58 protein-coding genes and 4 pseudogenes (1 of these 62 only partly in view) are annotated in these 57,671 nt (G+C 46.1%); 15 read left to right on the forward strand and 47 right to left on the reverse strand.

What is annotated here, in order from left to right; all coding sequences use genetic code 11:
• Positions 1-142 precede the first annotated feature (142 nt).
• The 13 genes and pseudogenes from QEN31_RS24895 to QEN31_RS24955 form a co-directional block, all read right to left on the reverse strand.
• Positions 143-370 carry a hypothetical protein gene (locus QEN31_RS24895; protein WP_000336109.1) on the reverse strand — a complete coding sequence of 76 codons (228 nt, stop codon included), beginning with the start codon at positions 368-370 and terminating at the stop codon, positions 143-145.
• 174 nt (positions 371-544) lie between these two features.
• Complete coding sequence (locus QEN31_RS24900) at positions 545-1,438, reverse strand: hypothetical protein (RefSeq protein ID WP_000252081.1); 894 nt, start codon at positions 1,436-1,438, stop codon at positions 545-547.
• Positions 1,428-2,540 (reverse strand): toxic anion resistance protein, encoded by a 1,113-nt coding sequence (locus tag QEN31_RS24905; protein ID WP_047359251.1) that lies wholly within the window; start codon positions 2,538-2,540, stop codon positions 1,428-1,430. Before QEN31_RS24905 ends, QEN31_RS24900 begins: the two co-directional genes overlap by 11 nt.
• Positions 2,537-3,346 carry a toxic anion resistance protein gene (locus tag QEN31_RS24910; protein ID WP_000368643.1) on the reverse strand — a complete coding sequence of 270 codons (810 nt, stop codon included), beginning with the start codon at positions 3,344-3,346 and terminating at the stop codon, positions 2,537-2,539. Before QEN31_RS24910 ends, QEN31_RS24905 begins: the two co-directional genes overlap by 4 nt.
• Before the next feature lie 362 nt (positions 3,347-3,708).
• On the reverse strand, positions 3,709-3,840 hold the full coding sequence (locus QEN31_RS24915) for a hypothetical protein (RefSeq protein ID WP_001371936.1): 132 nt from the start codon (positions 3,838-3,840) through the stop codon (positions 3,709-3,711).
• A gap of 76 nt (positions 3,841-3,916) precedes the next feature.
• Complete coding sequence (locus QEN31_RS24920) at positions 3,917-4,528, reverse strand: DUF6012 family protein (protein WP_001371923.1); 612 nt, start codon at positions 4,526-4,528, stop codon at positions 3,917-3,919.
• Positions 4,529-4,638: 110 nt separating this feature from the next.
• On the reverse strand, positions 4,639-5,172 hold the full coding sequence (locus QEN31_RS24925; RefSeq protein WP_000241452.1) for an HNH endonuclease: 534 nt from the start codon (positions 5,170-5,172) through the stop codon (positions 4,639-4,641).
• Positions 5,173-5,226: 54 nt separating this feature from the next.
• Entirely contained in the window at positions 5,227-5,421 is a 195-nt protein-coding gene (locus tag QEN31_RS24930) for a hypothetical protein (protein WP_000159617.1), read from the reverse strand.
• On the reverse strand, positions 5,418-5,729 hold the full coding sequence (locus QEN31_RS24935) for a hypothetical protein (protein ID WP_000172888.1): 312 nt from the start codon (positions 5,727-5,729) through the stop codon (positions 5,418-5,420). The genes QEN31_RS24930 and QEN31_RS24935 overlap by 4 nt, the downstream gene beginning before the upstream one ends.
• 62 nt (positions 5,730-5,791) lie before the next feature.
• Positions 5,792-6,031, reverse strand: coding sequence for a hypothetical protein (locus QEN31_RS24940; protein WP_001180999.1), 240 nt, complete (start codon positions 6,029-6,031; stop codon positions 5,792-5,794).
• Between the two features lie 249 nt (positions 6,032-6,280).
• Positions 6,281-7,693, reverse strand: a complete 1,413-nt coding sequence (locus tag QEN31_RS24945) for a hypothetical protein (RefSeq protein ID WP_022646499.1) — start codon at positions 7,691-7,693, stop codon at positions 6,281-6,283.
• Positions 7,694-7,846: 153 nt separating this feature from the next.
• Entirely contained in the window at positions 7,847-8,176 is a 330-nt protein-coding gene (locus tag QEN31_RS24950) for a hypothetical protein (protein WP_000140246.1), read from the reverse strand.
• 116 nt (positions 8,177-8,292) lie between these two features.
• A pseudogene (locus QEN31_RS24955) lies at positions 8,293-8,394 on the reverse strand (IS5/IS1182 family transposase); the annotation flags it as partial.
• A gap of 33 nt (positions 8,395-8,427) precedes the next feature.
• On the opposite strand from QEN31_RS24955, the gene QEN31_RS24960 reads away from it, so the two are divergent.
• The 3 genes and pseudogenes from QEN31_RS24960 to QEN31_RS24970 form a co-directional block, all read left to right on the forward strand.
• On the forward strand, positions 8,428-9,396 hold the full coding sequence (locus QEN31_RS24960; RefSeq protein WP_072201439.1) for an IS5-like element IS903B family transposase: 969 nt from the start codon (positions 8,428-8,430) through the stop codon (positions 9,394-9,396).
• Positions 9,397-9,453: 57 nt separating this feature from the next.
• Positions 9,454-10,587, forward strand: a pseudogene (gene lacY / locus QEN31_RS24965) (lactose permease); the annotation flags it as partial.
• Positions 10,588-10,652: 65 nt separating this feature from the next.
• A pseudogene (locus QEN31_RS24970) lies at positions 10,653-10,793 on the forward strand (maltose acetyltransferase domain-containing protein); the annotation flags it as partial.
• Between the two features lie 14 nt (positions 10,794-10,807).
• Here QEN31_RS24970 and QEN31_RS24975 read toward each other — a convergent pair.
• Both QEN31_RS24975 and QEN31_RS25515 read right to left on the reverse strand, forming a co-directional pair.
• Positions 10,808-11,309: pseudogene (locus QEN31_RS24975) on the reverse strand (IS1 family transposase).
• Positions 11,228-11,503: an IS1-like element transposase gene (locus QEN31_RS25515; protein ID WP_000179213.1), complete on the reverse strand. Its 276-nt coding sequence runs from the start codon at positions 11,501-11,503 to the stop codon at positions 11,228-11,230. Before QEN31_RS25515 ends, QEN31_RS24975 begins: the two are co-directional and overlap by 82 nt.
• Positions 11,504-11,697: 194 nt before the next feature.
• On the opposite strand from QEN31_RS25515, the gene tnpA reads away from it, so the two are divergent.
• From tnpA to QEN31_RS24990, 3 genes are read left to right on the forward strand one after another with little or no spacing between them, the layout of a single operon-like run.
• On the forward strand, positions 11,698-12,102 hold the full coding sequence (gene tnpA / locus QEN31_RS24980) for an IS66-like element accessory protein TnpA (protein WP_000839182.1): 405 nt from the start codon (positions 11,698-11,700) through the stop codon (positions 12,100-12,102).
• On the forward strand, positions 12,099-12,446 hold the full coding sequence (gene tnpB, locus QEN31_RS24985) for an IS66 family insertion sequence element accessory protein TnpB (protein ID WP_000612626.1): 348 nt from the start codon (positions 12,099-12,101) through the stop codon (positions 12,444-12,446). The genes tnpA and tnpB overlap by 4 nt, the downstream gene beginning before the upstream one ends.
• 48 nt (positions 12,447-12,494) lie before the next feature.
• Positions 12,495-14,033 carry an IS66-like element ISKpn24 family transposase gene (locus tag QEN31_RS24990; RefSeq protein ID WP_012477410.1) on the forward strand — a complete coding sequence of 513 codons (1,539 nt, stop codon included), beginning with the start codon at positions 12,495-12,497 and terminating at the stop codon, positions 14,031-14,033.
• A 110-nt stretch (positions 14,034-14,143) separates the two neighbouring features.
• On the opposite strand, the gene QEN31_RS24995 is transcribed toward QEN31_RS24990, so the two are convergent.
• From QEN31_RS24995 to QEN31_RS25005, 3 genes are read right to left on the reverse strand one after another with little or no spacing between them, the layout of a single operon-like run.
• Positions 14,144-15,862, reverse strand: a complete 1,719-nt coding sequence (locus tag QEN31_RS24995) for a hypothetical protein (protein WP_223831797.1) — start codon at positions 15,860-15,862, stop codon at positions 14,144-14,146.
• Positions 15,850-17,643, reverse strand: a complete 1,794-nt coding sequence (locus QEN31_RS25000; protein WP_223195145.1) for a hypothetical protein — start codon at positions 17,641-17,643, stop codon at positions 15,850-15,852. The genes QEN31_RS24995 and QEN31_RS25000 overlap by 13 nt, the downstream gene beginning before the upstream one ends.
• On the reverse strand, positions 17,603-18,850 hold the full coding sequence (locus tag QEN31_RS25005; RefSeq protein ID WP_007897923.1) for a tyrosine-type recombinase/integrase: 1,248 nt from the start codon (positions 18,848-18,850) through the stop codon (positions 17,603-17,605). Before QEN31_RS25005 ends, QEN31_RS25000 begins: the two co-directional genes overlap by 41 nt.
• 750 nt (positions 18,851-19,600) lie before the next feature.
• Between QEN31_RS25005 and QEN31_RS25010 the strand changes: the two genes are divergently transcribed.
• A protein-coding gene (locus tag QEN31_RS25010) for an IS3 family transposase (RefSeq protein ID WP_087776199.1) occupies positions 19,601-20,808 on the forward strand; the annotation gives its coding sequence in 2 pieces (ribosomal slippage) (positions 19,601-19,922 and positions 19,922-20,808; 1,209 coding nt in all).
• A 669-nt stretch (positions 20,809-21,477) separates the two neighbouring features.
• On the opposite strand, the gene QEN31_RS25015 is transcribed toward QEN31_RS25010, so the two are convergent.
• The 19 genes from QEN31_RS25015 to QEN31_RS25105 all read right to left on the reverse strand — a co-directional run bounded on the left by QEN31_RS25015 (position 21,478) and on the right by QEN31_RS25105 (position 36,525).
• Entirely contained in the window at positions 21,478-22,530 is a 1,053-nt protein-coding gene (locus tag QEN31_RS25015; RefSeq protein WP_012477420.1) for a phosphoadenosine phosphosulfate reductase domain-containing protein, read from the reverse strand.
• A gap of 165 nt (positions 22,531-22,695) precedes the next feature.
• Positions 22,696-23,145, reverse strand: coding sequence for a hypothetical protein (locus QEN31_RS25020; protein WP_000182312.1), 450 nt, complete (start codon positions 23,143-23,145; stop codon positions 22,696-22,698).
• Positions 23,146-23,195: 50 nt separating this feature from the next.
• Positions 23,196-23,987: a hypothetical protein gene (locus tag QEN31_RS25025; protein ID WP_000774871.1), complete on the reverse strand. Its 792-nt coding sequence runs from the start codon at positions 23,985-23,987 to the stop codon at positions 23,196-23,198.
• Positions 23,988-24,216: 229 nt separating this feature from the next.
• Entirely contained in the window at positions 24,217-24,474 is a 258-nt protein-coding gene (locus QEN31_RS25030; RefSeq protein ID WP_001052325.1) for a hypothetical protein, read from the reverse strand.
• 65 nt (positions 24,475-24,539) lie between these two features.
• Complete coding sequence (locus tag QEN31_RS25035; protein ID WP_000556022.1) at positions 24,540-24,866, reverse strand: hypothetical protein; 327 nt, start codon at positions 24,864-24,866, stop codon at positions 24,540-24,542.
• Between the two features lie 242 nt (positions 24,867-25,108).
• Complete coding sequence (locus tag QEN31_RS25040; protein WP_000834113.1) at positions 25,109-25,429, reverse strand: hypothetical protein; 321 nt, start codon at positions 25,427-25,429, stop codon at positions 25,109-25,111.
• A gap of 294 nt (positions 25,430-25,723) precedes the next feature.
• Positions 25,724-26,974: a site-specific DNA-methyltransferase gene (locus QEN31_RS25045; RefSeq protein WP_000104393.1), complete on the reverse strand. Its 1,251-nt coding sequence runs from the start codon at positions 26,972-26,974 to the stop codon at positions 25,724-25,726.
• Between the two features lie 170 nt (positions 26,975-27,144).
• Positions 27,145-27,753: a hypothetical protein gene (locus QEN31_RS25050; RefSeq protein WP_000833775.1), complete on the reverse strand. Its 609-nt coding sequence runs from the start codon at positions 27,751-27,753 to the stop codon at positions 27,145-27,147.
• 155 nt (positions 27,754-27,908) lie between these two features.
• On the reverse strand, positions 27,909-28,166 hold the full coding sequence (locus QEN31_RS25055; protein ID WP_001290639.1) for a hypothetical protein: 258 nt from the start codon (positions 28,164-28,166) through the stop codon (positions 27,909-27,911).
• Between the two features lie 64 nt (positions 28,167-28,230).
• Complete coding sequence (locus tag QEN31_RS25060) at positions 28,231-28,659, reverse strand: hypothetical protein (protein WP_000069824.1); 429 nt, start codon at positions 28,657-28,659, stop codon at positions 28,231-28,233.
• Positions 28,660-28,750: 91 nt separating this feature from the next.
• Positions 28,751-29,128, reverse strand: a complete 378-nt coding sequence (locus tag QEN31_RS25065; RefSeq protein WP_000645320.1) for a hypothetical protein — start codon at positions 29,126-29,128, stop codon at positions 28,751-28,753.
• A 405-nt stretch (positions 29,129-29,533) separates the two neighbouring features.
• Positions 29,534-30,679: a hypothetical protein gene (locus QEN31_RS25070; protein ID WP_000339750.1), complete on the reverse strand. Its 1,146-nt coding sequence runs from the start codon at positions 30,677-30,679 to the stop codon at positions 29,534-29,536.
• Between the two features lie 44 nt (positions 30,680-30,723).
• Positions 30,724-31,020 carry a type II toxin-antitoxin system RelE/ParE family toxin gene (locus QEN31_RS25075; protein WP_000581857.1) on the reverse strand — a complete coding sequence of 99 codons (297 nt, stop codon included), beginning with the start codon at positions 31,018-31,020 and terminating at the stop codon, positions 30,724-30,726.
• Positions 31,021-31,069: 49 nt separating this feature from the next.
• Positions 31,070-31,540, reverse strand: a complete 471-nt coding sequence (locus QEN31_RS25080; protein WP_000170639.1) for a hypothetical protein — start codon at positions 31,538-31,540, stop codon at positions 31,070-31,072.
• Positions 31,541-31,973: 433 nt separating this feature from the next.
• Positions 31,974-34,364, reverse strand: coding sequence for an Ig-like domain-containing protein (locus QEN31_RS25085; protein WP_000694552.1), 2,391 nt, complete (start codon positions 34,362-34,364; stop codon positions 31,974-31,976).
• Positions 34,365-34,765: 401 nt separating this feature from the next.
• Positions 34,766-35,017 carry a hypothetical protein gene (locus QEN31_RS25090; RefSeq protein WP_000115760.1) on the reverse strand — a complete coding sequence of 84 codons (252 nt, stop codon included), beginning with the start codon at positions 35,015-35,017 and terminating at the stop codon, positions 34,766-34,768.
• A 32-nt stretch (positions 35,018-35,049) separates the two neighbouring features.
• A complete protein-coding gene (locus QEN31_RS25095; RefSeq protein ID WP_001107529.1) occupies positions 35,050-35,238 on the reverse strand; it encodes a hypothetical protein in 189 nt (62 codons plus the stop codon).
• A gap of 236 nt (positions 35,239-35,474) precedes the next feature.
• A complete protein-coding gene (locus tag QEN31_RS25100; RefSeq protein WP_001251242.1) occupies positions 35,475-35,906 on the reverse strand; it encodes a hypothetical protein in 432 nt (143 codons plus the stop codon).
• A 103-nt stretch (positions 35,907-36,009) separates the two neighbouring features.
• Positions 36,010-36,525, reverse strand: coding sequence for a hypothetical protein (locus QEN31_RS25105; RefSeq protein WP_012695482.1), 516 nt, complete (start codon positions 36,523-36,525; stop codon positions 36,010-36,012).
• Between the two features lie 331 nt (positions 36,526-36,856).
• Between QEN31_RS25105 and QEN31_RS25110 the strand changes: the two genes are divergently transcribed.
• From QEN31_RS25110 to QEN31_RS25130, 5 genes are all read left to right on the forward strand, one after another.
• The gene (locus QEN31_RS25110) at positions 36,857-37,621 is read left to right on the forward strand and encodes a hypothetical protein (protein ID WP_000277498.1); all 765 of its coding nucleotides are present in this window, start codon (positions 36,857-36,859) and stop codon (positions 37,619-37,621) included.
• Between the two features lie 80 nt (positions 37,622-37,701).
• Positions 37,702-38,463 carry a methyltransferase gene (locus QEN31_RS25115; RefSeq protein WP_001447802.1) on the forward strand — a complete coding sequence of 254 codons (762 nt, stop codon included), beginning with the start codon at positions 37,702-37,704 and terminating at the stop codon, positions 38,461-38,463.
• 93 nt (positions 38,464-38,556) lie between these two features.
• Positions 38,557-38,820, forward strand: coding sequence for a hypothetical protein (locus tag QEN31_RS25120; RefSeq protein ID WP_000149862.1), 264 nt, complete (start codon positions 38,557-38,559; stop codon positions 38,818-38,820).
• A gap of 43 nt (positions 38,821-38,863) precedes the next feature.
• Positions 38,864-39,451, forward strand: a complete 588-nt coding sequence (locus tag QEN31_RS25125; protein ID WP_000491820.1) for a hypothetical protein — start codon at positions 38,864-38,866, stop codon at positions 39,449-39,451.
• A gap of 464 nt (positions 39,452-39,915) precedes the next feature.
• The gene (locus tag QEN31_RS25130) at positions 39,916-42,336 is read left to right on the forward strand and encodes an Ig-like domain-containing protein (protein ID WP_000681217.1); all 2,421 of its coding nucleotides are present in this window, start codon (positions 39,916-39,918) and stop codon (positions 42,334-42,336) included.
• Positions 42,337-44,413: 2,077 nt separating this feature from the next.
• Here QEN31_RS25130 and repHI2 read toward each other — a convergent pair.
• Entirely contained in the window at positions 44,414-45,502 is a 1,089-nt protein-coding gene (gene repHI2 / locus QEN31_RS25135) for an IncHI-type plasmid replication initiator protein RepHI2 (protein ID WP_000159528.1), read from the reverse strand.
• A gap of 1,107 nt (positions 45,503-46,609) precedes the next feature.
• Positions 46,610-47,203 (reverse strand): Ig-like domain-containing protein, encoded by a 594-nt coding sequence (locus QEN31_RS25140; RefSeq protein WP_327258419.1) that lies wholly within the window; start codon positions 47,201-47,203, stop codon positions 46,610-46,612.
• 49 nt (positions 47,204-47,252) lie between these two features.
• On the opposite strand from QEN31_RS25140, the gene QEN31_RS25145 reads away from it, so the two are divergent.
• A protein-coding gene (locus QEN31_RS25145) for an IS1-like element IS1B family transposase (protein WP_095033700.1) occupies positions 47,253-47,950 on the forward strand; the annotation gives its coding sequence in 2 pieces (ribosomal slippage) (positions 47,253-47,502 and positions 47,502-47,950; 699 coding nt in all).
• On the opposite strand, the gene QEN31_RS25150 is transcribed toward QEN31_RS25145, so the two are convergent.
• Positions 47,885-49,843 carry an Ig-like domain repeat protein gene (locus QEN31_RS25150; protein ID WP_327258411.1) on the reverse strand — a complete coding sequence of 653 codons (1,959 nt, stop codon included), beginning with the start codon at positions 49,841-49,843 and terminating at the stop codon, positions 47,885-47,887. The two genes, QEN31_RS25145 and QEN31_RS25150, sit on opposite strands and share 66 nt — an antisense overlap.
• A 372-nt stretch (positions 49,844-50,215) precedes the next feature.
• On the opposite strand from QEN31_RS25150, the gene QEN31_RS25155 reads away from it, so the two are divergent.
• Positions 50,216-50,842, forward strand: coding sequence for a hypothetical protein (locus QEN31_RS25155; RefSeq protein ID WP_000966518.1), 627 nt, complete (start codon positions 50,216-50,218; stop codon positions 50,840-50,842).
• A gap of 57 nt (positions 50,843-50,899) precedes the next feature.
• Here the strand turns inward: QEN31_RS25155 and QEN31_RS25160 are convergent, their stop codons facing one another.
• From QEN31_RS25160 to QEN31_RS25180, 5 genes are all read right to left on the reverse strand, one after another.
• On the reverse strand, positions 50,900-51,181 hold the full coding sequence (locus QEN31_RS25160) for a hypothetical protein (RefSeq protein WP_000535423.1): 282 nt from the start codon (positions 51,179-51,181) through the stop codon (positions 50,900-50,902).
• Positions 51,168-51,623 carry a hypothetical protein gene (locus QEN31_RS25165; protein WP_000502495.1) on the reverse strand — a complete coding sequence of 152 codons (456 nt, stop codon included), beginning with the start codon at positions 51,621-51,623 and terminating at the stop codon, positions 51,168-51,170. The genes QEN31_RS25160 and QEN31_RS25165 overlap by 14 nt, the downstream gene beginning before the upstream one ends.
• Before the next feature lie 48 nt (positions 51,624-51,671).
• On the reverse strand, positions 51,672-51,848 hold the full coding sequence (locus QEN31_RS25170) for a hypothetical protein (protein WP_000070862.1): 177 nt from the start codon (positions 51,846-51,848) through the stop codon (positions 51,672-51,674).
• Positions 51,845-53,536: a DUF4942 domain-containing protein gene (locus tag QEN31_RS25175; protein WP_000096325.1), complete on the reverse strand. Its 1,692-nt coding sequence runs from the start codon at positions 53,534-53,536 to the stop codon at positions 51,845-51,847. Before QEN31_RS25175 ends, QEN31_RS25170 begins: the two co-directional genes overlap by 4 nt.
• Before the next feature lie 247 nt (positions 53,537-53,783).
• On the reverse strand, positions 53,784-54,947 hold the full coding sequence (locus QEN31_RS25180; protein ID WP_000114860.1) for a hypothetical protein: 1,164 nt from the start codon (positions 54,945-54,947) through the stop codon (positions 53,784-53,786).
• 369 nt (positions 54,948-55,316) lie between these two features.
• Between QEN31_RS25180 and QEN31_RS25185 the strand changes: the two genes are divergently transcribed.
• Positions 55,317-56,129: a DNA adenine methylase gene (locus QEN31_RS25185; protein WP_001121574.1), complete on the forward strand. Its 813-nt coding sequence runs from the start codon at positions 55,317-55,319 to the stop codon at positions 56,127-56,129.
• Between the two features lie 8 nt (positions 56,130-56,137).
• On the opposite strand, the gene QEN31_RS25190 is transcribed toward QEN31_RS25185, so the two are convergent.
• Together QEN31_RS25190 and QEN31_RS25195 are read right to left on the reverse strand one after the other, a co-directional pair.
• Positions 56,138-56,971: a hypothetical protein gene (locus QEN31_RS25190; RefSeq protein ID WP_001805246.1), complete on the reverse strand. Its 834-nt coding sequence runs from the start codon at positions 56,969-56,971 to the stop codon at positions 56,138-56,140.
• Between the two features lie 255 nt (positions 56,972-57,226).
• A protein-coding gene (locus QEN31_RS25195; protein ID WP_000838219.1) for a zinc finger-like domain-containing protein crosses the window boundary here: on the reverse strand, positions 57,227-57,671 show its 3' portion. It continues 272 nt past the right edge of the window; the window shows 445 of its 717 coding nt (coding positions 273-717); its start codon lies beyond the right edge, outside the window; the stop codon is at positions 57,227-57,229.

The raw sequence follows: 57,671 nt of genomic DNA on the forward strand, positions 1-57,671 counted from the left end.
ATGCGTAGCCCATTAAAATTAGTAGTGCCACACTCGAATGCTAATCATACTTTATGATGGCTATGGTAGGAATGGCCGTCAACTTAAACCGCCAGAAGCGAGCCATTCACCGTTAAAGTAACTTTCCCGTATGATGTTCTTTTTATGGAATGAGTTGTTCACACTCCTCTTTAAGAGCCGCCCTGGAACGAGATCGACAGACTTTGCTTAATGAAGAGCGTAATTGATGTTCATCAACCCCATCAGCGACAAACTGACCAATTTTCTTTTCAAGACGCTGCATTGCCTCATAAAGCTTGGCATCAGTATTATTTTTAAGAAACCTCAGTATATAATCAGCAATAATTTGAACAGGAGTAAAGTTACACATCATGTATCCTTAATAAGTTGTGTAAAAATAAAACCATAAAAAACATAATCAGAAGTAGATTATTATACTTGAGTAAGCTTTTCAGCTAACAAGCTGGAGAAGCAGATTCCGGTAAATTACTACATATTTGATAAAAGTTACTGAATAAAAAAGCCCAGCGTACCGGGCTTTCATTCAATTTGATTCTAAGAATCTGACTCGCCGCCTGATTTTTATACCAAGAAGAGCGAACAAAACGCCAACGAATGCGACGGGACTACCTACTTTAAGACAATTAACCGACGCTTTTGAAAAGGTATGTGATTTAGACATACGTTTTTGCTCATAACGAATCGCAAGTGGTGAGACGGATTTATCTAAAGCTGTCTTTTCCAATGCATAACGAACTTTCACGGGAATATTTGACTGTAATACACCAGACATATACGCCCTAACAACATTCTGTGTTAACTTCACATCTGGCTTGCCGAGTTTTATATGTAGTTGCGCCTTTAAATAGTTTACAGATACCTCTTCGCCTGAGGGCCAATTACTATCATTTAAATATGCGACAAGTTTATCGTATTTTTCATGTTTTACATATTTCTTGATAACCTTTACAGTCGAAGCTGAAGTGGCATCAGTCTCTTCCGAACCTAAAGCAGATGTAAAAACTGACAAGCCGATAAGAAAAGCGCCAGCAATTAGAAGCATCGGGAATATCTCACCTATTTCCTCCCCCTTTAAAATTTTAAAGGCAGTTGAAGAAACTACTAATAGCCCCATAATCCCTAATAGCAACTTAGAATATGTAGTTAGGAAGCCTCCAAATGCATCGCCAAAATCCGAAACCACTAACTTATCTTCACCTTCAGATGAATTGAAGAATGACAAGGGCACATCAATATCAAAGTCCAGAACTGAAGGTGAGAGGTGTAATGACAGCAACCACAAGCAAAGACCAAAAATCATTATCAGCAGGCCCGCACCAAATATCGCGAAACCTGAATTTCTAATCTTTATAGACCGGTGAAAAAGAAATGACAGTTCACGGGAAAAATCGTCACTACTCTTAAGGTTACGCACCATGATCTACCCCTTTTTGTGTCAGTCGGGTGCGCAAATTCTCACGCATGGCAAGAACCTGTTTTTCTGTTTCCCTGAGCTTAATAGCCCCTTCTCTCTGGATTTTAACAACATCGCCAACCGTCTGGATAAGCGTATCCTGCACCTCTTTAAGGGTGCTTATATCAATAACCAGCCGTTGGTTTGCTTTCATAGTTTCTACTGCATTGCGATGCAGTAATTTTGCATTACTACGGAGTAACTCATTGTTGGCATTATCGATATCATTGGCAAGATTTACAGCGTTACGCTGTCCATTTAGAGAAATGGCTAACAGAAACTGACGCTTGAAATTAGGGACAGTAACCTCTTTGACGCTATGAAACTTGTCGATAAGACTTTGGTTATTTGCCTGTATAATCCGTACCATTGGCAATACTTGCATAGCAGACTGCTGAGAAACAACTAAATCGCCAATACGTTTTTCTAAATTAGCAATTAGCGTATCCAGATCAGATACTTCCTGGAACTTAGCAGGATTGTTACCAACATTAGCTCTGAGATTTTCTGCTTTTAATTGTAATTCTCCCAGCCTTAATTTACCGGCAGCAATATGTACACCTGTTAAGTGGTGTTCTTTAACGACTTCATCAAACATTTGCTGGAGCGAAATATTATTAGAACCGAGGCTATTCTGTGTAACTGAAACCTCTGAAACCAGAGCATCGATTTGTTCACGAGTTGATTCAAACTGTGCGGCGAAATTCTTCCCACGGGTGCGGATTTTATCCAACAAAGGGCCAATAACTGGCAGATTTGAACGACTTTCAGTTAAGTTCGAGATGTTTACATTTCTTGCAAGGTTGATAATTTCAGTTAATTTGCTCCCGGCTTCGTCTAAATCTTTATTGCGAATTTGCTCAAGCAGGCTACCCGCATAATTAGCAGTGTTTTCCCCCATTGCCCGGCCAAAACGATAAACTGTTCCTGGATCATCGGCATTAATGCATTCCGCGACGGCTTTAATCTCTTGTTCATCTTGCTCATTCAGCCCGAACTTTTCCAGTTCAGCGGAAGTCAAAGTAAAAGCAACAACCTCAGTTCTGGTGGTCAAATTATTAATCATTTTTGGAATCCCTCTAAATTTTGTCGCAGGCTTTTTAGAAGAGCCTCGTGGGCCTGATTAGCTTTTCTAACAATCGTAGGGTCAGTGTTATTTACTGATAACAGCGAAAGTGTGTGTTGCCGCCATACTGGAACCAGGACTTTTATAGTTTCGTTAAAGCGGTCAGCAATATCTATACAAGTCCCGCGAGTGATTTCCATCTGCATGGCGGCCATTTCATGAGACGCAAGCAGTGTTGCCAGGTTAGCTAAACGTCTGGCAAATCTTTCCCTCGGTTTATCGAAGACAAGGCTTAGATCGTCACTATTTTTTTCTTCGGTAGAATCCCTAAGGAACTCATGGCCTGCCTGGATAAAAATTTTAAGGCGTTTGATTTCTGACACATATGTTTCAAGCAGCTCTTCTAAAGCCAGTAGCGTCTCATTCACATGTGTCAGATATCCGTTCCCCTCATTAATAAGATTTTCCACCTTCTCACGTGCGTGTTGGTAACGAACGCGCTTTTCAAGGTGTTTGCCCGTAAAGCGGGAAAACCAGGATGGATTGCTACTGATAGAACGTGGATCTGCCTCCGCTAAGGCACTTACGATACGGTTCAAGGCTCCTGATAAAGCGGTAACTGCGTCTTTCTCCAGAAGATTTGAATACTTATCCATAGCCTTCGAAGATAAAGCCGAGTCGCCGTAATGGCTTATTGCCCCAGCATTAAGCAGAAGACCGGGTATAAATTCTTCTTTGAGTTCTGCTATCGATATGTTGCTGCTGTCAGTTGAAACGTTCATTTTTGCCTCAAAATGGTTATCCATGACAGCCTATCATTTACCGTTCTGCTGATTTTTCGGTTAAAGCGCCAAAACCTGGGTTTATCCGTTTTCGAGGCAAAAAAATAGAATCTGATCCTCACGTAACCCTTTGCCATTCTGATTAAAGGAGAAGTCCCCTACTGTCTGTGCACTGAATTCAGCACTGGATGAAGTTAGGACATGAAGTGCACATAGATCCCCTGCTTGACCTACCAATCACCGCCTTCAATGTTTAGATCTGGTGACCTTACAGCGACCATTTCTCTAACCGGATGGTCATTGTTGTCGTGGCTGCTCCCCAACAGCAGGCTTACCGTTCCGCTGGCAGAGTAATACATCGCGTCAGGAAAGTGCTCCCTGACCTCCTAAAGCAATTTGTTCATGCTGTTAGTTAAACGATAAAAGCGTCGGGCTGCGTTCGGCATAGCTTCTTCCAGGAGGTCAGAAGCATCAATCTCACGGCCGTTTATAACGCGGAGAATATCTTGCTCATCCATAGGTTACTCCCAGGCAATAAATCAAAGTGGCCAGGCAAAAGGAGACTCGCCTGGCATCAAAAAGAATAAAAGGTCGTTACGAACTGATAATGATGGCCTGGTCAGTTTGAGGAAGTCGGTTTCCTCTGATGAATGCTGGATGGCTTAAACGAGCAGATGACATGGTCATCGCCAGAAATGTCTCTTCACGCGAACGCAGCAATTCCCCCCATGAATAGGTTTCCCATACGTCGTGGGAAAGATCGGATTCCTTTATGTACCTTGACTGCATTGTTGGTTCAAAATCGACGGGAGCTAGACTGTCATAGGATGGATGTACACGGTACCCCAATTCTTCCTCCCTCTGATGGTATGCATGTGCCAAAAGGACATCATGGGAGACCAAGTCATAGTCTTTGTCCTGAACGAGCGTTTTTACGGTATGACTAATTTTTCCAAAGCCTTCAATTTCCCAGATTGTTATCATTGTGAACTCAGTTAAAGTCCGTGGGCTTTTTACCAGAAAGCCATTTAATGCACGTCGCCCCTTCAACATGACAACGTGGTAGGACTTGTTGGGATAAGGTTTCATTGCCACCAGCGAATCAGCTTTAAGCTCAAGTGACAATTCAGGTACAGAAACTGACACGAGAGTACACTTGTTTTTCATATGGTGAAGAATACGGGGCACAAGATGCAGATACATCATTTTCTCCTTTGAAGGATATACCAGGCAGCTCCTCAGCAGCATCAAAATATTTAAATCACTCTTTAATTAGTAAACCACTGCTGATTAACTTCTTTTATGTTTCACAGAAATTATTCGTTTTGTTTCTGTTCGTTATACTGCTCAAACCAGAAGACGACCGGTTTTTCTACAATATGAAGCAACCCAAAACGTTCTGCGGTACGGAAATTCACGCTATATGCGCGAGCCCGTTCAACCTGTTTGGTAATTTCTTTTCTCATTCCTTCAACACTAAAAGCTCCTTTAAAAAGGTTGCAGGGGGCGCATGATGGAAATAAGTTTTCTATAGCATGCAGTTCAGGGTGCATAACCTTACCCGTACTTCGGGCAACATGAGTTACGCCGCTGCCGACAGGGGCTCTCACCAGTTCAAAGTCGCGTCGAACAGGCTCAACATGATCGGCATGCCACCCTTTTTCAGGAAGCTTGCAACCACAATAGGCACAACGCCCCCCAAATTTCATTCGCAGCTCAGCTCGCTGTATTTTAGAGATCTTATTTTTAGGTTTTGAGAACCTACCATCAGGTGATTCAGCTTTGGATAACTTTGCTGAGGGCTCAGGTAATTCAACTAAATTCCCGTTGATATTTATCACCTTGACCATATCATTTTCCGCCTTTACTAAGCTCACGGGCACAGGAACTGGCTTAAGTAACCGCTAAAGATAACAGCCACTGACTGCATCTACCCAGACCTTCTGTTTATACTCAATAGGCCACCCCTCTTTATCTGCCCGGATGACGCAATCATTTACCGTGGTGCGTGACCGGATACGAACATCAAGCGGAAGCGAATCGTTATCCACACGAGCCTGTGCCTCATTTAAAATGCGTAAAAACATCTCTTTGGTCATTCAGATACCCCCTCAACTTTGCGAATTTTGATCAGATGAGGGCGACTCAGTTTACAAAGTTGTTCTGTCGCTTCATCAATCGAATTGAACCGATGAGCCTCTTCGATATTTAAAGTCCAGTATTTCGCTTTCCCTTCTCCCAGATCGGACTCAAAATAATTTCGCTTTACATCCATTTTTTTAGGCCTGCCATTTATCTTGACGACATTATGTCTGTCATCAAAAAGAAATTCGTCCCCCTCAAAAGTGATTAATACAAATGGCCCCTCAGGCTTGGAAGTCCGGGAACTTTCCATTTTCAAAGTCATACTTCAGCCTCTCGATAGAACTCATGAAACGTCAAATTAAAATGGACTCACACCACACTGATTCAGTATTCCTCCTGAACCCCATTAGGCTCTGTTGTGATTTCATATTTAATTCCGCCAGGTGCTCCCACAGCGTCCGCGACCGACTCACACAGCAGCGAGAGATCGTTGAGGGTCATTGGGTGTTCAATGTCCAGCGTGAAGAGTTTCCCGGCTTGCTTGGCGGCTGTCTTGTCAGCATGTTCGGCATTAAAAAGGTATACGGTGTGTTTTTCCTGAGCGGGTGTATTTTGATTTTGCATTGATGATCCTTTTGTTTAGTTCCCCGATTCCGGGGGTGAGTGAATTAATTTAAATTTATATTCGTCTGGTTTAATTAGAACGTTTCCACGCTATGCGTAAACAGGTAATGCAAGGGCTGTATCAACAGGATTAAAGTTACTTTTCTGGATGCAGCAACGCTTGGACATGATGTCCACATTACATCACGATCAAAGCTAAGTTTTTTTTGTATAACCCCTCCATTTTCGTGTGTTTCGCGTTTCAGACGCTTATACGACCTGCTTGACCATCCTCATCAGAAGGCGGTTTAACAGTCCTTTCGCTGTCGGGCGATTGCTATCGACATAGTAAAAACCTGTTTTGGTCGTACCGTGAGCACTGCTCAGCACCCTCAGTTCCCAGATAACGTCACGGATAACGCCGCCATTTTCTGGCTTAAGGCATTCAGATAAATGGCGCATGAAACGAGCTCTTACGGCACGGTAATAGCGGAACTCCTCTGGCTGGTTAGTATTTTCTTTCACCCGGAGTCGCTGGTTACACAGAGTTAGAACTGCATCCATCATTCCCGCCTTCAGCTTCGCCTGGATCGCACCTTGTTGCTGTTCCCTCTCACCTTCGAGTAACGTTAAAATTCTTTCTCCGAGTGCCGTCTTGTTGTGTACGTGCAACTGAACACAGGCAGCTACGCATGCCCAGAATCTGAACTTTTTTATCTGTCCACGCAATTTCCGGGCTACAACCTGACGGTATGCAGAATCACTGAGTATTTTAAAACGCCGACTGGCAACCAGCTCTGGAAGCGACACTCTGTCGCCTATCCCCAGGCGGGAAAAGGTTTGTCCCCGCTGTGCGAGACGATGATAGACAGCGCCCTTGCCTTTTGAAATTCGGACCGCGCCATAACGAAGAAGATACTGAGCAGCAGTCGTTGGAGTAAACTCACCGTCAGCGATGCGCTGGCGTAACCCGTCGTATTCATGCCAGATAATCCAGGACGCCGTATCTTCTTCAACAGTCAGCTCATCCTCTTCCTCGAATGCCACGACGACAGAACTGCTCTCTCCGGTCTTTAGGCTACGTGAAGCCCTGGGGTCAGCCTGCCCGTCAAAATAGGTCATCAGCGGCAACGTATCAGTCAGTCCATCATAAGCTGTACCGAACCGGCCTCCGGGCAGTTTCATCCAGAGTGGAGCTGGCATTGGTGTACGGGGCACAGGCTGCATGTCAGGCTCATCCTCAAGAAGGTCCAGATCGGCCTCTTCCCAGACCCTGCGATAGATCTCAATTGCCCGAAACGGGCGAGGGTTGAAACAGTGCAACGACCAGAGGAAATCAACGTGGATCACGTTTGCTTCCTGTACAAGCCGAAATTGTGGCTCAGCCATACGACGGTTATAAGCCGTATCGTCAACCTCGCCGGAAAGTAGCTTTCTGCGATGCTCTGCCGCACGTCTTGCTTCAACATAATCAAGGCTGCAACAGGCATGAAAAAGACGTTCAGTCAGGGACGAAGAAAAGATATTGGGTTGAAGACGCACATATCCGCCTTCGAACACTTTACGACCGATATAATCCCGCAGGCTCCAGTCGTACTGGATCTTAGAAAGAAATCGCTGAAGACGACTCAGGCCAGCCTGATAACCGTATTTCTCCGGGTCAGTTCGAAGGAGCGTTTCCATTGAATGGTCAACCCCTACTGCTGTGCAAAATGAGCACCCTATAATTCTGATCATTTAGAAATTTTTTTGCGTTTAAAATCAATGAATTGAAAGATTTCATTTTTCTAAGTCTGATAAAACAGATGAAAACCCAACTGACTATACTCATAAAACTCAATCTTTGCGCTGCTGTACGATACCAGTAATTACAGGTGCCGAGTTTAACATCATGAAAAGTAGCCCAATAATGAATGACGCAACGCCAGCTGCGGTGCCTAACTTCTGACTGAACACCATTGAAACAAAGTACATATTTGGGATAAAAACGGACATAGCAATCACGAAAAGTAACTTATTCAGATAATTATTTATTCGGGTCTTAACCTCAACTCTATCATAAAAAGCCATCGAAACGTAAGCAGTTATCAGTGAATAAAAAGACCATGTCATATAGTTAACCGATTCATTAAATGCCTCTCGCAAAAGCAAAGCACTTTCTGTCATTCCCTACCTCATTAAATCAATAGAAAATAAATCTGAATAATTTATTTTTAAAAGAAAAGAGGCTTTGTTGAATAAATCAGATTTCGGGTAAGTCTCCCCCGTAGCGGGTTGTGTTTTCAGGCAATACGCACGCTTTCAGGCATACCTGCTTTCGTCATTTTGTTCAGCGCTCGTACCAGGGCCATAGCCTCCGCAACCTGACCATCGTAGTCACGCAGCGGCTTTGTTGAATAAATCGAACTTTTGCTGAGTTGAAGGATCAGATCACGCATCTTCCCGACAACGCAGACCGTTCCGTGGCAAAGCAAAAGTTCAAAATCACCAACTGGCCCACCTACAATAAAGCCCTCATCAACCGTGGCTCCATAACTTTCTGGCTGGATGATGAAGCTATTCAGGCCTGGTATGAGTCAGCAACACCTTCTTCACGAGGCAGACCTCAGCGCTATTCTGACCTTGCCATCACGACTGTGCTGGTCATTAAACGCGTATTCAGGCTGACCCTGCGCGCTGCGCAGGGCTTTATTGATTCCATTTTTTCTCTGATGAACGTTCCGCTACGCTGCCCGGATTACAGCTGTGTCAGCAGGCGGGCAAAGTCGGTTAATGTCAGTTTCAAAACGCCCACCCGGGGTGAAATCGCACACCTGGTAATTGATTCCACCGGGCTGAAGGTCTTCGGTGAAGGCGAGTGGAAAGTCAAAAAGCATGGCCAGGAACGCCGTCGTATATGGCGAAAGTTGCATCTGGCAGTTGACAGCAACACACATGAAATCATCTGTGCAGACCTGTCGCTGAACAACGTTACGGACTCAGAGGCCTTCCCCGGGTTAATCCGGCAAACCCACCGGAAAATCAGGTCAGCCGCCGCCGATGGCGCTTACGATACCCGGCTATGTCACGATGAACTGCGGCGTAAGAAAATCAGCGCGCTTATCCCTCCCCGAAAAGGTGCGGGTTACTGGCCCGGTGAATATGCAGACCGTAACCGTGCAGTGGCTAATCAGCGAATGACCGGGAGTAATGCGCGGTGGAAATGGACAACAGATTACAATCGTCGCTCGATAGCGGAAACGGCGATGTACCGGGTAAAACAGCTGTTCGGGGGTTCACTGACGCTGCGTGACTACGATGGTCAGGTTGCGGAGGCTATGGCCCTGGTACGAGCGCTGAACAAAATGACGAAAGCAGGTATGCCTGAAAGCGTGCGTATTGCCTGAAAACACAACCCGCTACGGGGGAGACTTACCCGAAATCTGATTTATTCAACAAAGCCCAGCAAAAGTGATACGGGTATTATTTTTGCCGCTATTTCTCTGTTCTCGCTATTATTCCAACCGCTGTTTGGTCTGCTTTCTGACAAACTCGGGCTGCGCAAATACCTGCTGTGGATTATTACCGGCATGTTAGTGATGTTTGCGCCGTTCTTTATTTTTATCTTCGGGCCACTGTTACAATACAACATTTTAGTAGGATCGATTGTTGGTGGTATTTATCTAGGCTTTTGTTTTAACGCCGGTGCGCCAGCAGTAGAGGCATTTATCGAGAAAGTCAGCCGTCGCAGTAATTTCGAATATGGTCGCGCGCGGATGTTTGGCTGTGTTGGCTGGGCGCTGTGTGCCTCGATTGTCGGCATCATGTTCACCATCAATAATCAGTTTGTTTTCTGGCTGGGTTCTGGCTGTGCATTCATCCTCGCCGTTTTACTCTTTTTCGCCAAAACGGATGCGCCCTCTTCTGCCACGGTTGCCAATGCGGTAGGTGCCAACCATTCGGCATTTAGCCTTAAGCTGGCGCTGGAACTGTTCAGACAGCCAAAACTGTGGTTTTTGTCACTGTATGTTATTGGCGTTTCCTGCACCTACGATGTTTTTGACCAACAGTTTGCTAATTTCTTTACTTCGTTCTTTGCTACCGGTGAACAGGGTACGCGGGTATTTGGCTACGTAACGACAATGGGCGAATTACTTAACGCCTCGATTATGTTTTTTGCGCCACTGATCATTAATCGCATCGGTGGGAAAAACGCCCTGCTGCTGGCTGGCACTATTATGTCAGTACGTATTATTGGCTCATCGTTCGCTACCTCAGCACTGGAAGTGGTTATTCTGAAAACGCTGCATATGTTTGAAGTACCGTTCCTGCTGGTGGGCTGCTTTAAATATATTACCAGCCAGTTTGAAGTGCGTTTTTCAGCGACGATTTATCTGGTCTGTTTCTGCTTCTTTAAGCAACTGGCGATGATTTTTATGTCTATTCTGGCGGGCAATATGTATGAAAGCATCGGTTTCCAGGGCGCTTACCTGGTGCTGGGTCTGGTGGCGCTGGGCTTCACCTTAATTTCCGTGTTCACGCTTAGCGGCCCCGGCCCACTTTCTCTGCTGCGTCGCCAGGTGAATGAAGTCGCTTAAGAAATTAATGTCGGATACGGCGCGAGCGCCTTATCCGACCAACTTATCAGGACGGAATGTTAAAAATGAACATGTCGATGACAGAAAAAATAAAAGCAGGCAAGCTATTTACCGATATGTGCGAAGGCTTACCTGAAAAAAGACTTCGTGGGAAAACATTAATGTATGAGTTCAATCACTCGCATCCATCAGAAGTTGAAAAAAGGGTAATGACTCCAACTTATTGATAGTGTTTTATGTTCAGATAATGCCCGATGACTTTGTCATGCAGCTCCACCGATTTTGTGAGCGACAGCGACTTCCGTCCCAGCCGTGCCAGGTGCTGCCTCAGATTCAGGTTATGCCGCTCAATTCGCTGCGTATATCGCTTGCTGATTACGTGCAGCTTTCCCTTCAGGCGGGATTCATACAGCGGCCAGCCATCCGTCATCCATATCACCACGTCAAAGGGTGACAGCAGGCTCATAAGACGCCCCAGCGTCGCCATAGTGCGTTCACCGAATACGTGCGCAAACCGTCTTCCGGAGCCTGTCATACGCGTAAAACAGCCAGCGCTGGCGCGATTTAGCCCCGACATAGCCCCACTGTTCGTCCATTTCCGCGCAGACGATGACGTCACTGCCCGGCTGTATGCGCGAGGTTACCGACTGCGGCCTGAGTTTTTTAAGTGACGTAAAATCGTGTTGAGGCCAACGCCCATAATGCGGGCGGTTGCCCGGCATCCAACGCCATTCATGGCCATATCAATGATTTTCTGGTGCGTACCGGGTTGAGAAGCGGTGTAAGTGAACTGCAGTTGCCATGTTTTACGGCAGTGAGAGCAGAGATAGCGCTGATGTCCGGCGGTGCTTTTGCCGTTACGCACCACCCCGTCAGTAGCTGAACAGGAGGGACAGCTGATAGAAACAGAAGCCACTGGAGCACCTCAAAAACACCATCATACACTAAATCAGTAAGTTGGCAGCATCACCGAATGCCTGAATGAGCACTGGTTCAGCGATATCGTTCACGCAAGGAAAATCATTAATGGTAAGCGTCGTCTCAGCACCGTCTGGCAGATCCTGATATTCCTGAGAGGATAGTGGACACCAAATATGGTGGACGCTATCCATGAAATCATTAACCGCAGTGCGTAAAAAAAGCCCTAATTATCCCGTTGAGTTCAAAATCAAAATGGTTGAACTCTCGCATCGACCAGAGATCTCCGTAGCGCAACTCGCTCGTGAGCATGGGATCAACGATAATTTGCTGTTCAAGTGGCGCCAGTACTGGCGCGAAGGAAAACTACGTCCTCCTTCAACAACAGAAAACAACGTGCCTGAGCTGCTCCCGATAACACTTGATACCGAAGATGTTGTCCCTGCAACCTCCCCCCGGTCACAACCTGTAGCTGCTGCGGCACCTGAATCACTCAATATCAGCTGTGAAGTGACGTTCCGGCACGGATCACTCCGTCTGAATGGTGCCATCAGCGAAAATATCCTGAACCTGCTGATACGGGAGCTCAAACGTTGATCCCATTACCATCAGGGACAAAGATCTGGCTGGTCGCTGGCATCACCGATATGAGAAACGGCTTCAACGGCCTGGCGGCAAAGGTGCAGACGACGCTGAAAGACGATCCGATGTCAGGTCACGTTTTTATCTTCCGTGGGCGTAATGGCAGTCAGGTAAAGCTCCTCTGGTCTACCGGCGATGGACTGTGTCTGCTGACCAAACGGCTGGAGCGCGGCCGCTTCGCCTGGCCGTCAGCCCGGGATGGCAAAGTGTTCCTCACACCGGCACAGCTGGCGATGCTCCTTGAAGGTATCGACTGGCGGCAGCCTAAAAGACTGCTTACGTCACTGACTATGTTGTAGGCCTCTTTATCCTGGTCGACGCTGAATGAGCCTGGTAATATACCCGGTATGAACAGCTTACTTCCTGACGATATCGATGAACTGAAACGTCTCCTTGCCGAACAGGAGGCGCTGAACCGTGCCCTTCTGGAAAAGCTGAACGAGCGTGAACGCGAAATAGATCACCTGCAGGCGCAACTGGATAAGCTGCGCCGGATGAACTTCGGCAGCCGCTCCGAAAAAGTCTCCCGCCGTATCGCGCAGATGGAAGCCGACCTTAAGCAGTTGCAGAAAGAAAGCGATACCCTTACCGGCCGGGTGGATGACCCGGCCGTGCAGCGCCCGCTGCGGCAGACCCGTACCCGCAAACCGTTCCCTGAATCACTTCCCCGTGACGAAAAACGGCTGCTGCCGGCAGCGTCATGCTGCCCGGAATGTGGTGGTGCGCTGAGTTACCTGGGTGAAGATGCCGCCGAACAGCTGGAGCTGATGCGCAGCGCCTTCCGGGTTATCCGGACCGTGCGGGAAAAACATGCCTGTACTCAGTGCGATGCCATCGTGCAGGCCCCCGCGCCTTCACGTCCCATCGAGCGGGGTATCGCCGGACCGGGGCTGCTGGCCCGCGTGCTGAGTTCAAAGTATGCAGAACACACCCCGCTGTACCGGCAGTCAGAAATATACAGCCGCCAGAGTGTGGAGCTGAGCCGCTCACTGCTGTCGGGCTGGGTGGATGCATGCTGCCGGCTGCTGTCACCGCTGGAAGAGGCGCTTCAGGGCTATGTCCTGACCGACGGTAAACTCCATGCCGATGACACCCCGGTCCAGGTGCTGCTGCCAGGTAATAAGAAAACGAAGACCGGGCGGTTATGGACCTACGTTCGTGACGACCGTAACGCCGGGTCAGAGCTGGCGCCGGCAGTGTGGTTCGCTTACAGCCCGGACAGAAAAGGTATCCACCCGCAGAGCCATCTCGCTGGCTTCAGCGGTGTTCTGCAGGCGGATGCGTACGCCGGGTTCAACGAACTGTACCGCAATGGACAGATAACGGAAGCTGCCTGCTGGGCTCACGCCCGCCGCAAGATCCACGATGTGCACGTTCGCACCCCGTCAGCGCTGACGGAGGAAGCCCTGAAACGGATCGGTGAGTTATATGCCATCGAGGCGGAAATAAGGGGGATGCCGGCGAAGCGACGCCTTGCAGAACGTCAGCAAAAAGCTAAACCGCGGCTGAAATCCCTGGAAAGCTGGCTGCGTGAAAAGGTGAAAACGCTGTCGCGACACTCAGAACTGGCGAAAGCGTTCACGTACGTACTGAACCAGTGGCCGGCGCTGGCTTACTATACTGACGACGGCTGGGCCGAGGCAGATAACAACATAGCTGAGAATGCGCTACGGATGGTCAGCCTGGGCCGCAAAAACTACCTGTTCTTCGGTTCGGATCATGGAGGAGAGCGGGGAGCGCTGCTGTACAGCCTGATCGGGACGTGCAAACTGAATGGCGTGGATCCAGAAAGCTACCTCCGTCACGTCCTTAACGTCATAGCGGACTGGCCAGTCAACCGGGTCAGCGAACTGCTCCCCTGGCGCGTAGCACTGCCAATTGAATAACGCATCCCCGTCAATACGGTTCTCGCTGGACGCTTACTCTGATGTAAGTGCCCACCTCTCTGGGACATCAGTAACTTCCCGCCTTCGCCATAAAGCAGGCCTTCATGCTGTTAAGAAACAGCCCTGGAAGCTGAGAGTTCGGTATCAACCCTTTCAATCTCGGCAGCGAATGCCTGAGGGATCGCCCGGCTAAAATGCGAAGCGTTGAGTGCACCGGACATATACCACTCCGTCATGCCTCTGATTAAGTGCTTAAACTGCCGGATAAGATCATTAGTAGAAATCAGATCAAGACGCCTGAGGTGTACAGCAAGTGAACGGCGAAACTGATGGGTTCGCAATGGCCAGAAAGCCCCCTCCCGAATCTCCATCGCAACGCGTTCATCATCACGTATGTTTGGATTTAAAAGCCTGAACTCATCAATATGGTCACGTCGGATGAACAGATGGTGTCTTTTCACAAATTTCTTTGCCCACTCAGTCTGGCGCTGCGTCCCCATAAAAGAGAGTTTTTGCTCCGAGAACCACGACCTGATATTTAAAGACAATGGAACATTGTCCAGCGTCTTCCCGTCCAGGCCTGTCATGATTTGATTAATTCTGCGTAAATGCTGAAAAGGCTTTTCCACATAGCGACAAACAACCCAGTCTTCGTGACTTCCACCTTCCGGGGCGAACTTATGCAACACCGAACGAAGTCCCAGGATATCACCATCATAAATCAGTGAACCGTGCATCACGCCAAGCACTTCGCTGTGTCTCATCCCCGACATGGCCTGTATCACATTCATGACTTTTAACGTCAGCTCAAAATGCCAGGTGTTCAGCTTTATGTGATCAACGCCAATAAAATCAGATCTCCAGCGCTTATTTTTATGTACCGAGAACCAGCCCTGCATCCCGGGGCCAAGTGTCGCGAAAAGCGCCCGAATTTCCCCGGCAACAATATTGTAGTAATACGCGGCCCGGTAATCCGGTATGCTTTTTGCTGTCCCTCTTTTACGGGCTTCCAGCATCGACGTATAGTAAGGCGAATCATAAAAACCGTTTATGATAGCGCACAGCCGGGAAAACCCGTCAAAATCGAAATCACTGATTTCAGCATCCAGTTCAGTAATCAGCCCTTCCCAGACAGACATCATAAGACTGAAAGGCATACAATATGTCTGGTTTGAATCATCCACACTGTTGTAACTGTCGAAGCTAATATCAGGAAAGTAACCGTATTTTCGAAGACGGGTATGACCTGTCAGCGAGATATCCGCCAGGTCCATAAAGTAATTACGTAATGTTCTTTCAGAACGCTTCCTGCCGTGCTCATCCTCCTCCTTCATCTTTACAATGAAAGCATTCCGGACAAGCGGAAAACGAAGCTGAAACAGACTGCGATACCCCATAGACTCAATAATACGGGCTCCCGCCACAATGTTTGCACATTTCCGGATCAGTGACTGCGTCTTCGCGGTCCTGCCGACAATCCAGAGCAGGCTGGCTGAGATGATTTTGGCTTCAAGACGCAGTTCAGGATCCCGTATGCCTGAAAAATTAACGGTTCTTAACGTTTCACCAATATGGGTTCTGACATAGCGATTGGTCCAGACATCATCCCTGAAATAAATATTCAGCGTCTCCTCATTGATAAAACGCATATCATGTTCATCTGAGCTGGCGATAACCAGGCAGTTATTCAGACGTTCAAAGCTTTTGTTTTCTAGTGCCTCACAGATGATATCCTCAGTCGGAAACTCATCCCCTGAACGAAGCGGCGTTCCGGCAGGAAACTCCGCCATTCGACTACGGCTTACCTCTTTTTTCTTCAAATCTGCCATACCGGAGCCACACCTTCTCGCTGAAGTTTAACGCGCGCTTTTTTCAGGGTCGCCTCATCTACCAGCCCAAGCCGTAAATCAATCTTCAGGAGTAACGTTTCATAACGCTCCACAGCATTGACCGAACCGATGTACAACGGTTTTCCATACTCGATAGCATGCCTGAATGACAGCAGGAGCCATACAGACTCCAGCGTTTCCACAACGCAACTTTTTGAACATTCGACACAATGAGAAAAATCCGCACAAGCCTTTGGTGTCCGGCCAAATCGTTTTTGCTTTTTTATAAAGCGCAATTCAATATCTGTAGGCGGCTCCTGCGATCGACATCCCAGGCCATTCAATAAAAGATCCACACCCTCATCGCTTCCACGCAGATCGATCCCCAGCTCATCAGCAACTTTTACCCGCTCGGATAACGCACGTGTCGCAATCCCCTGATTCATAAGCGTATCAAGTGCAGCACTGAAGTTTTCCTTCGCCCCCTGTGGGTTACCTGCAGCATAATTCCGCCTGTAAGTGCCCCAGTTATGCTGTGCTTTTTCCGCCGTAATCAGACCATTCTTTAATGTTCTGTCCGTATACTGCTCAGACGTTTTGCGCAAGCCAGAAACGGTAATTGATGGAAGCGAGGGATTAAGCTGCCGCATCGTGGCCCACGCCCCCTCAGAGTTAGAAAATTTAGTCAGATGACTGGGATTAAGAGAATAAAGCTTACGGAATTTCACCTGCGGCTCACTCAGAAACAGCGCCTGTACCGGAGGGAAGTTATCTGCGGAAACCAGATAGTTAACGATGTCGTCCCTGAGCCTGATAAAAGACAGAAACCAGTAATAGCCCGCACGTTTGGTCACATACTCCGATTTACCTATCGTCAGACGTATATACTTATTCGCTCTCCCCTTATAAACATAATCAGTGCTGATACCCTTTTCATCCAGATGTATATCATCCCGCGTCAGACCCAGAACCTGAGAGGTGTTTCCCCATGTGTGGTAACAGAACAGAAAAAAAGAAGTAAGAAAGTAATTTTCCAGAACGTCCCTGATGATGATCTCTGCCCTGCTGACCCCGTTCTCTCCCGGATACCGGAAATACGCTTCATAAACAGGTGCCAGCAAAGACGGTGAGAAATGCCGCACCCCTTTTTCCGATTTAGCGATATGCTCCCGGATACATCCCGCAAGGAACTCATTCATGGATGACAACTGCCTCAGGATCTCGGAAAGTTCATTCCTGGTATAGCTATCCCTTCCCTGCTGCTGATACGTTCCTTTCGGTAAGAATTCATATTCATACCGCCTCTGAATCTGCCCGCCCGTAAGCAAAAACCGGTTGACCACGGACAAGTAGTGTCTTGCCATCCTGACTGAAATTTTTCGCCGACGAATATCGTTCATGAGATGTTTAATATACATTTCAACGCCTTCAGCCGTGCCATAGTCATACTGATTGACTGACTGCCATATAAAAAACATATTGAGATAACGGAAAATGGTTAACCTTCCGGCGGGACGGTAAGACAGAAGAAATCGTTTCAGAGAGGCAATAAAATCGCGTTTTTCAGGGCGGGCAAGATGCGAATGTTCACTAAACCATCCGGGGAGCAACACATAATCTGAAAAATGAGCCTGAAGATAAACGTCAAGTAAATAATATCGGTTCAGATCCCGCTGAGTGATGTGTCCGCTGACCGTCTCCCATGACAGCACATTTTCGGCCATCCACGTTATCTGCGTTTCACTCCGGCTCATATATGGCTCCATCGCGACCTGCAGCACCGTCAATCAATGCGTCCATGACCCCGGCGACTGCATCAGAAATCTGGTTTTGCTGAAGAAAGACGATGTATTTCATCGTCGTATTTTCGCTTTTATGGCCCATCCAGTATTTTACTGTACCCAGCGCATTTGCGGCCTGATCGGGATAGCAACTCAGTGCCGAGCGTAAAAAATGGGTCGCAAACGTTGCCCGCAAATCATGGGGTTTATGTCTGAACACATTTCCCGGAGCAGACCGGGCCAGGCGATGGCGAAAACTGTACCAGCGGGAGTAAAAGGCTTTTTCAGACATCCGTTTCCCGTTTGCCATTAAAAATAAAGGCTCGTGCCGCCCTTCCCCACCCTGTCGTGCACGCCATTTTTGGATCTTCTTTTCATACTCCTCATCCGCCAGATAATCCAGAACCTGCTCGTACAATCGTCTGGTGATGAAGAGTTCTCGCGTCATCCCAAACTTCGTATGAACTCCGCATCTCGGACCAATATGAAGCCCCCTGATGGTCAACTCAGATACAGGGACACTGGCAAGGTACTCTTCAGTAAAGAGTGACGACGGCAGGGTCAGCATTTCATCCAGCCGTAGCCCACAATTTTTCATCAGCACAATCATTAAACTGAACAACCCGGACTCAGATTTCAGTGCCTCATCCAGGATATGAACCTCTGCATCATTCAGTGGGTTGATTGTCCTTTTTGTTGTGCTGGTTATCCTGATGGCAAGATCCGAACTTATCACCTTGCGTCGCCCGTCAACGACTTTTTCGACCAACGTAAAAAATGAGCTGGCAGCCAGCTCACCACACTTGCCCAGAAATACGTAAAACCGTCGGATAACGCTGATGTACACCGCCGCGGTGGATGAGGCGATGCGCCCCTGCCTTACGGCCCCCAGAAGATACTCCCTGAAGCCATATGTAGGGCTTTGGTATTTCAACGTTCCCGGGGTGAAAGGGTCAAGTCCGTTATCCTCCAGCCACCTTATCCAGCGTAAAAATGCCCGGGCTAAAGGCTTTAAATCCCTGGCCTGCAGGATAGCTTTATCCATAAGATAAAAGTGTACATATCGGCTCAGTTTTCGATTCTGGATGCCGCTAATATAAGGTATTTCAGCATACAGAAATCCGGGTTCAAATTTCAGTTTCGGCTCTGTTGCATCCAGTTTGCTGACACGCCCATAACGCGCATGAATGTTAGTGATTATCCTCACAGTCTGTCGCCCTGAAACGCCACCTCATGCCTACACTATAAATCCGGAAGAAGAAAAAACAAACAACCAGGTTGCCGGGAGTGAATATGCAAATCAGGAGGAAAGTAAAAGATGTAACGACACCATCACGATGCAATACATTGACCTCAACACGTTACCCGGACCATACGTGATAAACATCACAAATCCTTTGAGTGAAGAACTTAAGATGTGATTTTCATTTCCCGGCACAAACCGTGCCCTTAAAAAACAGGCAACGGATACATCTTAATGCCAGAAGTAAACCTTAATTGATTGAATACAGCCTGAGTCCATTGCAAAAATAACACACAGGGTAAATTCGCATATACAGAACCCAACGAAAAGCAAAAGAAACCTGTAACACATTTCGTTTACCTGTCACTTTCAATTGTAAAAGCCAGCAGAAAAAGCGCATATAACTATATTTATCCCTGCGGGGACTTTTGTTTGTGCTATATATTTTTTACAGAGAACCGCAACGCGTCCAAACACAAGAATATATTTACCTCTGGAAAATGGTCTGACTCCCTTTCACGTGGTTGTAGTGACCTGTTCTGTGATTCATGTAATGTCTTTTCTGGATGAGGAAAATATGTCATCACTGATATTTTATACAGACGAAGCACAAGCACTGATTGTGATGTAGCCCCCTGAAACACCAGACAGTAGCTGTATCTCCAGATAAGAGATAGGCTTGAATATATGTCTAACACTAACACCAATTTTGAGATGACCGGGATCCTGTTAGGGCAAGAAGTCCGTAAACGTAAAACTCCTCAGGAGAAGATCGCCATTATCCAGCAGACGATGGAGCCGGGTATGAATGTCTCCCATGTCGCCCGCCTGCATGGTATCCAGCCCAGCCTGCTGTTTAAGTGGAAGAAGCAATATCAGGAAGGCAGCCTCACCGCCGTTGCGGCTGGAGAGGAAGTCGTTCCTGCTTCTGAGCTTACTGCTGCTCTGAAGCAGGTCCGGGAGCTTCAGCGCCTTCTGGGCAAGAAGACGATGGAAGTTGAGATCCTGAAAGAAGCCGTGGAGTACGGTCAGTCGCGAAAATGGATAGCGCACGCGCCCTTGTTGCCAAAGGACGGGGAATAGCCATGGTCAGCCGGACCATGGGCGTGTCGCGTGCGCAACTGTCACTGCGGATTAACCGTTCTGCCGACTGGCAGGACAGGCGCTGTAACCGGCGTAATGAAGAAGCAGACGCAGAAATACTGTCGGCTATCCTCAACATTATCAGCGATATGCCGAGTTATGGTTATCGACGCGTGTGGGGCATCCTGCGCAAGCAACGTCGCACAGAGGGACAGCCACCTGTGAATGCCAAACGGCTTTACAGGATAATGAGCGAGCATAACCTGTTGTTGTTGCATCACAAACCAGAGCGACCGAAGCGTGAACATAAGGGCAAGATAGCGGTGGCAGAAAGCGATATGCGCTGGTGTTCAGATGGCTTCGAGTTCGGCTGCGACAACGGCGAAAAACTGCGGGTAACGTTCGCGCTGGACTGCTGCGACCGTGAGGCCATAGACTGGGCAGCAAGCACGGGAGGCTATGACAGTTCGACCGTGCAGGATGTGATGCTGAGGTCGGTGGAAAAGCGCTTCGGCGACAGGCTGCCCGACACAGCGGTGCAGTGGCTGACGGACAACGGTTCAGCATATACCGCGCATGAAACGCGGAGGTTCGCCAAAGAGCTGAATCTGGAGCCATGTACAACAGCGGTGAGCAGCCCGCAGAGCAATGGCATGGCCGAACGGTTCGTGAAGACGATGAAGGAAGACTATATCGCGTTCATGCCGAAACCGGATGTGAGAACAGCCCTGCGAAACCTTGCAGCGGCGTTCACGCATTACAATGAAAATCACCCGCATAGTGCGCTGGGATATCACTCTCCGAGAGAATACCGGCGGCAGCGGGCATCGTTAACTTAAGATACAAAAGCTGTCCGGAAATGGCGGGTCAAGATCACACAAGCACTGATTGTAACAGATACCCTTGCCGTCACCGATAATGGGGAGCCGTTATCTTTTGTTTCCAAAGCAGGTTACATCCCCCAGCTAAGAACCATCATAGCAGGAACGGGGGCAGGTGGATTTTCTAACACCTGGTTGCTTGAAGCATCAACCAGAATGGTCGTATCAGGTATACAAAATCTCAATTATCATACATCGGCCTGTCTAAGGAGGCTGTGGAAACAATACAAGCATGACCATGCAATTCCCTCTTCTTCAACGGTGACAACCAGTGTTTATCAGTTCGCAATTTGCGAGGAAACAGGAAATATCGTTTCGTTCGCCTATCGCTCAGTCCATGATTTCGAATCAGAGCAATTACAATACGGAACAGGAGTAAAACCTGAGTGCCAAATCTTGGATGGGGATTTGTTGCAGACAATTCCTGTAATGATGAATGAACAAAGGGCTATACAGGCGACATACCCACACCCGGAACGGATCCATATTGGCGGTGAGATGATTGCGCATTATCTGACATCATCTATGTATCAATGCTTTAAGATTGGGGAATTTGAGGATTTCAGAACTCAGGGAGAGTATATATTGAGCAGGATTTAGGCAAAACGCGGTTCAGATAAAGTGCTTTTAACAGGCTTGCTGAACATTAAAAGGATATCTCTCAATTACGATGAATAGCTTGAATTCTAAAAATAGAAAAGTAGAGTTTAACTCTAAATACATAAAAACAAGAGTAAGCGAGCACCCATATCGAGCCCCACAAGCTGATGTTCGAGTGGGTTTCTCCGGCGACCAGATACACTCCCCGGTGGCGTCTTTATAAAGCGTTGCCAGGCTGAAGTTATCCGGCATAAAGCTTGGTAAAGGGAAGCGTGATTCGGAACCACAGGCCATCAGAAAAGACCAGATGTCCTGAGTGCGCCACTCCTTTACCGGATAGAGTTCACCACCGTGCTCAGTCAGGGTTACTTTCCTCGCCTGCCCTCCCATTTTGAGGATATTTCCGGCCCTTCGGGCACTTTCATCATCCCTGGAGCCCAGCATCAGGCATACCCTGCTTCGAACGGATGCCGGGGCGTTTTTCAGGTAACGAGCTTTGGCCTGGCGCAGGGGCGCGATTTTGTAGTCGGTTGAGCACTGTCGGGTAGAAGAATTAGTCCAGGTCGGAAGTCCGCGCCCAGTCAGAATGCGGCCGACCCAGCTCTGCGTAAGAGACGGTCGGGCGACAAGGACTGTGACCGGTAGCTGGTGTTCAGCAATGAACATTCTGAGCTGGTTGAGAACCTGTGAAGCCTGATAGTGCATCTCAGGGTTTTCGATCAGCGTATCGGACATCTGAATGAAATGATGTTCGCTGATATTTGTGCCGTTACGTACTGCCCTGATCAATGCCATCAGAAACAGGTGCAGAAGAGAATGGGAGTCTTTGCCGCCACTGTATCCCACGCACATTGTCCAGCCGTCCGTAATAGCCTGATAAATAGCAGATGTGGCTGACATGACCAGAGAAGAAAGACTCACAGTCTCCTTTTCATCGGTATAGTTCAGATCGGCATCGGTTGTCAGGGTCTCCCAAACATCCGCCCATTTATCATGTTTCAAAATGGCAGCATTAGCCGCCTCAGGAAAAATAACTTCTGAGGATAATTCAAGGAATGAGTCGCTTTTTTCAATAAACATATATTTTCCTGAACCACGGTATATGTTGCATCACTGATATTATTAGAACTTTAAAATAACTACAGCGCAACCATTTAGCGAAATTATATTAAATCAAAATCACGCGGATTTAATGTCAATATATATAAAAATAATCCATTGTAATTTAATCACCCGGCACAGCTATTAGTTATAGGTTGGCGGCGTAATAAATGCCGTATTATTTGTTTTCAACTCAGACAGCGGAATAAAAGGAGTGTTAAGAGTCATGTCATCACCACAATGGCGTGGTAGAGCTGAAAGCTGAAATGAATCTTTCATCACCCTAATAACCGGGCATTCCGTACGTGCTGATGGCATTACTTCCCGCAGCATCGCTTCCTGCTTTATGCTGTCGCTATGCTTATATTCATCCATGTCTTTTATTTCTTGAATTTCATCTTCACCACAAAATGACCAGTTAGCGTCATAGAAGTAAAACTCAGTTAAATGAAGATCGTTTTCTTTCACGTATGCCGCCAATTTGCGGATACGCTGTTCAAGCATTGTATCTATCCGTAAGGAAACACTCTGCGGAACGTCACTTGCAAATTCATTGATACAATCAACGGTAGAAACTATGAATTTATTGGTCATGGCAGGCTCCAGGCCACCGGGGAAACCGGTGGCTACGGTAATTGGCAGGCTTAAGCGCCGCAAAGGGTGTCAAGGGAAGGGAGAAGCTTGCTCAGCTTGTCGTAATCGAGCGGAGACAGTTCTGTAACGAGTTCGACCGAAAGACTAGTGTTGTCTTCTTCACACAGAATATAGATTCCGTCTTCTGGCTCTTTTCCGGCACATGCCTTCAGTCGTTTGTTAACGACCTCCTGGGCTGAATCCGCTACGTCGCAGCTCAGGACATAGCTTGCCACATAGCTGCTCTCACCGTGGTAATGCGTCACTTTACACAGAGCATACTGGATACCGGCTTTGTGAGCCTCATTCATGAGACGAGAAAACTGACAGCCATCCTGGTAATAGTGGGTATCCTTTGTGACCAGAATAGTCATACCCCCAAATTCATCTGTCCGGCTTTTACTGCATGTAAATGCAGCAGTAATTGTTACCATTTCCGAGAGGTCGAATACCGACAGCACGGCAGTTGTGAGGCAAATTGCATGGTCAAGATCAATGGTCTCTCCATGAAAAACTGCCAGCCCACTGCTGGTAACTTCTGTTGCGAACAACAGTTCATAATTGCAGTCTGGGCAGGATGGTTGCCCAAAGCTCGGCTCAGAAGGGTCATACTCAGGGTGGTTCTCGATAATACTGAGGATCAGCTTCTCAGTCAGAGAACAATCTGTCAGTGGCTTATCAAGCAAACGCTCACCTTCTGCAATTTCTGCTTCGGTAACGAATGTGATTGCTTCTTGTGCCATTTTTGCCTGCTCCTGAGTGCAGGGAATAATAAACGACGCCTGAGTATAATTATCTGCCACAGTTGACTCCTTGATTATTTAATTAATGTATTTGATGAGAAGATCATAACAAATACACTAATACCAACTAATAACCTGAAGGCGTTTTTTTAGAAAAAATATTAAGAAGAAGAATATGAACACTACCTCATCTTAAATTAATATCATTCAGGATTAATATTCATTTTTGCAAATAAAAACCGCCAGACGGCGGCTTTTATAAAGAGGGAAATATCATTGGAAGTTGAAATTACTTCACGGCAGGCCGACAAATTACGCGACTGCTGTGAGCTGAAGCGAAACTTGTAGAGGAAACTATAATCACCTTTTCTAAGTCGTCGGCACTGTCAGCAATATGATGCCGGAAAGCCTCCTCTGCATCACCAGGGGAGTCGGCTTCGACCAGGTAGGCCTGATCATCATCATCAAACATAATGCGCCCGGAAATGAGATAAAGTCGGCTCAAATCTGGCGTTGCTGCGCTCGTGCTTCGTTCGTTCAGATTCATTTTTTCTCCGTCTGTTGCTCGTAAAAAGAATGACGCCGGTTTAAAAGGCGTCGCCAGGGTTCGGGCTAAAACGCAGGGTTGCCATCGAGGAAGCTCATTGGCTGGCCAATAGCGGATGCCACCCTGAGAATTTCACCTGGTGTGGCATAACGCAGCATTTCAGAGCGTCCAAATTTCTGATACTCATCTACTGACATCTTTCTCCACTCTGGGTGAGGATCTTTTCCGCACAGTGACCAGTTGCTTTCAGAGGAATCACGACGGAGAACGTACACATCAAGCGAGGCTGTAAGCCCACTTCCATATCCCCGCTGCGCTACAATACGAACCTGAGAACCATCGTCGCGTTGCAACGTCTGGGTTAATTTCGTGATAGGATCCTGAGAATGCATGCCATTTACCTCGTTTTCAAAAGATTTACCGTAAGTAAATGATACCGAATCGAGAATTCTGGCTAATAGGTCAGAAGAAAAAATAATGAATATTTTTGAAGTGTAGGATAATGATTAGAATAAAATGGCCTGAATAAATCGCTAGCGGTTAAATCCGCTTATTTCAGAGAAGCTCTGATTTAGTAGTTAGGGAAAACGATGCGGTGAAAAGTAACTTTTACACCGCAATTCAGAAAAAAGTTTCAATTAGTCACATTACGAATAACCCGGCTTACTTTCGCATGTGCGTTCCCCTGGATGTTAAAGTAAAGCCCCTCAGGCAGACTCGTCGCCCACTTAACTCCTCGCTCAGCCATACGCTTCGGTGTTTCCAGCCAACCACGAGGAATATTGCCCGTAACGTCACCGATAACCCGTGAAATGCATGCTGCTACCCGGATGCCGCCGGGAATATCGCATTCGGATTCAACAATATGCATAACCTCAAATAAAGCACCATGCCGCTGGACATGATCGCCAATGTGCAACTCGATAGGAGAAACCATTTCTGTATCTGACTTCATATCTGTCCACCTTTAATTTAGAAACCGTCTAAATTACCAATATAGTTAATGTACCGGATGTTAATTCAACAAGTTCTGTATCACAACCATCAGTTTTTTTTGTTGGGTCTATATCGGAGAAACAAGTGAATATTGAATACACTCGTTAATACAGACAACCGGAAATGAATGGCACCCTAATTATCTCTGCGGCGTATGCTAAGCCGTTAATATTGTCATTTTATGGTAGAAACAATGCAAAATGAATAAACCGCTTGTCGCTTCAAACCACTTTATCAAAACCGTTAACTTGCATTAAGCCCGATACAGTTCGGCGAGCTCGTCCAGCATGGGGTTACTCTTATATCCCGGTGCGGCCGTAAAAAGGTTTCGGGAAATCGCCAGCCATTCCATGATTTTGTCCGTCGCCAGCCAACGTCTGCCAAGTCGCTCGGCTGCGATGGGAACTTTATGCAGGCCAGCGAAGGGATCTACAACAAGATCTCCCGGCTCTGTCAAAAACTCAATCAGAAACGCTGCAAGCCTGGTAGGAGACGTTGCACCATGCAGCGGAAAACCTAGCTCGCGGGCAATGGAATGGCAAAATCTCGTATCAGCGCAGCTATTGCCGTAAAACAAAGTATTTTTGGGGATCGTTCCTTCTGTTTTATTTCCAAAGGATCCGCTTTTAAGCTGGTACGCCCCATCACCATAAAAGGTCGTGCGATTTTCACCGCCTGCTGCCTGCAATTTAAGATGCTGCTCTGAATGCGGTTGCAGTACACGTAAGTTGTTTGAACGAACCTTACTCGCATCATTGGTAAACCACAGCACAGGCTCATACGATGAGCAGAGCTGCACTCGTTGCTTACATGCCCAGTGCGTTGGCGATGGGGGCTTACTGCGATTCACCCACTGAAGCCTGTCCATGAGCTCAAGCCCCAGCTTGTCACATAATGCCAGTGTCAGACGCTCCAGATACAGAGAACGTGAAGGCCTGCCCCTATTAAAGCTATCTTGAGTGATATTCAATGCCACACTTGCGCCGGGTACAAGCTGTTTCACGATCGGTTCGAGGATACGCAGAAGCCAGTCAATATAAACCTGCTCGCCACGCCCCCCGCCATGCCCGTAGTCTCTTGAATTTCGAAGGAGGTAAGGCGGCGAGGTCAGGCAAAGATGAATTTGCTCTGTGATATTGCTGAAGAAGGCATAGGCGTTTCCAAAAACCGATGCCCCAAGAGAAGTTGAGAAACCGACAACACAGAGCTTTTCCCATGACTCGTGTAGGTTTGTTTTCGTCTTAGAGGAGTATCTCCAGACGCCCCGTTTTTCTGGAACGCGTTCGATGACTCCGGCCTGCCGAAGAGTCTGCTGAAACCAGCGTACTTTGTGTTTGACGCCGCTGGTTCTGGTTTTATCTGACCCAAATTCTTTCAGTTCGTGCAATTCGGCATCCGACATGCCAGTTTCACGCTGCACTTCGCGATAAAGCTCGTCGTTGCTCAACGGCAATTCGGAGGCTGCGTAGATCCGTGCAATTAAATCCGTAGAAATCGTGCTCATCAGCCATCCTTAATGGAGATGCAGTTTAAATATCGGCCTGATGGTTGGAAGGGGGATTACTAAATCAAACCGATCTGTTTATTTATAGGCTTTGTCAGGTCATGCAGCACAGCTGGGCATGCGCAAAGAGACCCAGTCTTCTTTAGCGGAGACACCTTCAAAAGTTGTACTCAATCAGCCCCAAGATTTTGAAACTCAATGTGCTTTTGCTCACACTCCTCCCTGCCCCACGAGCCCTGCCATTCACAGATGTCCCGGTACTTAATTTCCAGCTTATCCATCTGTGAGAGGTTAGCTGTTGCGAAGTCTGGCCATATGTCGTGCCAGCATGCGTTGTACGTGACGCCTGCTGGTGGGCAATACATCATTGCATCAGCATGGATAATTTCAACGCGAGGATCGTTTGCAAACGAGGCCGCAACGAGGTTAATAACGTCCTGTTCTTTTTCAATTACTGTTACATGGGTTACATCTTCTTTTTGAAGAATGGCGTGAAGCACCATCCCCAGACCAAGACCATTAATGAGCACGCGCCCGGTGGCTCGCTCTAAAAAATCCTGGCAGGTTCTGATCTCCATCGGGGTATTGGACATCACCACATCCCAGCCGTTGGACAAACGCCGATATCTACCGGGCGGGATAAACTCGTCTGTATTACCTGTATACTCGGCACGAAGGGCGAGGCTCATCGCCTTATCTGCGGTAATTTCGAATGTGTCCAGTTTCCAGGTTCCGGACGTGCCGTCTTTAACGGGTAAATCAGAAAAGCAGCTCTTCATCAAGGCAACCAAAATTCCAGTAATGTTGTTACGCTGAACCTATCACAAACCTGCTCTTAATACAGTTATCAGGAGTGACAGCGATCTTTGAGGAATCGTTTAAATCACGGGCATCCTGTAGCGGACGCCCGATATTTAATCAAATGTCGCAGGTGTTAAAGGAAGCGTTGCAAAGTTGCAACGTCTTCTGGAGCAACCTCCACGCAGCTCCTGACACTGTAGTGATTTTCGCCGTTGTAGTCGTAAACCCCACCGTCTTCAAAACTCAGCTGTTCAAGCTCGCCATGGCACTCTGAAATGAGTGCCGTCTGGCAAGCATTTTTCTCACAATCGCTGACGAGTAACCGAACATAGCTATTCTCATGGTCGCCGTTTCGGTTCTGGATTTTAACGATAAAGTGTTTTTCAGACATTTGTGCCTCCAGCACAGTTTGAGGTTAATTTAGCGTTGCCCCGGCTCACCGGGGCAAGAATAAATCAACCCTTAATGAAACTGTGCCCCCAGGTGTTAGGCTTAAATGCCTGCTCTTTGATATATGTTTTCATTACCTTGCAGGTTTTTTTCAGGGCTTTGGTATTGGCATCGGTTACTGAGATAAAATGGCGAGAATAACGGTTTTCCCGGTATTGCTTATCAGCGTTTGGGTCAATTGCTTCGCTTTGCAGGAGTCCTTCGTGCCTGCCAATTACTATTACGTAGTTCATTTCACCTGAAACACGATCCGTGAGTAATTGAATGGAAATATCAGTCGCTCGCGTGGCCTGGCTAGCAGAAATTTTTGCATGTAAGAAAGCTCCCTTTCGAAAGTTGGCCGGAGTCAAACCTGTAATATCCTCGGTGCTAAAATTAAGTGAAGATAGAGTTGAAAATAAATCACAGCTAATGACTTCAGTATTATTAGACATAACCCGGCTCCGCTCATATTCATGTTAAGGTAATTATATCAGGTTGATAGCATTACCTAATAACTTGGTGGCAAAAAGTTGTGGTTTTTGATTAACTAAAATTGATGTTCTCAATACTGCTCAAGAATTCTTTCTTTACACCCGGAGTAAAAGGTATACGTTCAATGTATTTATAAAGCGTCGCAAAGGTTTTGGTTTCAATGTTTCGTGAAATAACATCATCAATCGGGTCTTCGAACATATTAATAAAAACATCAATATGCTGCTCTCCGCTTTCTGAAGCTAAAGAGAGAATACAGACCACTTCAATGTAGCGGTTATCCTGCTCTGCAATGAACAACCAGTGCCCTTCGTTAAAGGCTGGTGCAGCACTGAAGCGTTTTACAACAATTTCTGAAAGAGCATATCCTGCCTGATCCAACAGATTAATAAAGTTGAGTTGAGTTGAAACCACGTCTAACGCTTTCATAAAACCTCCTTTTCATCTGTACTTATTATACTGTTACCCATCCCCCCAGCTAATAACCTCCCAGCAAACTTTCAAAAAAAATACCACCTTTAATTAGAATTGAACACATCCTTTTTAAATAACAAAAAGGATTATGAAACCCACAATGTTTGTGATGTGCCACCAAGGAAAAGTAACTTTTATGTGCTCATAAATCTTATTTCGTATTCACTTTCCTTTGTCTTTCGGTCGTAGATTATCAGGGGAAGCATAAGAAGAATATGTGAGGTTTAAGCAAATGCGGTGATCGGGCATTATAATTTGGTGAGGCTATTATAAGTGGATAAAGATAGTCGTAGGTATAGGATCAGGTTAAATTGCATTTTCCCGGTTGCCTTCCCTGGCCTACCGGTTTCAGCTCAGATACTAAGACCAGCGGTAATACTTAAAATATTCCTCATTTGCAGCTATAAACTCCCTCAAACCGTTCATTAATCCCTTCTCAAACGCTGTCACGATAAACCGGTAACCGTCCAGTGTTTCAATGTAGTAAATACCGCCTGGTGTAATTCCAACATGCAACACCTCGGCTGTCATCATAAACTGGCCTTCCGGAAAATCATGCGAAAGGTAAATGAAACCAGTAGTGGCCGATGCGGGTGTGGCATTCACTAAGACCCCGTTAAACTGCTGCCCGTGCCTCGCCGGTACAAGCTCACTTCCCCTGGTTGACTTATCAAGCAGCCTCTTAACATCTTTTTCTTCTTTTAACGAGGTATAGACCCGCACATCACTGTCATCACCTGGGCGAGAGCCGGTGCCAACATGAGCAAGACGACGGTAAGCACTGCGCATATTAACGTGGCAGGATGCCCCTGCTCTACCCTGAAGCCTTACGCCAAAGTCTTCGCAAAGTAACAAAATCTGACGTAGCTGGTTTTCATGCACGGACGCTGAGAGTGAAAGATTGAAACAGGAAAAGGTCAGTTCTAAAACCTTTTCGCGTTTGTCATTGAAATGAGCTTCCAGCCTGATGACTGGCTTTTCCGACATTGCAAAAGCTTTGTCCGTTACTCTGTACCGGCATTCATCTCCGAAACATTCTTTAACAACGCTGGCTATGACCGTGTCGTGTTCTCCATCTTCCGGAGCTGGCACAAAGATTTCAAATTGTGCCGGTGTATCCGGCTCAAGCAGAACGGGATAGAGACGCGGAGAATTAAGCAAAGCGCATTCAGAATTAATGAGCTTAACCCAGGCGCTTTTGTCGTCCGGATCCTTAAGCTGCTGTCCAAGGTTATCGCAAAAGTCAACTATCTGACGGGTATGCTCATCCGTGACTGCACAGATCAGGTTAAGACCATGCGTGGCCATACGCAGTTCCCGGGTTCGGGACTGGGAATTGATCGACCAGGGGTTAAGTGAAAGCGAAATAGGGCTTATGGAAGGGACGACCGTCTCATTCTGCAAATCTGTAAGCTGGCAGTTCGCAGTAGGCTTCGGGGAAAGGGTACTAAATATGTAACTTGCCTGTTGTTTAGTACTGGCCTGGATATAAAACATCGCGTCCATGCTTGTATCCCGGGATGAAATTGAAAATAGCTTCATTTTTAACCTTAATGGATGAGCGATTTATAGTCATGTGCAGACAAATGAACATTATGTGCGCCATCATTCCATTCAAAGAATAATCGATACTTAGAGTTTACTCGAATGGAGGAATAACGGTTTGACGTCATTCTTAAGCGTTCATAACGCAAGCTGTTGGATAATAACTCCCGCTCACTCTGGACATTATCCAGCGTTTCAAGTCGACACAGAATCGCGTTAATAATTTCAGAAGGAATACCTGCCGTTGTTTTTCCATTACGGAAGAACTTTTCAAGCCGTCTGTCTTTAAATGAATGGATCATAGTTCCTCCGTAATAATTGACCTTAAAATTAAATTAAAAGGGCTTTGAATTAATGAATACCTAAAATGCGGGCGGCAACTGCCAGCTGCTTATCACTTAACTGACGCTGGTGGGTTAAAGAAGACTTAAGGCTTTCCAGAAAATTATTACTACTGGATTGTTGGGTGATTGCATCAACCATTTTTTGATGAGACCTGCACCATGCTGTGAACGCAGAACTGTGGGCGCTTTCAGTCCTTAAACGCTCGTCTTGCAGGGATGCTGACACTTTGCGGGCAGCTTGCGCATTAATGCGGTACAGCGCATTCAGCGTGTAAGCAGTACGGGTCGTTTCGAGGCTGTAACCCGTGGCTTTACAAGCCATACAGCGACTTCTATAAAAATGCTTACGCTCTCCCCGCCCATTGCATTTATCGCAAACAATACGAAAAGTATATTCCGCAGTACCTTTTACAGAATCAACACAGCGGATTTTTGCGCTGGAGATTTCAATTCCACTGCGATCATAATATTTGGTCATAATGTGATTCCTCCGGTTAGTTCTGGAGTAATCATGACAGAATGAATCTACTGGCTAATAACCTGAGAGTAAATATTTTAAAAAAACATTGAGAGAGGGGCTGCAAATTTATACACGAAGGATTCAAATATAATTTGTTTAAAAAATTAAGAGCATTCTGAAGTAAAATTGCATCAAAAAGCATTCATGGATAAATCATGTACTGGTGCCAGCGATTTAAACGAGGACATTGTTCCGGTGTAATTACACAGTTTAGCATCATAGATTATAACCAAAAGGAAGGAGTCCTTCCCGTCTCGGGAATATTACTTTCCCGTTTGCAGTTTAAGAGACACTTAATGAGAAAGTAATAATTAAGTCATGCTCAACTCTACATTTTACATTGAGGATGGCGTAACAGGGTACGGCATACTACCGTACCCTTGTGTAGGGTTTATGTTTGAGGGAATTCTATAGTAAATGTGGCCGTGCCAGATTGACCACTTACAGCGGGAGTAACGGGATATGTGCGCTCTTCACCATTACCAAGATCCAGTGACAGCGATTTAGTTTCACCAGGCTGGACCGTAACTCCGGCAACCGTAACGCCGAACTGGGCGTTTTTCTGAACAGTCAGGGTTCCGTTTAACTGTCCGGTAATGATAGAACCGTCCTGACGACGCAACACACTGGTTCGGATGATGGCCAGCGGCGTGTTGTCCGTTGCTTTCAGTGCTACGGCTGTGGCCAGCGTCTTGAGATTATCCAGCATAATCAGGTTAGCTGGCTGGTAGGTAAAATTAAGCGTTTTAGTGGTCCGGTTACCTGATTCGTCAATAGCCAGAGCCTCCAGATGATACATCTGTCCCGATTCGTCAGTATTGGGGAAGATTCTGGGGTATTCAGGAATAAAGACATCCTTGGATAGCGGCGTGAATGCAAGGGTGACCTTTTCAGAGTTAGGTCCACCAGCGAGCTGAAGCGATATCAGGGAAGCATCCCCAGAGGCATCAGTAACGCTTATGCGTAGGTTCTCAAGCCCTTTAACCAGTTTTCCTTCTGCGTCTGCGCCATTAAAGCTGAACGCAATAACCGGAAGCGTTGAGTCAATTTTCAGCGGTGCATTAAGCGTTTTGGTTCCTGTGTTTCCAACAAGATCCGTGGCAGACACGCTAACAACCGTATAATCCCCGTCCGGTAGACCAGCGTATGAGAAAGTGGCGTTTTTGGTTTTATAATCGCTTTCACTGACAGTCACAGGCTTCAGGGTGAAAGTTTCCCCCCGGGCATTTTTAAGGGTGGCTTCGAAAACTTTGGTATCCCAGTAGCTGATGTTCCAGGCGTTGACGCGATCATTATCGGTGGCCGTCATAGTGATTGTCTTGGAGGCCTTGTTTACCTGAGCGACATTAACCACCGGTGGGTTGTTATCCCAGATAACCGTAAAATTACCAGCAAGCGCATCGAATATGCTGTCACCATCTTTTCCCGAGTAAAGATGCAGATACTCAAATCCTTTGTCACTGGTGTAGTTGAAGTTAACCGTCATCTCGCATGAACTTTGTCCGACAGGAATAGTGCAGAACCAGGCTGCATTTTTTACCGTTCTGAACTTTTGCACGTATGGTCGGGGTTCTGCGGTTACCTTTATGCGGCTAATGGTGGCGGTTTTAACGCTGATTGAGGCCTGAGTTAACCACTCACTGGTATCACTCCGGTACATCTCTTTAGCCACTATCTTCGGGGCTATTTCCATCGCCGGGGCTGGAGTGAAGTTGAGGGAGTTATGATGAATTCGTCTTACTCCTCCCGCCAGAGTCTGAAATTCATGATAAGTATCCCCCACATTTGGATATATGTATTTGAAAGTATAGATATTATAAGTGCTATCGGACGTCTGGAAATTCGAGTCCGCCCAGCCATATTTGGAACCGTTAACAGCAGTAAAGTCACTTTTCTTCCTTAATACCCGTACGGAAATAGGGTTCTGGAAGACGGTCATGCCAGACTGATAGGAGACCCATGATCCGGTAGTGGCGTCCTGCACCTGGATGATATCGTCAGGCTTAACCCGATCAATTACGCTTCGGCGGCTTAGTTCGCTCCTGTTTCCCGCTTTGTCATAAAGGTAGATCCCCACTTTATATTCAGAGCGGTTTTCCGGTGCCAGGGCATTGCTGCTTGCGTCGGCGACTTGAACGGTTACGCTACCTTCCACTGTATTAATTTCCGCTGGCTTTTTACGCTCCACTCCAGCGGCATCGGTTATGAAATATTCAGCATTAGCAAGCCCGGAACCTTTATCACTCAGTCCATTAAAGACCAGTGCCTGGACGCTGGCGTACTGCATACCGGCTGGTACTGAAGTGAAGATCGCTTCGCTGCCAAAGTTCCACCCATTTCTCGTATAACTTATGGTACCCGTTGCCGGAGGCGTTCGGTCAATTGCAAGCGGGTAATCCTGCCGGGAGACCTCCTTCCCTTGCAAGTCGGTAATCACCTCTCTGAGGGTGAAGCTATCTTCTCCCATCGCTGGTACGGTCAGAGTCTTGCCGTAATAATCAAAGCCTGTCGAAGATGTGGTACGGTCATCAACGGTAACCAGGCTGCTTTTCGTGCTCCAGATGAGGCTCCCGTCACTTTTCAGCAGACTGAGCGTAATATAACGGTCCAGACCGGAAATAACGGCAACGTCAAAGCTCGTTACCGGATTAATCCATACGGATGCAGGCGATACGGTCTTTTTAACGTTCAGGGTATCTTTAAAGCTGAATTCTGCGATTTCAGCGGAAGCTCCTGCGCTGAAACCTGCAAATGCAATAAGCAGGGCTAGTTTGATTTTCATGGGTTGTCTCCTGATCAGGTTCCCCATGATACTTTTTCAGTGTTCGTGATCTTTTCGGGAAAATAGCTATTTTTGATGTTTTTCTTTTCTGCCCGGCGGGACTTTTTTGTTTACGTGAATGCAACAAAACCAGAAAAGTTACTTTTTGATAGGGTAAAATTAGGTTTCCCTAATTTCCAGAAGCAAGCGAAAGCAGAACTAGCTTAATAGCCATTAAGAACGCCATACCTATTGATAAATAACGCTCCTTACATTTAATGATTTGAGCATTTAAAAATGAATTAGCGAAAGAATTTTGGTTTGCTTTTTATTGCATGAGTAAAACAGTATTAATAATCCGGAGCCATTAGAACGTACTCTAAAGACTCCGGTATACAGATATCTTGCCAGTAAAAATGGCCTTACTCCTCATCATCCCCCAGCGCTTTTTTGATGGCGCGGCGGCGGGCTGCATCACCTACACGATATCCGACTGAATATACGTCATTCAACCGGCGCAGAATAAGATTTATTTCCTCATCCTGAATGTAGGCAGGTAAACACAGAACCACGTCGCCATCTTCATCATAGACTCGAACAACTTCCTTCTGCCCATCTCGCTCGCGAATAATCTGGACATGCTGAACCCTGGTGTATTCTGGGTTTACGCTCATTTTAAGTATCTCTCTGTAATTGTTGTTACCAGTTAGCTATAAGCCGGATAATTCTGGTATTCAGTGTTCTGCACAGCAATCGCCTGCTCGTGGATCATTGACACTGCCAGGCGGGCTTTAACTCGCTTGCTGGTGAGAAAACGCTTCACTTCTTTAAGTTCGCTGCCAGCCGACAGCATATTGAAGACATGCTGTTTGAGACTGTTGTTATTTTTGGCCACTTGTTTCTCCATCATCTTTGTACATGGTTATTTCAGGCTGGCCTGCCAGATCACACACGTTATCCATATGCTTTTGGACCCAGTCTGTTAGACCCAGACCTTCGGCCTTTGCCTGATTGACGTAACGCAGTTTACGTTCAGGGGTAACCCGCATCTGTAGTTGTGCCGTCGCTGGAACCGCCTCTTTCAGGGCGTTAAGGCCCCTCTGATCACGGGCCTGAATTGATGGTTTACCGCTAGGCATCTGATGTATCGCTCTCCCGGCGAGCGGTGGACAGCTCTATTTCTTTTGCGATAGCTTTATCTATGGCATCCAGCTGCATGGCAAACTTGATTTCAAGCGAACAGCGTAATGCCTTCAGGGCGCGTTCTTTGGTGCTGTATTGTGGTATGCCGTTCTGGCTACCATTCATGCCTCGCATGCGGCGGGAGGTTGCATCGACAACCTCTCCCTCTTCCCGTGTGCCGTGAACCGTAGTTCCGCTCCATGTCGGATAAACAGTGCCAGTGGCGGTGTTGAAGCTCCAGCCGTTTTGGTATTCCCCCGAGACCTCTGGTACGGGCATATCGCGTTCAACGCCATAGTCAGACCAGCGTAAAGCGCGGTTTATTCTGGCCTGTGCCACCAGCTCATCATACGCGGCTTGTTCTTTTTTATTCATCGCCATTTAGGGCAATCTCCTTAGAGGGGAATTAGGTGTTATATCGGTACGTAAGTGCTTTTCAGGCCTAATCTCTGACAAGGCCTGATGTGCCAGACTGCCGTTGCATTCACCGTTTTATGGCGGTTGACAGAGCCTCATTAAGAGCCGCAATTAGCTCAGGCGAAGTCGGCTCCAGATTTTTGGAAGCGTTCAGCAGCTCCTGAAGTGAAGAGATTTCCTTTGGCTCCACCTGGTTTGTTTCAGGTGCCGTTTTTTGCACTTCATCCAGTGTACGCTGTGCACCGTTATCCAGCACCAGCACCCCCCCGGCACGAATTTCTGAAATGGTGCGCAACGTATACATCAATTTATCCCAGACACGGCTACCAACCTCGAACCCGGAATCAGCTACTTTTTCTTCATTATGCTTTTGAAAAATTTCTTCTAACCAAGTGGTGAAGCGCTTTCCAAAAGTATTGGCGGCTAAAGAAGTGCAGGAATAAACCTGTTCGACCTGTTTTGTTCCATTTTTATCAGTGAATGTAATGAGACCGATTCGGCCACTGTTAACAGTGTAAAAGCGAGGTTGAAAGCCAGCTTTGAGAAGGTTTTCAATAGCTGAAAAAAAATCTTTTTTGAGCATCGGTTTCAAAATGGTTTTCCTTTTATGCCCGGTGCCGCCGGGGCGGTGGCGTTAAATATACGCCATGTAAGTAAATTAATTTATACCCATTTGATTGTCAATACAAACAAAAAAACAAACCATGTTTATTATTTTATCAACGATGCTATTTTAAAGTCCGTCTAAAATAAAAAACCAAAAAGTTAAATTTGAAGCCGTCCTTCCTAAATTCATTTCTTGCGCATATTAGCACCCTGCTTTAAGTAAATAATTTTTGAAAAAGTTGTCTGGAGGTTATTAGCTCGTGCATCTGGATTGGTAATATAAAGCCAACACAGAAAAGGAAAACAAAATGTATAAATTAGTATCTCCTCGTGAACTGACTGAGATTATTACCGGTTTACTGCTTAAACCTGAACTCCTTGGTGAGCTGGACTCACCAGAAAAGCATCGGATGTTTATGGCAGATTTAGGCCGCGTGGTGGCCGAACATTGTGGAGGTCTGGTAAACAGCGTCGTCTTGCCAGGAACAGAAGTTACAGTGTCGGATGGGTTACCGCTTAATGGCCAGCCGGTACGTTATCTCGGAATCAAAGAGAACATCCCTCACCTCCTTGTAGAGCCTGATGCTTCCTTACCTTCGCTCGCTAAAAACGTCTGGATGTATGCAGATCCTGAAGGCTGGAAAGAACATTTTGGAGCTGAGGAAGACTGCCTTACTCCTGAAATGATGCAGCTGTTCCGTAAAGGTATCCAGGCTCTTCAGAAAGAGCATGACACCCCTGAAATTAGCCTCACACTTCAGGACTGGCGCCTGGAGGAGGAAACACTGCCAGAAGAGGACAGTCAGGCCTATCAGGTCAGCGTTACCGGCCAACATAACATCCACTGTGAAGTTGTTAACAAGGAAGGTAACCCCTGTTTTGGTGTCATGTTCGAAATCGATCAGGGTGTGCCTGCCTTACACATCAACACCGGCGGGGATATGTTGCTCCACATTCATTGCGCCCATAACGGACTCGTTCTGACCCCTGATGCAAGCGGTCAGCGATTTGATAAGGCTCCCGTTGACCGCTTCTCTTATAACAGCCCATCCCTGCTGTTGTCTGCCGACTAACCAAGGCCAAATCTGAATTGTCCCGTTTAAGTAACCAACCCGCTGCCGCCAGGCGGGTAAATCCTCTTAATGGAGTTTTAATGCAAATCTCAACTGAAGTTCTGAACGTCTTATCTCGCTGCCGTGCTGAAGGGAACTTTCTTTTCCTGGCCGACCAGCTCGACCGCAGCATTTATGTTAAGACAAACAAAGTGCTCGAAGCCGCCGGTGGCAAATGGAACCGAAAAGAGCAGGCACATATTTTTACGGCGGATGCAGCTGAGCGTATCGAGCAAATCATTCTGACAGGTTCGGTTGACATCCCACGAGATCTGTTCAATTTCTTCCCTACACCTGAGAATTTAGTCACAGATATGGTTCTACGCGCTGAACCAGCTGCCGGGGAGCGTGTACTGGAGCCAGAGTTTGGTGATGGCCGCATTCTGAAAGCCTTAAAACTGGCGGCTCCGGATGCATTGATTACCGGGATCGAATTGAACGATGAGCGATTCCTTGCAGTGAAGAACGATAGTGTCCTTAGCACAGGAGTCGAGCTGGTGCATACCGACTTTCTTGGGTACCAGCCCGATGAAACTTTTGATGTTATCGTTATGAATCCACCATTCCTTAAACGCTCTGACGTTAAACATGTCATGCATGCCATCGCAATGCTCGCTAAGCGAGGTCGCTTACAGGCCATTCTGTCAGCTGGGGTATTGTTCCGGGAAGACACACTGACAAAAGCGCTCAGGGAGCGAGTCAAACAACTTGGCGGACAAATTTCGCCTCTTCCGGATGATACATTTAGGGAGTCCGGAACAAAGGTCAAAACAGCCCGCCTTGAAATTGATCTTCGCCGCTAACTGACAAGCAACCGGAAAGAAATCTTAATACGAGTAGCCGGTTAAAGTTACCTGACCGGCTTAACTGACTAAATCAATAAAGAGTGAACAGAAATGACGCATACTGCCGTTTCTCAGGCTAATAGTGCTTTGCAGCTACCCACGGTGGAGCATGTCTACGCTCTTCTGAAAGCAAATTGTAAACCTGACCGCTTTGACGGGCGTGACGGACCCGTGTGGGGCCAGGAATACTCGTGGAATCTGGCAAAAGATCGCTTACAGGATCTGGAGAAATACGGTAAGGCATATGTCTCCCGTCATGAAGACCGTATGGGGGAAGGATTTAGTTTTGGTCCTGACCTGTTAATTATTCGCTAACGCTCCTAATGCCTGATGATATGGTAAGCACAACTGGAAAAATATGTTTTCAAAGCCTATGACCACTTTCACACCAGAACGTATTGAACAAATTTTGGAATTTGCCGAGGGTAGTAACCCAAGCGAAGCAATGAGTCTCAGAGCTGACGAAGTTGCTGTACTGGCACGTATTGGAAAGGCAGTTATGTCGATTGCGCCTGTTTATCAGTGCGAGTTTTGCCACCATGACGCAACCGGGCAACTTCAGTGGCACTGGGAAGATGTGAACAAAGCTTTTTATGATAAATACGATCCAGACAGACGCGGAAGACGTCGAATCCTCTATACCGCCCCGCCGATGCCTTTAGTTTCGGCTGACCTGCTTAACATGGCTTCATCTGCTATTGAAGACTTGCTCACTAACAAAGACAGAAGTGGTGCGGGAATGTGGAATGACATTCCAGAACAGCTACGACGCGCAGCAGAACTGGTAATGGATAATAGCCGGGCCGCTGAAACAGAAGCGATGCTGATGCGTCTTTATGTAGAATGTGACACAGGTGAGCGCAGGGGCAACGGCACTCAATCTGGCGTAGCAATGCCTTCTTGGCAAACCGTTGAAGAGGCACGTGTGTTGCTAGGGGTGAAATGATGCAGTTCTCGCCAGGGCAGTTTGTAATTCACAACAAGAAGCGCCTTGCGGAACGAAGGTAGACGTACTGACTGAGGTTCACTCCCCTCTCGACTGGTGGCGTAATGCCGCCAGGTTTTGATTCATATATGCCGTCCGTTAACGCATTTATATCTGACATACCTAATTTATCCTGATTCTTTTTTACACAAAGTAAAAGCATCACTTAATGCGATATGTGGATGCCGATAGTTTCAGGCTAATGTTATAAGTTTTGCAATCGTTGCCAGTTTGGACACCACAGAAATGTCAGATGTAATTCCAAAAAGAAAGATTTCCGTCCTGAACGCACAATAAGGTTTGTCGAAAGGCAAATTATAGATTTGTAATTTCGAGCACCATATGGAGAAGTTTTTTATACTTTTACGAACATAGTGACCTTTAGGAAAAGCTTAAAATAACACCAAACCTAAAGGGGAATAAGAATGAAACATCTCGCTTTTATTACTGCTGTAGCCGGACTCGGTATGTCTGTTCAGGCCCCAGCTCAGATATATGAATCGGCCTTTAAAGACACGAACGGTATTGAGATCCACGCCCCGTCTTCTCGTCTTATGCTTAATCCGGCATCACCGGTAACTTTGACACTTATTTCAGGTCTTGATCGTTTCGTTAATGTCAAAGTCACGAAAGACACTGGAACTGTCATTCTTAATACTACGACTACACGGACGGGTGTATCAGACCGACTAACAGCTGCTGACGGTAGTGAGTTCTACGGCAAAAAAGTAACTTTGCCTGCTTTGGGTGAAGGCAAATTTGTCGTTCAGATAAACGTGTTAGATCTCAATCAGAAGCCTGTAGCGACCTATAACTATAACTGGCTAATTGATGTCACCCCTCCAGCGGCAAATGCTCTTACCGCTAATACTGGTTCTGGCTCTACCGCTGGTGACGTGTGGAAGCTTGGATTAGAGGCAACGGGGCAGTATGACTTCACCTCTTCGGGCGTAAGTGATGCAAATGGTATTGATAAGGGCCTAATATATATTTACAGGCAGGACGGTAGCCTCTACAGCACTACACAGATGCAGTATGACGTATCCGGCCAAAAGATGTACCACACTTACTCTAAGAATTCAGTTAAGGGAACCGGAATACCAGACAGCAACCTGGATGAAGACTTTACTGCAAAAGTTGTTATCTTCGATAACGCAGGTAATAGCCGAACGCTGCCAACTCAAAAATTTCGCTACGACAACACGCTGGGTGAGATGACACTGTGGGCCGTTCATGATCCAAATACGTCTTCCAGCGTCGTACCCGGGGTTTCTAATTATCCGGCTTACAAAGCCGGTATGGTCGTTAACGAAAACCCTATTCGATTAGTCTACCGGATCCCAAAATCTAACTACCGTGCTTATTCAGAAGGTGGGCTTCAGTTCATCAATCAATATTCCGCCCCCAAAGAGATAGCTGTAGACAGCACTTATGCTTATGTTGAAATGACTCTTCCCTATGGCTCAATTAATGGGGATATGGCTCGTATGGCGAACTTTGGCCAGTGGGGAGGGTATTATCCGTCATACAGCCTCGTTCTAAACCCATCTGCAAACCAAACGCCTGCATTTGCGGGTACCTGGGTAGATTTCCTCGATGATAAGGGGAACTGGGTTAAGTGGAAGGATTTTGAGAGTGTGGCTTCATCACGACTGCCAATTAAAATTTCCCGACTTCGTTTTAACGTTGAAGCCCGGCCCTTTGCACAAGAGATCGGCGGTAAGGCGACCTGCACCATTCCGGCAGGAAAAACCTCGTGTGAAGCGCCTGAGACGTTTGATATGGCCTTGGGTACCCAGGGCTACAATAGGATCCTTTACTTCGTTCGCAGCATCAGCAATCCCATTTTGCGGTCTGAGCAATGGATTATGACACGCTGGAACAATAAACAACTGCCGGTAATAAACTCGATATCATATGACGAGACTAACAAGCAGCTGGATGTACTGGCGTCACTTGAAGGCGATGGTAACTGGTTCGACTCGGTCTCATTGAGGGAATTTTATCTTTCCGATAAGAACACCGGTACCCGGATGTCACCCACAGGCGTAATCAAATCTCGTATCTCAGGTAACTACACGATTGCTTATGATTTATCCCGTCAGTCTGAAGGAAAATACAACGTTGAGGTCAACATCAGGGACTTCTTCCAGAACCAGACCAATAAAACTTTCGGAGAAATTGCTCTGGATAACACTCCTCCGACAGTGGCCATAACATTCGACGGAAAGCCGGTAAAAGACGATACGGTAGTGTACGGCCTGGAGAACCTCAGGATCGCTCTGGCAGATAATCTGACAACCCCGAGGATAACCCGTCTTCAGCTCGTAGGTGGCCCCACAGCTGATAACGTTGAGCTTACGTGGTCACCGGCAGGCAAAGATACATACATGCCTGAGTATCCGAGGCTGTTCCCAAATTTCGAACCATCTGAAAATTATTCAATTAGCGTAACAGTTGCCGATAGTCAGTCGAATACCAAAACCTATACTCAGAAGTTCAGTTATCTACCGAATAACCTTGTGCAGTTACATAATCTACGCACATTATCGGTCAGTTCGCCTCTCAAAACGACAGATGGCGTACCCCTTGCGTACCTGTCCACTAACGTTCTGCGTAAGACAAATGGAGAAATTGCTAAAGGGGTCCAGAACGCAACGCTGACTGTGCGGAAGGATGCAGCCTTCGGTATTAAATTTAACGGGGCACAGGCGGCTCCAGGTGAGTCAGTTGAGGTGCAAATAGATATGGGCCAGGGGGATAATCTTCTGTTACCCGTTTATCCTTCCGAAAATGGGAAAGTTGGCACCTCAGAATTCATGATTCAGATCGACGAGTTGAAGTAACTACCCGGAGCCGACAGTAAAACTGACGGCTTCAATTTTACTGCCCTCCTTGACTCCGATCAGCCAGTACGTCTTCAGAGATTCGCAAGGAAGAACCGAAAGAAAAGTTACTTTAATCGTACGTTTCCAGCGATGCTTTTAAAAGACAATGCACACTCGTTGATTACGACAATGGGAGTGAGTGTCGAAACCCTTGAGTAAGGATACCCGGTAAATATACAGCCCCGGGGATCCTCTTCCTTCAACCGGGGATGACAACGGTAGTGAGTCCGGCAACTCACTCCCGTTGTCACTTCTCTGACATATCGTCATACGAGCTTACTCAAGTGCATCCACAAAGATGGGATCGTTTTGAATCTAAACTGGTACTGGTTAGCCAGTCACTTGCATCTATTCCCCCGTCGATACTTAAGTGACAATTGTAGTGATCTGCAATACTGGTGTCTCAGAAACACTGACGACGGTAGAGACTCAATACCCTAACCCCTGACAACAGGAGTGAGCTTAGAGGTGTTACGCTGCTGTCACTTAATGCTTGGGAATTGCCTGACTCACAACCATTGTCATCCGGAGCTACTGATTAACGTTGAACCGCTGGACTTTAATGACAGTGGTAGTGATGGATAGGCTCATTTCCATTGTCGTCATTTTATCGGACAAGCCTCTTCGTCCTACAGGTTTAAGCTGACAATGGTAGTGATTGGATGATCTCACTACTGTTGTCACTCAGTTCTTTGAGCGGACCCTTCCCTCGGTTGGTCGGCATTAACAACGGTAGTGACTCGATTGGCTCACTGCCATTGTCATCGTGTAAATGACGTACCTTATCAGCTCAGCTGAAAGCAATGACAACGGAAGTGACTCTAATTGCTCACTGCCATTGTCGTCGTGTCTATTGAGAGCCTTATCAGTGCACCTGAAAAGCAATGACAACGGTAGTGATTCTAATGGCTCACTACCGTTGTCACCGTGTGTATTGAGAGGATGGTCCACTTAACTGGACGTCTATGACAATGGTAGTGACTTTAATAGCTCACTACCATTGTCGGCGTGTGAATTGAGAGGATGATCAGCTCAGCTGTACGGCCATGACAATAGTAATGACTTAATGAGCTCACTACCGTTGTCACCCTGTTAATTAAGAGGCTCATCTGCTCTTCTGGAAGGCTATGACAACGGAAGTGACTTGCTGGGCTCAGTGCCATTGTCGCCGTATGAATTGAGAGGATCATCCGCTCTTCTGGATGGCAATGACAACGGTAATGACTTAATAGGCTCACTACCGTTGTCATCCTGTAAGTTAAGAGGTTGATCTGCTCAACGGGACGACTATGACAACGGTAGTGACTTGCTGGGCTCACTACCATTGTCACCCTGTGAATTGAGAGGTAGATCCGCTTAACCAGACGTCCATGACAACGGTAGTGACTTTCTGGGCTCAATACCGTTGTCACCCTGTGATTTAAGAGGTTGACCCGCTCTACTGGACGGCCATGACAACGGTAGTCACTTTCTGGGCTCACTACCGTTGTCGCCACATAGAATGAGAGGAGCATCAGCTCAGCTGAACGGCAATGACTACAGTAATGAGCTGGATGAAGCATAACCATTGACATCTGGCCCAACCGGAAGCCGTATTCGCCAATCCAATCGAGATTCACAATGGCCGTGACTCGCCGCATTAAGTTCCGGTGTCCTCCCAAAGCTGAACGCACACTCGGAGGACAATGACAATGCCAGTAAGGTACACATCATTACCATTGTCACTATAGCTACCAGAGAAGCCGGGATTTGAATGTCGATGGTAGTGAGTGGGTCAACTCACTGCCATTGTCACCCCGTTACGATATTTTCCGTTGGATGTACTGGCCAATGAAGTAAAGCGTAGAAACCGGGTGTTAACAGGTGACTCAGGAGAAAGCGTTGAATTCGCAATCTCGATCTACATAGGGTGGTAGAGAACAATGACAACGGTAATGACTTTTGACTCATTACCGTTGACGTGAAAGAGCGGGCTGGGACTAACGAAAATCGAAGAAGTAATTTAGCACCCGGAGCCTGAACCGCCGGGTTAACTTTAGCTGGCGTTGCTGTTCTTTTTCTGGCTTCGAAGACTACGAATATAGCGCAGTTCTTCAGCGGTTAAATCATGGACGGTAAGAACATCATCGCCGTCTATCGGGTCAGCTGGTGGGCATAACTCACCTTCTAAAACAGAAGACCCTGAGTTCTCTTCTTCATCTTCAACCACTTCTAAAGGAGGCTGAGTATTGTTCAAATTCAGATCGGGATCCCGCTTATGAATCTGGAAGTATACTTTTCCGTCTTTCTTAATTTCGGTGTACTGGAGGTATCCTATCGATGCCAACTCTTCAAGAGCCTTTCTCACGGTAGCATTCTGACTATTTGCTCGTGTTTTGAGGTTCAGACGATTTTTCAGCCGAGTAAGGGATATCGGTATAGGATTTGGCGGTAATGACTCTATGAACGTATAGAGAGCCTGGGCGCTTTCCTTCTTGGCCAACTCCTTAATTGCCTTCAGCTGCATCAAAACCTTATGATCGTATTGATAGAGCTCGAAAATCTTAGGATCAACCTGAAGGACAACCTGATCTGATTCCGGGTCTAACAGGGCAGACTGTACCAGATGCGTTGTATAGACTTTGGACGAGTTATTACTGGTGAACGACAAGGTAACGGATGCTAACCTGCGTAAGGAGGCGTCTATACGTTTTCTGGACGCTGTAGATGAGCGATAATTTTCAGGCGTACATAGCTTGAGGAATTCAGTGAATTTTAAGCTTATCGTGTCATTGTTAATCGGATGATTGGCATAGGTTCGAATGATGCCCATCCACGTCTTAAAATCTACTGACATATCAAGACGCTCACCGACAATTGAAATATTGGTGAACCCCTCGCTCTCCATTAAAGAGAGCGTCTGTAACTCTTTCGTTGCGTCAAAGCCAACCGTTTTATATTCCCGATTTTGACGCCCCACACTCTTTGGTGATGGGACGAACAGCCCGAGCCGCATCAAAGCAATAGACTGCACCGTACGGTTGCTGTTAGGACGCAAAATGATGTCTTTACCTGATTCTTTCTCTCTAACAGAGAAAGCCCTGGTGACCAGGTCCTGCTGCTCAGTATCTTTCTCTTTAGTCATAATAAGTTATCACTGAATGTGTAAACAGATTGGTGAATAGTAAGCCCCAGCGAACTCTATGTCACTGGATGGATCATTGTGATGATCCATATCTGTGCATAAGTTCTACCTAAAAAAACGACTCCACTCATTAAAACTTGGCAAAAACTCTTTGCATACAATGACCTGCAACTCTTATCAACAACGGATCAGATCAAGTTAAAAAGATCTAATGAAAAGTCACTACTATTGTCGCTCTGATCACTACTGATGTCAAAAAACTCATTACCAACGTTATAATAATCACTACCAATGTCAAAATAATCACTACTGTTGTCACTGATCACGTCTCAGGCCTTGTGCCGTCTGGCCTGGAGGCAGCGGGGATCTCTTTTGATCTATCAGGAACACTAAGGTACTAATTATTGGAACTACCTTGTGGAAAATGGGGATAAATAAATGCTTAGTTCTTATACAGGTCTCAACTTGCCTCCCTGATAAAAACTGTCGTCAAAGCTAAATCACAGCCACAGGCATTTTCGGTGGATAAATTTTTGAGAAATAGAAGCATACATGCAGACTCGTGTCGCAAGTAATTGAAAGTAATAATTTATTTAAATAATGCGAGTCACCTTACCTTACAGTGGAAGTTTAAGTCTAACCTCACTACCATTGTCACTTAAAATCATTACCAACGTCGAAATAGTCTCTACCATTGTCTTTTAAGTCACTCCCGTTGTCACTTATGTCGCTACTGTTGTCAGTGACAATGCTCCAGCCCAGTAACCATGCGGCCTACAGCGTACCGGGATCTTCTTTGTACTCTCTGGCACCTTTGGGATCATTTATTGGATCTACATGAGGGATAAAATCTTTTGACGATTTCGTAGTGCAGTTATACCAGCGACTTAGCAAGACAAAAGCTGCAATTTAGTGACGAGTTACTAGTCTGCCCAACAAGAGCAATGCAGAGAAGATATGTGGTGAAATGACCATGGTAGTGAGTCTAATCACTACCATGGTCCGCAGTAAGCGTTACTTACGCAATGAACGTCGGACTGATTTGCAACAACATGGGCTACGGCGCATCAGAAGACGGCCGTTGTGCTTCAGCAAAACAGCCCTGCTTTATTTTAATTCTTCAATGTTAATCATGAACTCAGATCTGCCTGTAAGGCCGGATACAGCAGGGAAAATAGGAAAGCTACGGCTGTCCCCGAGCCCCAAATCCAGTTGAAGCTCTTTGCTTTCACCTGGCATCGCAGAAACACCATTTACAGTCACGCCGAATGCAGCGTCCTTACGGACAGTAAGCACTGCGTCCTGAAGCCCTGTAGCGATTGAACCATCCTTTTTACGCAGCTGGCTGGCATACAGAACAGCCAGAGGAGTATTGTCAGATGTTTTGAGAGAAGCATTGACAGCTAAGGTTTTCAGATTCTCTAGCCTGACGAGATTGTTTGGAAGGTAGTTAAATTCGACTGAGCTTTCTTTAACGTTGTTCATCTCATCTTTGGCCTGAACTGTGAGAGTGTATGTTTCGCCTTCATTAAGAGACGGAAAGATCTTGGGATAATTAGGTGCATACAGGTTGTTTCCCAGATTCACCCAAGACAATTCCACCGCATCAGAAACAGGGCCACCGCGAAGAGTCATACGGCTTAAGGATGGTTTAGTTAGAGCATCGGTGAGCTGTATACGGACGTTCTCCAGCCCGGTGATGCTGCCAACTTACTGATTTAGTGTATGATGGTGTTTTTGAGGTGCTCCAGTGGCTTCTGTTTCTATCAGCTGTCCCTCCTGTTCAGCTACTGACGGGGTGGTGCGTAACGGCAAAAGCACCGCCGGACATCAGCGCTATCTCTGCTCTCACTGCCGTAAAACATGGCAACTGCAGTTCACTTACACCGCTTCTCAACCCGGTACGCACCAGAAAATCATTGATATGGCCATGAATGGCGTTGGATGCCGGGCAACCGCCCGCATTATGGGCGTTGGCCTCAACACGATTTTCCGCCATTTAAAAAACTCAGGCCGCAGTCGGTAACCTCGCGCATACAGCCGGGCAGTGACGTCATCGTCTGCGCGGAAATGGACGAACAGTGGGGATACGTCGGGGCTAAATCGCGCCAGCGCTGGCTGTTTTACGCGTATGACAGGCTCCGGAAGACGGTTGTTGCGCACGTATTCGGTGAACGCACTATGGCGACGCTGGGGCGTCTTATGAGCCTGCTGTCACCCTTTGACGTGGTGATATGGATGACGGATGGCTGGCCGCTGTATGAATCCCGCCTGAAGGGAAAGCTGCACGTAATCAGCAAGCGATATACGCAGCGAATTGAGCGGCATAACCTGAATCTGAGGCAGCACCTGGCACGGCTGGGACGGAAGTCGCTGTCGTTCTCAAAATCGGTGGAGCTGCATGACAAAGTCATCGGGCATTATCTGAACATAAAACACTATCAATAAGTTGGAGTCATTACCCTCCAGCCCATATACTGTTACGTTTTTGCTGATCGGTTTTCCTTCGTAGCTAATACTTACAGATGGTGCTGTATTATCAACGACAACAGTTTGATAAGGGAGGTTACCGGTATTGTTGAATGTATCTTGGGCATTAATTACCACGTTATAACTGCCTTCTGGTACCTCTTTCATGTTGAACTCATACGTGTAGTTCCCAGACGCCATATTTCTACCTGTTTGTTTGCCGGTTACGCTTATTTCTGCGTTGTTACGGTTTTTATCTGACAACCAAACTCGATTTACATAAACATGGTCGAAATATGAACCATCTCCAGGTTGATTCACGTAAACCTGGAGAATGTTGGTGGTTTCAATGTAATCAAATCCAGTGACGGAGGGACCCAGTGTATGCCAGGCTATATTCTCCCATATAGGGGCAAAGAAGGTTGCTTCGGTGGTTGACCTTACTTCATAGCCACTATGAAGATAGCCGGTAGTGCCATTTATAATATCCTGGGGCAAAGAGACGGTACAGGTTGTTGAGCCAGCTGGAATACTGCATGTTGCTCCGCCAGTGATTTTTTGATCATATGGCCTAGCCTGTACATTGAACCGGATATTAGTAAGTTTTATAGGCATATCAGATGCCTTGAACAGGTTCCAGTTTACGCTGTTGAACCATGTTCCATCAGCCTTTTGTCGTTCTATGGGTGAACTTCCCCAAGCCGGACTCTTTACAGAGGCAGGATCCCAGTTGAGCCAGCTGGCATACTGACCAAGATCTCCTCCAGACCATTGATATGTATTCACAGGTCTATAGTAGTTTCCATCTAAGGCACCCTGTGGCAGCTTAACTTCCACGTAGACATAGGTGGCATCTTCGGAAAGGACCTGTACTCCGCCATAGTTATTGGTAATGCTCATGCCACCATTTCGATATGGCTTCCAGTTAGTTCTTGGGATACGTATAACCAACTTGTAGGGGTTTTCCAGCACTGTAAGGCCTCGTTTAAACGGGACGTATCCCGAAGAAATGCCGGGTACAACACTGGTGCTTACACGTGAGTCATGAACTGCAAATGGCGTAAATTCTCCCATTTGATCGTCATATAAAAACCGCTGGGGAGGAATGTTAAGCGTATTTCCTGCCAGGTCCGTAACGATGAAATTGAAGGTGAATTCTTCATCAAGATCACTTGAGGGCATGCCAGCCTGGGTGTTCATATCTTTAATCCACGGATAGAACGCACGTTTATTGGCTGTGTCATAACTCAGGTTATTGTCGGAGACCACAGAACCATTACTTCGTTTAATGACAAGACGGATCTTGGCAATTCCACTAGCATCCTCAATACCGTCTGCAAATATAGAAAACTGGCCACTACCGCCTCGGCCCAACTCCCAAAGTGGCCCAGAAAGTACCATGTCGTAACCTGCGTTTTGACTCGGATAAATACTCTTATAGCGTGGAGGAGTTGTATCAACGATGAAATGATAAGTAGATGTGCTCACTACAGTCTGGCGAATATCCAGAGTTTCATTGACTACAGTAAAGGTCCCTTCTCCGAGCGCCGGTAGAACCATATCCTTTCCATAGTATTCTGTTCCATCGGCAGCAACGATACGATCTGCAACGCTCGTTTTGGTCGAGACGGAGGAATACATAACCTTTTTATCGCTGTCTCGTGTGACCGTCACTCGCTCGTACCGATCAAGACCCGATATCAAGTTCAGAGTCAAAACACCAGCGGGATTAAGATATGTTTGTGTTGCAGGCTTAATATTCCGAACAGCCTTATTGGTATCTGTAAATGAGTAGCTAAATACCTGAGCATGTGCCGAAGATACAGTAGCAAGGGCAGTTGCAACCATGCAGCCAATTAGAGTTTTACGCATATGATGCTCCGGGAATAGGTTATAGCCTTATTCTACGGATTCAGCCTACAAGGTCCGGTCGGATAAAGTGATAATTTGCCTGTTAAAAGAGACATCAAGTGAGAAAGCAACCAACGTACAGAATGCAAAATGGCGGCAGTGCATCTGGATGACGCAAAAGTAACTTTTTGTACCCACTTTTTTGGATTTTAGCCTTCAAAATGAGTATTCAACCAATCATAAAAGTAACTTTTGATAGACGCTGCTCCTTTATGTTTGCCAATTGTGCTGATATGTTTTTAAATTCAAGGAAGCGAGATTTTAAAAGCATCTGTTGAGTCAAATTTATGTAAAATAACAGGGTAACCATCACTTCTAGGTTGAGGAAACCCAATGTTATACATGCTCTTATGCTGTTTTCTGATGCTCAACAGTACATTCGTTATGTTCAGAGCAATGTCTGCAATAAGTAAAGGATCCGCTAAAGAAAACCGGTCTGAAATATCGCTGATAGTCCTAGCAACACTTGGAATTGCATCACCATTCATTGTCGCAATGATTACTATTAATGAAAGTATGACATCTAAAACAGTAACAGATTTTTCTTTGGGTGCTCAGTGGTCCGGAATGGTTTCAGCGGTAGCGCTAATGGGGTTATATGCTCGACGCGTTTGGAAAGAGAAGAAGTCCTTATTTACTGGCGCTTTCCTGGCCTCTTCCTTAATGGCCTTTATTTTTACTGACAGCCTTGTTTTCGTATCCCAGAAGGACACCGGCGTTCTGGCTACTTTCGTACTCGATAAAAACGCTGGAGATATTGATTGTAGTCGCCCGGCTATGATTGTCCATTACAGTAAAGGTGTTCCAACGGACTGGCGTTGCCCAACCAGTATCATGTTGATGGCGTATTCTTCATATCCTTTTTTACCTTGGCCTGAGTATAGCCATGGTACCAGCCAGTCTCTTACGGTTGTTATTGATACATTTATGGAAAACGCTGTTAATCTCAGTCAAAAATAATAAATAAACCTCTCTAGTGAGAGGTTTTATAAACCTGAGCCACCAATCTAATTAACTCTATATTTTTGTTTTAGCTTTTTTAAAGGTAGACTTACCGAATAAAACAGCAATTATAGAGCAAAGGCCTGGCGTTAGGACAAAAGCTAATAATGCACTGCCAAAACTTGTCATTTCAGGCACCACGAACCAGCTGATAGGCCACGTCAGGGCAGGTAAATTTAGCGGATCATAAAGCGCATGTAGAGCGCTTAACACACAGTAAAGTGCTAAAAAGCAAACTAGATAAACAACGATCCACATTTTAATTTGCTCAGCAATTTCAAATTTAGGACTGCCCATGCTTTACCTCAGTGGCTGAATATTGATGGTTAATATCTTTAATCACCCGTAAGCACTTAGTGCATACCTTAGTTCGATTTGTCTGCTTGTCCAGAGTGTATTTAACTTCAAGTTGACCTCCAGCATTAAGCAAAGTGAGCATCTCATCTTCTAACACGCTTCGGTAAATGGTCTTGTCCGAGAGTGTGCCCGGTAACGAGTACTCAACATAATTGTTTGAAACTCTTACCGATTTAGGGATTTTACCACTGAGCTGGATTTCATTCGTTGAAGGCATTACAGTTACTTTAATCACAGTTGCCGGTGACCAGAAATCCTGATAACGCACTTTATGAATTTTATCAGCTCTAAGGCCTAACCACACATTTCCGGCGATAAGAACAATAAGCAATCCATAAACTGATCGTCGAATGTTACGCCTTTTAATCACAATGTCCCCCATCCCTCAAATATCATTCTAAATAACTGCACCAGGATATCATGAGCGTAATTAAAAGAATTCTTCATAACCGGGGTTTTCAGTTGAGTTTGCGGACTCTTTACTTTGCGGTTTCTCGCCCTCTATTTGAGTATCCCTGACAGGTTTGGATTTACCCATGCTCCTCTGAAAGGTATCCATAACAAACTCAATATCTTCTTCTGGCAGGCTGGTGGGTTGGTTGCTCATAGGACTTCCTCTTGTTGAATACGTTCGGCGTACAGGATGCGAACCGAAACGGTCGTGTTTTCAAACTCGTTCTCAAAAACGTCCATCCATTCCGTCCGGAATTCTTCCCCCAGAAGGTTATCGAGCCCCTGAAGAGATAATGGAAGAACGGCTGCTAGAGATCCCCCGGCTGCGAGATGAGATGCAGCTGCCTGGAGATGCAGCCTGGCCCGGTTATCGGCAAAAGGTGGGTTCATCACGACATAATCAAACTTCTTCTGTTGATTAGACTTAGACCATGTGAGGAAGTCAGCTTCTGTCGTATCGTATCCCTTAGCCCGGGAGATAAGGCAATTCAAAGTATCAAGCTCGATGCCAGTAACGATCACACCGGCAGGGAATGATTTAAGCAAATCCGCATGGCCAATATTAGGCTCCAGGAGGGTATCCCCTTCCCCTGCACCGAGCAGGGAATATACATATTCGCTGATTCGGCAAGATGAAGGGTAAAACTGATGCGATACAATATCAGGCATCTCCCCTATCTGGCCGATGTAACGAATAACCTCACACGGATCATAGGAAAATGTCACATCGTATTTTGTTACTGTTGCCCCTAAGAACCGAAGGGTGTCAGCGGCAACACTCGAAGATTTGCGTTCGGCGAGAGACCCTAAAGATGTCCAGCAACTCCATTTATTGTCCCCGTCATTTTTAAACATTAGTTCAGAAAGCTGCATCCGGGTATCAAAGTCGATGCACTGCTTAAGTACAGGGAATGCCTCCAAAGATTTCTTGCTATGAGCCATGCGGTCGGCAGGTAATGCCAGCGGTACGATAGCTGATAAAATATTGTTAAGCCGCTCGGCGATATCAGGGTGGACGTCAATATGCATTGATCCATTTTTGTAAACCCTGAAACGAATACTGTTGCCATCGATGCAGATCCATTTTCTGAACCCCTCATGTTCGACCAACGCCTCAACCAATGATTTGGTGTTATGGATCGCCTTCACCTGTTCGCCACGGAAGAATGCGCATATAACGCGGAGCTCGCTCAGTGGTGAAATGCCAGACTCTTTAAAATCCACCCTTAATTTCTGCCAGGGGTATTTAGACGGCTCGCAAACTCCGGTAGTGATCATGCGGGTGGAGAACCCAAAAGCTTTGTTTGTCTTATGACTGCGGCTCAGAGACTGGAAGACGTCGTAAACCCTTTCTTTAATAAATTGATTGCGGTCATTAAGCAAAGCAACGACTGTGCCTACTACAGCGTCAGCTGTGAAATCAGGGATCACCTGAGGCGGCATAATATAGCGGTCGGCCGTAAACTGCTTATCCCATTCGTTACGTTTGGCATCCGACATGATAGGCAAAACATCAGTGAGTGCCATAACGCGTTTCCAGTATTCAGATCTCAGAGCGTTTTCCGCGAACAAGGCATCCGCTTCAGAGATACTGTGGTTGTAGCCTGAGAGATAAGAATAAAGTTTCTGGTGATTGTGGGTTTTGAACTGGACAGCCATGTGTTTCAACAAGCAGAGTTCATCATTATAGGACTCAACAAGATCCGCGATAATGCCGAGCTCTTTGCGCATATCTGGAAGAAATGTTTCAGAAGAGCTAACCACCAGGCTATGAGAGGTTGTTAAAGCCAGTACGCTGTGACCTGCATTATCGGGTTTAGCTTCAGAATCAAGAGATGACATTTTACCGGTCCTTTAGAAAAAACTTTTACCAGGATAGCAACGTCGCTCTGTAACCTAATAGGTTCAGTGACACGAAAAAGTTTTTTATGTCTCTGAATAAAACTTAAAGATGTCAACTCATAGAAAGAAGCAAAAAAAAAGCCCCGCATAAACGGGGCAAGAACGATACATGGAGGTTTAAAAAAGGCGGGCAAAAAGCCTGAATCCTTAATGACTCTGACAAAACCAACACTTTGCCAAAAGTAAATTATTCTGCGTCCGGCTGTGGGTCAGTATCCTGATCGGTCTCTTCCCCTGCCTTCTTAGCATTTTTTTTACGTGGGTATTTTGGCTTCTCACCATTAAGTTTTGCCTGACGATTCTCCGCACGGCGAAGCTGCTTGTTCTCTGATTCTGTGATCTCTTTTGAAAGATTTCTCAGCATCTCCAGAGTACTGCGGTTCAACGTAATGTTGATTTCTTCGTCAGCACTTGAATCTGTCATCTCCGGCAATTCAATATCCCCCAGTTTCTGTAATAAGCTGGTGGTGATGAGTTTGACGCCTTCTACGGCTTTTGTGGCAATAACCGGCGGAATCCGTGCTGGCTTGAAGTCTGAAGGTCTGACTCGTACCTGACCATGTTGGGTTTTTTTCACCGTGATGCCATTCGCATCGGCCTGCTCAAGTTCCGCGATCATCTTCTTGATACGTGAAATTGCTTCTGTTTCACCGAGCTCATCGATCAGTGAAAGCACGTTAACATACGAAATAGCGTCAGCATGAATCCATTTCTTGATAACAACAGAACAGGTTGTCAGGCGGATAAGAGAACTGATGGTCGTCGGGCTTTTATTTTCACGTTGAGCAATTCGTTCGAGTGACCAGCCAGCAAGAGAATGTAGGCGACGATAGGACTCGCCAAGCGCAACAGGAGAAAGCGCAAGACCACGGTTACCATCAATGGTCGCGAGCTCACAGCCAATTTCATCTTCTTTAATCTCAACGCAAAGGATTGTGATGTCATGATCTTCATCACATGCCATCATTGCGGCTTTTAAACGGCAGTGCCCCTGGCGAACAAAAGGTACCCCATCAATGACACGTACTCGGATAGGGTCTACATAGTCACCTCGAATGTAGGCATTCTTGATGTTGTAGATGTGTTCTTCAACCTCAGGGAGCTTATAGTAATCGTCACCCATTCCCATTTCGCGGGAGTTGAAGCCTGGCGTGACCTGAATTACTGAAGGGTGGATAGCCCATGCTTTCTGGTCACTTACTTCAGTACAAAGTTCAGGGTTTGCATCACGGAACTGTTTAAGCCCAGTGACGTAACGACCTGTGCCAGTAACTACTGAAAAGGCAACATGGGCCGTTTTAAAGACCTTGTCATTAGCTTGCTGTGTAGGTTCTGTCAGTAAAACACTCATAGGGGCTCCGTTACATTTTTCTGCTTACTTTCTGCGTAGCGGGGATACTACCGAAAAAAAAATCCATAATTTTTCGCAAAAAAGGTACTTTTTGAGCCTATTCTGATTTTTCACAAAAAAAGAGGGCTCCCCATTTCTTGTGATGGCATCAAAATCGCTTCATAAACAAAGACATAAATCCAAAACATAAAGTTCAGGTATCAGTGAGGAAAAATCTTATAAATCCGCAATGCTGAAAGTCAAAACTGTGCGTCTTAAACAACTTTTTTTTGCTCCCTAAGTTATTAGTTAAAGCCCGTGGTTAGGTACGATACCAGCACCTAAATTTCTCTCTCAGGTATAGACACTTTGACTCGACATCTCAGACACATGCCGATAATCAAATGGGCTGGTGGAAAAACGAAACTGATGCCTTTCATCAGCCATCACTACCCACACGATCATAGTTGCCGGTGGGTAGAACCCTTTATAGGCGGTGGTGCCGTTTTTCTGAACATGTTTGCACAAAATGCATTGCTTGCAGATAGCAATCCAGACTTGATCAACCTATACAGGACTATTCAAAGACAGAAAACTAACTTTATAAATCAGGTCCAAAACCTAGCGGATAAAACCTTTGTCGAAAAGGACTACTATGAGATGAGGGACCGTTTCAACAAAACCTGTATTTCTGGTCAACCGCTTCAAAGAGCGGCTTTGTTTTACTCCCTGAATCGCCTGGGCTATAACGGTATGTGCCGCTATAACTCAGAAAGAATCTATTCAGTGCCCTGGGGGAAACATACAGAACTGAAGCTTGACTTCAATAAAATAGACTACCTTTCATTTCGTCTTTCAGGTATTGAACTGATCACCGCTGGTTTTGAGGAGACTCTGGCCGCAACCGGCGAAGGAGATCAGATTTATTGTGATCCGCCATATGACAAAACAAGCAAAACTAGTTTTGTCAGTTACGATGGTAAACCGTTCAGCCAAAGCGACCACGTGCTGTTAGCAAATATGCTCGTTGACGCTCACAGAAAAGGCGCTGCTGTTGCGATATCAAATAGCCTGACACCATTCACTTTGGGCCTCTATGAAGAGCGTGGATTCGTCATACACAGACTCAGCGCTTACCGATCCGTAGGAAGTAAGCCAAATACACGGAAAACGGAAACAGAAATACTGGCCGTGCTGAAATAGAGTTAATTCTAATCAACGGGGCTAATCCATTCCTGAAAAGTTAATACCTCAGGGTGAGTTCGTTGAACATAAGGTATAAACTGAAGCTCTTCTATTCTCCGGTCGCCCCTCTTTCCTTCGCAAATAAATGAAATGAGTCCTTGCTGAGAAAGCCCAGTAAGGACGCTCATAAGTCTTATATTTAGAGTTTTAAGCTGTAAGTCGTTATTAATGTCCTCCACTTTATGAGAGCTCTGGCCTGAACGTTTAAGATACTCGTAAACCATGAAATTCGAATTTCGTCGTTTTAACAATTTTTCGGTTATGCATTCCTGAATGAAACCGCCAAGAGCATCTAAAAGCGGACTGAGAACTACCGGGAAAGTTAATGTGTAACTTTGAGAAGTTTTAGACAAAGTAAATGAATTTAGAAAGCTAAAGTTAAGTCTCTTTTTTGAATATGGAGCGTAAGCGACAAGAGTAGTTGACATAACAGTAAGTAAAGCTTCAAGATGTTCCACTGTTATTAATGTGGTTTTATCTGTATTTCTTAGATTATGGAAATCAATAAACGCTACTCTTGAACGGCTAAGCCAATCTTGTACTTTAATGTCGATAGAAAATTGCGATATATGATTTGAACATTCATTTTGGTTGATAGGGCATGCAGACGAAAGATGGTTATGGATTATCATGCATAGCACAAAAAAAGGAAATCGGCAGGCTGTGGGGCATTGAAAACCGGTTAAAGAAAGCTTAGACGTTTCATATGCGCTTACCGGAAAAGTAACTTTTCTTAACGTTGGCTTTGACGATGTTCTTGCATTTTTACAAATGAAACCGAGACCCAGATCATTGTGCATTTTAAAGTCCATCTCCATCATCACCTTTTAGCCTTAACTGTATGGTATTGGTATACAAAAAATTAAAAATTATAATTAATAAGATTATCATTTTTTTACTATTGAAAAGGTTGTGATAGAGGGGAATTTAAATGTAAAAGATTTATACTCGCAGATCTTTATGAGGGATAAAACCCATTGCGTAAGCAACAATATTACGTGAGTGAGTCCTAACGACAGTTTAAGTCTTGGCTCTATATTTAAGCAGTAAAACATTTAACTGTCTTGGAGTTTACTTAACTTAAAAACTGTTATTGCAGCATAATTTTTCGAATCAAAATCATAGAATTTTCTGACTTTTCCAGTCAAATGATAACGTTCACCCAATAAAATGTGATCCTGTTTATCGGCCGTTAAAGCGATCCCGTCATTTCTAACTTTACCAGTAAATGTAAAAAAATAACTCCCTTTACTTTTTGCGTACGCGGCCCTGACTTCAGTAAATGTTAGTTCAATGCTTATGACCTGGCCGATATTGTAGCTATGTTTTAAAATTTCTTGTTCATTTTCCGGAGTTTCAGACAACATCACATCAAAGGTTGTAAAGAAACAATCCAGCTGGCGTTCTGTCAAAAAACGGTTATTGTCTAGTTGCGCCAATATACTATTAGAAAACTTAGTGTTAGCCTTTTTTGCTTTCTCAATAAGTACGTGGTTTCTG

Origin of the sequence: Salmonella sp. SA15303, assembly GCF_029962125.1 — a bacterium.
GTDB classification, from domain to species: domain Bacteria; phylum Pseudomonadota; class Gammaproteobacteria; order Enterobacterales; family Enterobacteriaceae; genus Salmonella; species Salmonella enterica.

Excerpts from the sequence above, each read along its gene's own strand:
- QEN31_RS25035 (WP_000556022.1), bottom strand. The coding sequence starts at position 24,866 with ATGCATTCTCAGGATCCTATCACGAAATTAACCCAGACGTTGCAACGC.
- QEN31_RS25130 (WP_000681217.1), top strand. The coding sequence starts at position 39,916 with ATGAAACATCTCGCTTTTATTACTGCTGTAGCCGGACTCGGTATGTCT.
- repHI2 (WP_000159528.1), bottom strand. The coding sequence starts at position 45,502 with ATGACTAAAGAGAAAGATACTGAGCAGCAGGACCTGGTCACCAGGGCT.
- QEN31_RS24925 (WP_000241452.1), bottom strand. The coding sequence starts at position 5,172 with ATGGTCAAGGTGATAAATATCAACGGGAATTTAGTTGAATTACCTGAG.
- QEN31_RS25190 (WP_001805246.1), bottom strand. The coding sequence starts at position 56,971 with ATGCACAATGATCTGGGTCTCGGTTTCATTTGTAAAAATGCAAGAACA.
- QEN31_RS24905 (WP_047359251.1), bottom strand. The coding sequence starts at position 2,540 with ATGATTAATAATTTGACCACCAGAACTGAGGTTGTTGCTTTTACTTTG.
- QEN31_RS24945 (WP_022646499.1), bottom strand. The coding sequence starts at position 7,693 with ATGGAAACGCTCCTTCGAACTGACCCGGAGAAATACGGTTATCAGGCT.
- QEN31_RS25155 (WP_000966518.1), top strand. The coding sequence starts at position 50,216 with ATGTTATACATGCTCTTATGCTGTTTTCTGATGCTCAACAGTACATTC.
- tnpA (WP_000839182.1), top strand. The coding sequence starts at position 11,698 with ATGAAATCATTAACCGCAGTGCGTAAAAAAAGCCCTAATTATCCCGTT.
- QEN31_RS25160 (WP_000535423.1), bottom strand. The coding sequence starts at position 51,181 with ATGGGCAGTCCTAAATTTGAAATTGCTGAGCAAATTAAAATGTGGATC.
- QEN31_RS25120 (WP_000149862.1), top strand. The coding sequence starts at position 38,557 with ATGACGCATACTGCCGTTTCTCAGGCTAATAGTGCTTTGCAGCTACCC.
- QEN31_RS25040 (WP_000834113.1), bottom strand. The coding sequence starts at position 25,429 with ATGAAGTCAGATACAGAAATGGTTTCTCCTATCGAGTTGCACATTGGC.
- QEN31_RS25020 (WP_000182312.1), bottom strand. The coding sequence starts at position 23,145 with ATGACCAATAAATTCATAGTTTCTACCGTTGATTGTATCAATGAATTT.
- QEN31_RS24995 (WP_223831797.1), bottom strand. The coding sequence starts at position 15,862 with ATGGCAGATTTGAAGAAAAAAGAGGTAAGCCGTAGTCGAATGGCGGAG.
- QEN31_RS25065 (WP_000645320.1), bottom strand. The coding sequence starts at position 29,128 with ATGAAAGCGTTAGACGTGGTTTCAACTCAACTCAACTTTATTAATCTG.
- QEN31_RS25110 (WP_000277498.1), top strand. The coding sequence starts at position 36,857 with ATGTATAAATTAGTATCTCCTCGTGAACTGACTGAGATTATTACCGGT.
- QEN31_RS25015 (WP_012477420.1), bottom strand. The coding sequence starts at position 22,530 with ATGTTTATTGAAAAAAGCGACTCATTCCTTGAATTATCCTCAGAAGTT.
- QEN31_RS25055 (WP_001290639.1), bottom strand. The coding sequence starts at position 28,166 with ATGTCTGAAAAACACTTTATCGTTAAAATCCAGAACCGAAACGGCGAC.
- QEN31_RS24915 (WP_001371936.1), bottom strand. The coding sequence starts at position 3,840 with ATGGATGAGCAAGATATTCTCCGCGTTATAAACGGCCGTGAGATTGAT.
- QEN31_RS24900 (WP_000252081.1), bottom strand. The coding sequence starts at position 1,438 with ATGGTGCGTAACCTTAAGAGTAGTGACGATTTTTCCCGTGAACTGTCA.
- QEN31_RS25115 (WP_001447802.1), top strand. The coding sequence starts at position 37,702 with ATGCAAATCTCAACTGAAGTTCTGAACGTCTTATCTCGCTGCCGTGCT.
- QEN31_RS24920 (WP_001371923.1), bottom strand. The coding sequence starts at position 4,528 with ATGATGTATCTGCATCTTGTGCCCCGTATTCTTCACCATATGAAAAAC.
- QEN31_RS25125 (WP_000491820.1), top strand. The coding sequence starts at position 38,864 with ATGTTTTCAAAGCCTATGACCACTTTCACACCAGAACGTATTGAACAA.
- QEN31_RS25165 (WP_000502495.1), bottom strand. The coding sequence starts at position 51,623 with ATGGGGGACATTGTGATTAAAAGGCGTAACATTCGACGATCAGTTTAT.
- QEN31_RS24935 (WP_000172888.1), bottom strand. The coding sequence starts at position 5,729 with ATGACTTTGAAAATGGAAAGTTCCCGGACTTCCAAGCCTGAGGGGCCA.
- QEN31_RS24950 (WP_000140246.1), bottom strand. The coding sequence starts at position 8,176 with ATGACAGAAAGTGCTTTGCTTTTGCGAGAGGCATTTAATGAATCGGTT.
- QEN31_RS25070 (WP_000339750.1), bottom strand. The coding sequence starts at position 30,679 with ATGGACGCGATGTTTTATATCCAGGCCAGTACTAAACAACAGGCAAGT.
- QEN31_RS24990 (WP_012477410.1), top strand. The coding sequence starts at position 12,495 with ATGAACAGCTTACTTCCTGACGATATCGATGAACTGAAACGTCTCCTT.
- QEN31_RS25180 (WP_000114860.1), bottom strand. The coding sequence starts at position 54,947 with ATGAGTGTTTTACTGACAGAACCTACACAGCAAGCTAATGACAAGGTC.
- QEN31_RS25060 (WP_000069824.1), bottom strand. The coding sequence starts at position 28,659 with ATGTCTAATAATACTGAAGTCATTAGCTGTGATTTATTTTCAACTCTA.
- QEN31_RS25170 (WP_000070862.1), bottom strand. The coding sequence starts at position 51,848 with ATGAGCAACCAACCCACCAGCCTGCCAGAAGAAGATATTGAGTTTGTT.
- QEN31_RS25175 (WP_000096325.1), bottom strand. The coding sequence starts at position 53,536 with ATGTCATCTCTTGATTCTGAAGCTAAACCCGATAATGCAGGTCACAGC.
- QEN31_RS25090 (WP_000115760.1), bottom strand. The coding sequence starts at position 35,017 with ATGAGCGTAAACCCAGAATACACCAGGGTTCAGCATGTCCAGATTATT.
- QEN31_RS25030 (WP_001052325.1), bottom strand. The coding sequence starts at position 24,474 with ATGAATCTGAACGAACGAAGCACGAGCGCAGCAACGCCAGATTTGAGC.
- QEN31_RS25150 (WP_327258411.1), bottom strand. The coding sequence starts at position 49,843 with ATGCGTAAAACTCTAATTGGCTGCATGGTTGCAACTGCCCTTGCTACT.
- QEN31_RS25100 (WP_001251242.1), bottom strand. The coding sequence starts at position 35,906 with ATGGCGATGAATAAAAAAGAACAAGCCGCGTATGATGAGCTGGTGGCA.
- QEN31_RS25185 (WP_001121574.1), top strand. The coding sequence starts at position 55,317 with ATGCCGATAATCAAATGGGCTGGTGGAAAAACGAAACTGATGCCTTTC.
- QEN31_RS25080 (WP_000170639.1), bottom strand. The coding sequence starts at position 31,540 with ATGACCAAATATTATGATCGCAGTGGAATTGAAATCTCCAGCGCAAAA.
- QEN31_RS25085 (WP_000694552.1), bottom strand. The coding sequence starts at position 34,364 with ATGAAAATCAAACTAGCCCTGCTTATTGCATTTGCAGGTTTCAGCGCA.
- QEN31_RS24910 (WP_000368643.1), bottom strand. The coding sequence starts at position 3,346 with ATGGATAACCATTTTGAGGCAAAAATGAACGTTTCAACTGACAGCAGC.
- QEN31_RS25050 (WP_000833775.1), bottom strand. The coding sequence starts at position 27,753 with ATGAAGAGCTGCTTTTCTGATTTACCCGTTAAAGACGGCACGTCCGGA.
- QEN31_RS25075 (WP_000581857.1), bottom strand. The coding sequence starts at position 31,020 with ATGATCCATTCATTTAAAGACAGACGGCTTGAAAAGTTCTTCCGTAAT.
- QEN31_RS24930 (WP_000159617.1), bottom strand. The coding sequence starts at position 5,421 with ATGACCAAAGAGATGTTTTTACGCATTTTAAATGAGGCACAGGCTCGT.
- QEN31_RS25045 (WP_000104393.1), bottom strand. The coding sequence starts at position 26,974 with ATGAGCACGATTTCTACGGATTTAATTGCACGGATCTACGCAGCCTCC.
- QEN31_RS24895 (WP_000336109.1), bottom strand. The coding sequence starts at position 370 with ATGTGTAACTTTACTCCTGTTCAAATTATTGCTGATTATATACTGAGG.
- QEN31_RS24940 (WP_001180999.1), bottom strand. The coding sequence starts at position 6,031 with ATGCAAAATCAAAATACACCCGCTCAGGAAAAACACACCGTATACCTT.
- QEN31_RS25105 (WP_012695482.1), bottom strand. The coding sequence starts at position 36,525 with ATGCTCAAAAAAGATTTTTTTTCAGCTATTGAAAACCTTCTCAAAGCT.